The sequence below is a fragment of the Cellvibrio sp. KY-GH-1 genome (assembly GCF_008806975.1).
GTDB lineage: Bacteria > Pseudomonadota > Gammaproteobacteria > Pseudomonadales > Cellvibrionaceae > Cellvibrio.
This window is the reverse complement of sequence record NZ_CP031728.1, coordinates 4,243,953-4,301,623: the sequence shown is the minus strand read 5'-3', so window position 1 is coordinate 4,301,623 and position 57,671 is coordinate 4,243,953. Positions and strand designations below refer to the sequence as shown.

Annotated in this window: 37 protein-coding genes (2 of these 37 cut by a window edge); 25 read left to right on the top strand and 12 right to left on the bottom strand. The window is 49.7% G+C overall.

The window, feature by feature from the left end; genetic code table 11:
- From D0C16_RS18135 to D0C16_RS18105, 7 genes are all read left to right on the top strand, one after another.
- Nucleotides 1–326, top strand: the end of a protein-coding gene (locus D0C16_RS18135; RefSeq protein ID WP_151033664.1) for a bifunctional diguanylate cyclase/phosphodiesterase. It extends 1,492 nt beyond the left edge of the window; only the last 326 of its 1,818 coding nucleotides appear in the window; its start codon lies beyond the left edge, outside the window; the stop codon is at nt 324–326.
- Between the two features lie 13 nt (nt 327–339).
- On the top strand, nt 340–3,078 hold the full coding sequence (locus D0C16_RS18130) for an ATP-binding protein (protein ID WP_151033663.1): 2,739 nt from the start codon (nt 340–342) through the stop codon (nt 3,076–3,078).
- 131 nt (nt 3,079–3,209) lie between these two features.
- Nucleotides 3,210–4,256, top strand: a complete 1,047-nt coding sequence (locus D0C16_RS18125; RefSeq protein WP_151033662.1) for a UDP-glucose--hexose-1-phosphate uridylyltransferase — start codon at nt 3,210–3,212, stop codon at nt 4,254–4,256.
- Nucleotides 4,257–4,300: 44 nt separating this feature from the next.
- Entirely contained in the window at nt 4,301–5,455 is a 1,155-nt protein-coding gene (gene galK / locus D0C16_RS18120) for a galactokinase (protein WP_151033661.1), read from the top strand.
- Between the two features lie 130 nt (nt 5,456–5,585).
- Nucleotides 5,586–8,297 carry a TonB-dependent receptor gene (locus tag D0C16_RS18115; RefSeq protein ID WP_151033660.1) on the top strand — a complete coding sequence of 904 codons (2,712 nt, stop codon included), beginning with the start codon at nt 5,586–5,588 and terminating at the stop codon, nt 8,295–8,297.
- A 156-nt stretch (nt 8,298–8,453) separates the two neighbouring features.
- The gene (locus D0C16_RS18110; RefSeq protein ID WP_151033659.1) at nt 8,454–9,584 is read left to right on the top strand and encodes an arabinogalactan endo-1,4-beta-galactosidase; all 1,131 of its coding nucleotides are present in this window, start codon (nt 8,454–8,456) and stop codon (nt 9,582–9,584) included.
- 27 nt (nt 9,585–9,611) lie between these two features.
- On the top strand, nt 9,612–11,969 hold the full coding sequence (locus tag D0C16_RS18105; protein ID WP_151033658.1) for a glycoside hydrolase family 2 TIM barrel-domain containing protein: 2,358 nt from the start codon (nt 9,612–9,614) through the stop codon (nt 11,967–11,969).
- 14 nt (nt 11,970–11,983) lie between these two features.
- On the opposite strand, the gene D0C16_RS18100 is transcribed toward D0C16_RS18105, so the two are convergent.
- Entirely contained in the window at nt 11,984–13,828 is a 1,845-nt protein-coding gene (locus tag D0C16_RS18100; protein ID WP_151033657.1) for a winged helix-turn-helix domain-containing protein, read from the bottom strand.
- Nucleotides 13,829–14,084: 256 nt separating this feature from the next.
- Between D0C16_RS18100 and D0C16_RS18095 the strand changes: the two genes are divergently transcribed.
- The 3 genes from D0C16_RS18095 to D0C16_RS18085 all read left to right on the top strand — a co-directional run bounded on the left by D0C16_RS18095 (nt 14,085) and on the right by D0C16_RS18085 (nt 17,273).
- Entirely contained in the window at nt 14,085–15,176 is a 1,092-nt protein-coding gene (locus D0C16_RS18095; protein WP_151033656.1) for an SUMF1/EgtB/PvdO family nonheme iron enzyme, read from the top strand.
- 472 nt (nt 15,177–15,648) lie between these two features.
- Nucleotides 15,649–16,245 carry a DUF2214 family protein gene (locus D0C16_RS18090; RefSeq protein ID WP_151033655.1) on the top strand — a complete coding sequence of 199 codons (597 nt, stop codon included), beginning with the start codon at nt 15,649–15,651 and terminating at the stop codon, nt 16,243–16,245.
- Between the two features lie 221 nt (nt 16,246–16,466).
- Nucleotides 16,467–17,273 carry a hypothetical protein gene (locus D0C16_RS18085; RefSeq protein WP_151033654.1) on the top strand — a complete coding sequence of 269 codons (807 nt, stop codon included), beginning with the start codon at nt 16,467–16,469 and terminating at the stop codon, nt 17,271–17,273.
- Between the two features lie 155 nt (nt 17,274–17,428).
- Here the strand turns inward: D0C16_RS18085 and D0C16_RS18080 are convergent, their stop codons facing one another.
- From D0C16_RS18080 to D0C16_RS18055, 6 genes are all read right to left on the bottom strand, one after another.
- Nucleotides 17,429–18,223, bottom strand: coding sequence for a gluconate 5-dehydrogenase (locus D0C16_RS18080; RefSeq protein WP_151033653.1), 795 nt, complete (start codon nt 18,221–18,223; stop codon nt 17,429–17,431).
- Nucleotides 18,224–18,331: 108 nt separating this feature from the next.
- Nucleotides 18,332–19,171: a 5-dehydro-4-deoxy-D-glucuronate isomerase gene (gene kduI / locus D0C16_RS18075; protein WP_151033652.1), complete on the bottom strand. Its 840-nt coding sequence runs from the start codon at nt 19,169–19,171 to the stop codon at nt 18,332–18,334.
- 131 nt (nt 19,172–19,302) lie between these two features.
- Nucleotides 19,303–21,822 carry a glycoside hydrolase family 88 protein gene (locus D0C16_RS18070; protein WP_225318746.1) on the bottom strand — a complete coding sequence of 840 codons (2,520 nt, stop codon included), beginning with the start codon at nt 21,820–21,822 and terminating at the stop codon, nt 19,303–19,305.
- A 139-nt stretch (nt 21,823–21,961) separates the two neighbouring features.
- Nucleotides 21,962–24,703, bottom strand: coding sequence for a TonB-dependent receptor (locus tag D0C16_RS18065; protein WP_151033650.1), 2,742 nt, complete (start codon nt 24,701–24,703; stop codon nt 21,962–21,964).
- Nucleotides 24,704–24,793: 90 nt separating this feature from the next.
- On the bottom strand, nt 24,794–27,607 hold the full coding sequence (locus D0C16_RS18060; protein WP_151033649.1) for a TonB-dependent receptor: 2,814 nt from the start codon (nt 27,605–27,607) through the stop codon (nt 24,794–24,796).
- Between the two features lie 288 nt (nt 27,608–27,895).
- On the bottom strand, nt 27,896–29,293 hold the full coding sequence (locus D0C16_RS18055) for a glycoside hydrolase family 28 protein (protein WP_151034995.1): 1,398 nt from the start codon (nt 29,291–29,293) through the stop codon (nt 27,896–27,898).
- A gap of 871 nt (nt 29,294–30,164) precedes the next feature.
- Between D0C16_RS18055 and D0C16_RS18050 the strand changes: the two genes are divergently transcribed.
- From D0C16_RS18050 to D0C16_RS18030, 5 genes are all read left to right on the top strand, one after another.
- Nucleotides 30,165–31,688 (top strand): UxaA family hydrolase, encoded by a 1,524-nt coding sequence (locus D0C16_RS18050; RefSeq protein ID WP_151033648.1) that lies wholly within the window; start codon nt 30,165–30,167, stop codon nt 31,686–31,688.
- A 271-nt stretch (nt 31,689–31,959) separates the two neighbouring features.
- Entirely contained in the window at nt 31,960–33,117 is a 1,158-nt protein-coding gene (locus D0C16_RS18045) for a Re/Si-specific NAD(P)(+) transhydrogenase subunit alpha (protein WP_151033647.1), read from the top strand.
- 12 nt (nt 33,118–33,129) lie between these two features.
- Nucleotides 33,130–33,429 (top strand): proton-translocating transhydrogenase family protein, encoded by a 300-nt coding sequence (locus D0C16_RS18040; RefSeq protein WP_151033646.1) that lies wholly within the window; start codon nt 33,130–33,132, stop codon nt 33,427–33,429.
- A gap of 2 nt (nt 33,430–33,431) precedes the next feature.
- Nucleotides 33,432–34,835 carry an NAD(P)(+) transhydrogenase (Re/Si-specific) subunit beta gene (locus tag D0C16_RS18035; RefSeq protein WP_151033645.1) on the top strand — a complete coding sequence of 468 codons (1,404 nt, stop codon included), beginning with the start codon at nt 33,432–33,434 and terminating at the stop codon, nt 34,833–34,835.
- 160 nt (nt 34,836–34,995) lie between these two features.
- Entirely contained in the window at nt 34,996–35,391 is a 396-nt protein-coding gene (locus tag D0C16_RS18030; protein ID WP_151033644.1) for a VOC family protein, read from the top strand.
- Between the two features lie 188 nt (nt 35,392–35,579).
- On the opposite strand, the gene D0C16_RS18025 is transcribed toward D0C16_RS18030, so the two are convergent.
- A complete protein-coding gene (locus D0C16_RS18025; protein WP_151033643.1) occupies nt 35,580–36,521 on the bottom strand; it encodes a sugar kinase in 942 nt (313 codons plus the stop codon).
- 248 nt (nt 36,522–36,769) lie between these two features.
- Between D0C16_RS18025 and D0C16_RS18020 the strand changes: the two genes are divergently transcribed.
- The gene (locus D0C16_RS18020) at nt 36,770–38,245 is read left to right on the top strand and encodes a mannitol dehydrogenase family protein (RefSeq protein ID WP_151033642.1); all 1,476 of its coding nucleotides are present in this window, start codon (nt 36,770–36,772) and stop codon (nt 38,243–38,245) included.
- A gap of 135 nt (nt 38,246–38,380) precedes the next feature.
- Nucleotides 38,381–39,502 carry a pectinesterase family protein gene (locus D0C16_RS18015; RefSeq protein WP_151033641.1) on the top strand — a complete coding sequence of 374 codons (1,122 nt, stop codon included), beginning with the start codon at nt 38,381–38,383 and terminating at the stop codon, nt 39,500–39,502.
- A gap of 98 nt (nt 39,503–39,600) precedes the next feature.
- Here the strand turns inward: D0C16_RS18015 and D0C16_RS18010 are convergent, their stop codons facing one another.
- The 4 genes from D0C16_RS18010 to D0C16_RS17995 all read right to left on the bottom strand — a co-directional run bounded on the left by D0C16_RS18010 (nt 39,601) and on the right by D0C16_RS17995 (nt 46,645).
- A complete protein-coding gene (locus tag D0C16_RS18010) occupies nt 39,601–42,099 on the bottom strand; it encodes an ABC transporter permease (protein ID WP_151033640.1) in 2,499 nt (832 codons plus the stop codon).
- 15 nt (nt 42,100–42,114) lie between these two features.
- On the bottom strand, nt 42,115–44,604 hold the full coding sequence (locus D0C16_RS18005; RefSeq protein WP_151033639.1) for an ABC transporter permease: 2,490 nt from the start codon (nt 44,602–44,604) through the stop codon (nt 42,115–42,117).
- A gap of 20 nt (nt 44,605–44,624) precedes the next feature.
- Entirely contained in the window at nt 44,625–45,308 is a 684-nt protein-coding gene (locus D0C16_RS18000; RefSeq protein WP_151033638.1) for an ABC transporter ATP-binding protein, read from the bottom strand.
- Between the two features lie 62 nt (nt 45,309–45,370).
- On the bottom strand, nt 45,371–46,645 hold the full coding sequence (locus tag D0C16_RS17995) for an efflux RND transporter periplasmic adaptor subunit (protein WP_191968539.1): 1,275 nt from the start codon (nt 46,643–46,645) through the stop codon (nt 45,371–45,373).
- A 228-nt stretch (nt 46,646–46,873) separates the two neighbouring features.
- On the opposite strand from D0C16_RS17995, the gene D0C16_RS17990 reads away from it, so the two are divergent.
- The 8 genes from D0C16_RS17990 to D0C16_RS17955 all read left to right on the top strand — a co-directional run.
- Nucleotides 46,874–48,286: a sigma-54 dependent transcriptional regulator gene (locus D0C16_RS17990; RefSeq protein WP_151033637.1), complete on the top strand. Its 1,413-nt coding sequence runs from the start codon at nt 46,874–46,876 to the stop codon at nt 48,284–48,286.
- Nucleotides 48,276–49,646 (top strand): PAS domain-containing sensor histidine kinase, encoded by a 1,371-nt coding sequence (locus D0C16_RS17985; protein ID WP_151033636.1) that lies wholly within the window; start codon nt 48,276–48,278, stop codon nt 49,644–49,646. The genes D0C16_RS17990 and D0C16_RS17985 overlap by 11 nt, the downstream gene beginning before the upstream one ends.
- Nucleotides 49,647–49,796: 150 nt before the next feature.
- Nucleotides 49,797–50,702, top strand: a complete 906-nt coding sequence (locus D0C16_RS17980; protein ID WP_191968538.1) for an ABC transporter substrate-binding protein — start codon at nt 49,797–49,799, stop codon at nt 50,700–50,702.
- A 167-nt stretch (nt 50,703–50,869) separates the two neighbouring features.
- Nucleotides 50,870–52,270, top strand: coding sequence for an MBOAT family protein (locus D0C16_RS17975; RefSeq protein ID WP_151033634.1), 1,401 nt, complete (start codon nt 50,870–50,872; stop codon nt 52,268–52,270).
- 60 nt (nt 52,271–52,330) lie between these two features.
- Nucleotides 52,331–53,776, top strand: coding sequence for a DUF459 domain-containing protein (locus D0C16_RS17970; RefSeq protein WP_151033633.1), 1,446 nt, complete (start codon nt 52,331–52,333; stop codon nt 53,774–53,776).
- On the top strand, nt 53,773–55,011 hold the full coding sequence (locus D0C16_RS17965) for an SGNH/GDSL hydrolase family protein (protein WP_151033632.1): 1,239 nt from the start codon (nt 53,773–53,775) through the stop codon (nt 55,009–55,011). The genes D0C16_RS17970 and D0C16_RS17965 overlap by 4 nt, the downstream gene beginning before the upstream one ends.
- Nucleotides 55,008–55,754, top strand: a complete 747-nt coding sequence (locus D0C16_RS17960; RefSeq protein ID WP_151033631.1) for an SDR family oxidoreductase — start codon at nt 55,008–55,010, stop codon at nt 55,752–55,754. The genes D0C16_RS17965 and D0C16_RS17960 overlap by 4 nt, the downstream gene beginning before the upstream one ends.
- A gap of 266 nt (nt 55,755–56,020) precedes the next feature.
- Nucleotides 56,021–57,671, top strand: the 5' portion of a protein-coding gene (locus D0C16_RS17955) for an exo 1,3/1,4-beta-D-glucan glucohydrolase (RefSeq protein WP_151033630.1). It continues 944 nt past the right edge of the window; 1,651 of the gene's 2,595 nt are visible here — the first part of the coding sequence; the start codon lies at nt 56,021–56,023; its stop codon lies beyond the right edge, outside the window.

Genomic DNA, 57,671 nt, shown 5'->3' with positions numbered 1-57,671 from the left:
TGCGCGATTTTGGCTGTCACTTTGCGCTGGATGATTTCGGCAGCGGTTTTGCGTCCTATGCTTACTTGCATCAACTGGCATTCGATAAAATTAAAATCGATGGTATTTTTGTGCGCGATATGGATGTAGACCCTTCACACTACGCCATGGTGAAGTCCATTATCGAAATGGCTGTCTCGCTCGATAAAGAAGTCATCGCTGAATTTGTGGAAACGGCCGAAGTTGCCAAACAGTTATATACGCTTGGCGTTCACTGGGGGCAAGGCTACCACCACCACAAACCCGAAGAGTTGAGTTCCCAGGCATTGGAACGTTACCTCGCCTGATGGAGTTTTTTTCGTGGTGAATCTCGCGCGCAACAAGCTCTATTTTTTTGCCAAACTGCCGCTGTTAAACCTCGCCTTTGCGCTGGGCTATTTTTACCTCGCCCAGTTCGGCATGATGTACAGCTCACTCACCTCTAATGTCACCTTAGTTTGGCCCGCGGCTGGCTTGGCCCTGTTTGGATTTTTATTATTTGGTTTGCGCGTGGCGCCGGGTGTGTTTATCGGCTCTTGCAGCGCGAGCTTATTGATGAATATGGGGCCCAATGTTGGCTTTACGTTTAGCAGCGTGAGTTTGGCGCTGCTCATGAGCAGTGCCGATGTGCTGCAAAGCGGATTAATCGCGCGCATTAATCGCGGATTATTTAGTCGCAATCAGTTAATTAACCTGCGACGCGCACTCTATTTTATTGGCAGTGTTTTTCTCTGCTGCGGCATTTCCTCCAGCACAGGCACCAACGCATTACATTATCTGGGCATAGTACCGGACAGCGAACTCTTTAAAAGTTGGACCTTTTGGTGGGTTGGCGACAGCATCGGCATGTTGGTAGTTACGTCAGTACTTGCCTGGTTGCTAATTCCGCGCATTCGCCACAACAACACTCATGCACAGGCATTTTTATTGTTGTGTGCCGGCGTGGGGCTGGTGTTGTTTTTAGTTTCTGCTATTGGCTACCTGGAACGCAGCGAATCCTATCATTTACTCGCGCAAGCAAATCTGGCCAGACCCTGGTATTTACCCAGCTGGTTACAATTATCGGCATTGGGAATCGGCTTAACCCTGATTGGTTTACTCACTGCCTATTTACGCGCACGCCAAAAAAATGATGATTTATTTCATCAGATCCAGCAAAAACTCGAACAGGAAGTCGCATCCCACACAGAAGCACTGCGCGCCGCTAACGATTGGCTGCTGAACGAAATTGTGCAGCGTCAGCAAACCCAGGAGCAATTGCAGGCATCGCAGGCGGCGTTGAAGGAGCGCGAACAACACCTGCGCAGCCTGTTGGATAACATTCCCGATCCCATTTGGTTTAAAAATCTCGAAGGCGTTTACATCAGCTGCAACAAAGCGTTTGCACGCATGCTCGGCAAAGATGAACATCAAGTAGTGGGCAATACCGAGGAACAATTAGTACAGCGCGAACTCTCAGAGGCATTCCGCTTTAACGATCAACTCGCGTTAAAAAATTCACAATTACATAGATACGAACAACATATTCACATTGACGGCCAAACCGACTATCTACTCGATATATCCAAAGTTGCCGTACGCGATGAACTGGGTAATCCGATTGGTATTTTGGGAATCGGGCGCGATATAGCTGCACAAAAAGAAGCGGAACAACAATTATCTATTGCTAAAGAAACGGCGGAGGAAGCAACGCGCGCAAAAAGCCGTTTTCTCGCCAATATGAGTCACGAAATCCGCACACCACTGAACGCCGTGCTCGGCTACACCCAATTGCTGATGCGCGATGAAAAATTTACTGGCAACCAGCGCGAGCGGCTCGCATTAATTCTGACGTCCAGCCAACGCTTGCTCGGCCTGATTAACGATATTCTCGATCTCTCCAAAATAGAATCCGGCGTGTTGAATTTGCGCCGCGATTATTTTGATTTGTATCAGGAGGTGGTGGACATACAAACCATCATGCACGAGCGCGCCACTACCAAGGGCTTGCAACTGATCACCCAGATTGATTTGCCCGCGCCTTATATCGTGCAGGGCGATCGCCAAAAAATTGGCCAGATTTTATTAAACCTGCTTGGCAACGCGATTAAATTTACCCCACAAGGCAGCGTCAGCCTGCAAGTCATGCCGCTTGCCGAAAACAAAATTGAATTTGTCATTGGCGATACCGGCCCCGGCATCGCCGAAAAAGAAATGGCCGATTTGTTTGCTGCCTTTAAACAAGGGCAGGCCGGGGAAGATGCGGGCGGCACCGGCCTGGGCCTGGCGCTATCGCGCCATTTAGCGGAGGGCATGGGTGGCAGCCTGCAATTATCCAGCGTATTGGGGCAGGGCACCCTGGCTTATTTGATATTGCCACTAGCCAGCCAAAATATTGTGCTTGAGCAACAGCCACAGAAGGCAATGCATCATTTGGAACCGGGCAGCCATTGCCGGACACTGGTAGTCGAAGACGACCCGGCAAGCGGTGAGATACTGGTCGATTTGTTGCGGCAGATCGGCTGTGAAACCCTGTTTGCGCGCGATGGACACGAAGGCCTATTGCAGTGTGCCAGCCATAGCTTCGATATTATTTTTACCGACATTCGCATGCCCGGTATTAATGGCCTGGAGATGCTCCGCCGGCTGCGCGCCCAACCCGGTTATCAAACCACCCCAATTGTGGCCGTCTCTGCCTCCAGCCTGGAACATGAACGCGCGTTTTATTTGGCCGAGGGTTTCCAGGACTTTATCGGTAAGCCCTATGTTTTTGAGGACATCTTCAACGCCCTGCGCCGTTTTACCGGGGTTCGGTTTGTGGGTGAGACGGAAACGCCAACGCCACCGGAGATACATCACGATGAAATCCAGGCGAATATCGCCGATATCAAACCAGAACTGGAAGCACTGGCGCGCCATGCGGCCAGCGGCGATATGAGCAGTAGCAAGAAAATCATCCTCGCCCTTACCTCTGCCCAACTGGGGCATCAGCGCCAGCAACAGTTGCTAAATGCGCTGCGCCAATATGATCTGGAGCGGATTGAGAAATTGGTGCATATCTGGCTCGGCGAAAGCGCTTAAGCTGTGCGCTAACCAGCCCTTCGACAAGAAACGTAAAATCCCCTCCCGAATCGCCAAGCCAATTGCTTTTTTAGTAATGATACGTTAAATTATCCATAAATATTAATTATCATATTTATTGCGAGTCAACCGTGTCAGATTCCAGCTTTTCGGTCAACGACCACCCCCATCGCCGCTTTAACCCCTTAACTGGGGAGTGGTTGCTGGTTTCACCCCATAGAACCAAGCGCCCCTGGCAGGGCCAGCAGGAGCTGAACCAATGGCCAGATAGCCCAACTCACGACCCCAAGTGTTATTTGTGCGCGGGCAATGAGCGTATTGGCGGCGAGCGCAACCCCGACTATAAAACGACCTTTGTCTTTACCAACGACTTTGCCGCGCTCATGCCGGAAGTGCCCGCAGCACCGGCCATTAGCGACCCACTATTTCAAATCCAGTCCGAGCAGGGCACCAGCCGCGTCATCTGCTTTTCACCCGATCACAGCAAAACCTTGCCGCTGTTATCCGATGAAGAGATGCAAGCGGTAATCGCTACCTGGATGCGTGAAGCAGCCGATTTAGGCCAACGATATGCGAGCGTGCAAATCTTTGAAAACAAGGGAGCGGTGATGGGTTGCTCCAATCCACACCCGCACGGGCAAGTCTGGGCGCAAGACCATGTTCCTACACTGGTTGCCAAAGAAGATGAGCAACAACGTGTATTCCTGGCCAAACACGGCCAGTCATTACTGCTGGATTACGCCCATAAAGAGTCCGCCAATGGCGAGCGTGTCGTTGTGGAGAATGAAGACTGGCTGGTCGTTGTCCCCTTCTGGGCCGCTTGGCCATTCGAAACCCTGCTGCTGCCCAAGCACAAACTGGCGCGCATCACCGAGTTGAGCGAGTCGCAACAACTCAGCCTCGGCCAGATCCTGCGCGACCTGACGGCGCGCTACGACAATCTGTTCGAGTGCTCCTTTCCTTATTCCATGGGCTGGCACGGCGCGCCCTATAAGCAGGATGAGCGTGAGCACTGGCAGTTGCATGCGCATTTTTATCCACCGCTATTGCGCTCAGCCAGCGTGCGCAAATTCATGGTGGGTTACGAAATGTTGGGTGAACCCCAGCGCGATATTTCCCCCGAACAGGCCGCCGCGCGTTTACGTGAGCAGAGCCCGGTTCACTTTAAAAACAAATAGTCACAACAACGAAAACAAAAAATAAGGCGATAGGTAACAAAGCCATGAACACCCTTTCTGCAGCACGTGTGAGCGAACTTTTTGGCGAGTTTTTCGGCAGCCAGCCCCAGACATTGGTAAAGGCGCCCGGTCGCGTCAACCTGATAGGTGAGCACACCGATTACAACGGCGGTTTTGTGCTGCCCGCCGCGATCAACTATCACACCTATATTGCCCTGCGCCCTCGTACAGACCGAGTCTTACGTGTTATCGCCTGGAACTTTGGCAATGCGGAGGTAGAGATTCCACTCACCGAAGCCCAACAGGAAGACGGGCAACACAGCTGGTCCAACTATATTCGCGGCGTGGTGCAACAACTCTGCCGCGCCGGCTTCACGCTCGCCGGTGGCGATTTGTATGTTGCCGGTGACTTGCCCGCAGGCGCTGGCCTGAGCAGCTCGGCCTCGCTGGAAATGGCCGTAATTCGCGCCCTGTTAAGTTTGAGCGGTGAGACTATCGACCCAACCCAGGCTGCACTGCTTGGCCAAGCGGCAGAAAACCAGTTTGTCGGCTGCAACTGCGGGATTATGGATCAGCTGATTTCAGCGCGTGGCGCGACCAACAGCGCCCTGTTGATTGACTGTCAGGATCTCTCCACGCGCGCCGTAACTATGCCTTCCGACTGGGAAATACTGATCGTCCACAGCGGCGTCAAACGCGGCTTGGTCGACAGCGAATACAACCAGCGTCGCCAGCAATGCGAACAGGCGGCCAGCTACTTTGACCAAGGCTCCCTGCGCGCCGTTAACCTGAGTGAATTACTGGCTGCTGAAGGCCAGCTCGACGACCTCAGCTTCCGCCGCGCGCGCCATGTACTCACCGAAAATGCTCGCACCCTGATTGCCGCCGAAGCGCTCGCCCGTGGAGACTTGCAAACCCTGGTACGCGTGATGGGTGAATCACACAACTCCATGCGCGACGACTTCAATATCACCACCCCCGCCATAGACCGACTGGTGGAGATAATTGGCGACGCCGGTGCCGGTCAGGCCGGCGTGCGCATGACTGGCGGCGGCTTCGGCGGCTGCGTAGTAGCAGTCGCACCCGCTGGTGTTATCCCCCAGCTGATGGATGCCGTGAATCAACGCTACCAACAGGAAACCGGGTGCACACCGACGCTTATTCCCGCAAAAGCGAGTGCCGGCGCATTTAGCGGCTAGTCTGTTAAGAATCTTTTCACGCGATTTTTTTACCTGAACAAGGGTTAAGCCATTGACACTTGGCGCCGATTTAATAATCATATAAATGATATTTTATTATCAATAACTATAACAGTACGAGGAAGAGAGAATGAAACACTCAAGCATCAACCTGCGTCATACCCCCCTGTTTCTGGCGTTAAGCCTGATCAGCGGTATGGCCATAGCCCAGACACAACAAAGTGAAGACGGCCTGGTGGAAGAGGTGGTTGTCACCGGCAAGTTCGCCAAGAGTTTGCAATCGGCGATGGATATCAAGCGCAACTCCGCCACCGTTGTTGAAGCCATTTCTGCGGAAGACATTGGCCAATTGCCCGATGTTTCCATCAGCGATTCATTAAAGCGCCTGCCCGGCCTCGCGCAAGATCGCGATCGCGGGAACGGCAGCCAGATCTCAATCCGCGGCATGGGCGGAATGCTCGGCTTTACCACCCTGAATGGCCGCGAAGTGGCGATTCTGGAAGAGACCCGTAATATCCGTTACGACCAGTTCCCCTCTGAACTGATCAATGCCGCGCAAGTCTACAAAACCCCGCAAGCGTCTATCGCTGAAGGCGGCGTATCCGGCAGCGTTAACCTGAACACCATCAAGCCGTTGGATTACAACGAAACCAAGGTTGTGGTGGACGTGCGCGCCAGCTCTTTCGATTTGGGCAAAGACATTGATGACGCGGCGAGCGACGGTATCGGCAAGCGTTTCAGCATTTCCTACATCGACCAATTCCTCGATGACACCCTGGGCGTAGCCATTGGCTACTCAGGCCGTTCCGAGCCTATCGCCACCCAGCGCGCGGAGCTGTGGAATTACGGCGATACCTGGCACAACACCCAGTGGAACGACAAACTCGGCGCCAATGTTATTGCCCCCTGGGGTGGTTCAGCCCTGGTACGCGGCGGTGAAGACGAGCGTAAAGGTGTGATGGGTGCCATCCAGTGGAAGCCTACCGAAAACCTGGAAATTGCCTATGACGGTTTCTGGTCTGCGTTTGATATTGCCGAACAACAGCGTGGCTTTGACTTCCAAATCAGCAACGCCTACGCCAACCAATGGGATCTGCTCGAAACCACGCCCACGGCTTACACCAACACTGACTTGGGCGCTAACGCGGTTGATCTGCTCGCCGGTACCGTAGGCCTGAGCAGCCTGCGCAACCTGAACGAAGAATATGTACAAGACGATGAGCTCACCAGCCACGGCCTGAATGTAAAGTGGACGCAAGACCTCTGGACCGTCGCCGCTGACGTGGGCGTGTCTGAAACCAGTCGCGACAAGCGCTGGGCGTCGATTCGCAGCACCATCAACAACCCCGGTCGCGCTAGCTTCGGAGCAAACGACGATGGCCGCATGACCTTCAAACTGCTGGATGCCGACCTGACCGATTTGGCCAGCAACAGTATTGGCGACATCCAGGTGCAACCAGAAGCGGAAGGCGGCGATAAGCTGACCTCGTTCAAACTGGATGTACAGCGCGATCTCGAAGTGGGCATTCTGCAGGCGGTAAAAGTCGGTCTGGCCAGCTCCAGCCGCGATAAGTTTGAGCACAGTCAAATCTGGACCCAAAGCGTTACCCAGAATGCAGGCAGCACTATTCCGGGCAATGCCGTTATCAACGCCAAGAGCTCAAGCTACTGGAGCGACTTGCCTGACTACCTGAGCCTGGATCGCAGCGCGCTCATCAGCCACTACTTCGGCAGCCTGAAAAACCCAAGCCCGGGCGATGCCGACGACCTGATCGCCAGTTGGGACGTAAGTGAAGACATCTTCGCCCAGTACATCCAAGTGGACATGGCGACTGAAATCGCCGGTATGTCACTGACCGGTAATATCGGCATGCGCAACGTAGATACCGAGACTACCTCCAGCGGCTATCAGCAAGGTGAGGATGTTTGGGTAGAAGTCACGCCCGGCAACTGGCAGCCACAGCAAGTCGTGGAGGCTATTTCTGTCGATCACGATTACAACGATGTATTGCCAAGCACCAACTGGACCCTGGGGATTACCGACGAACATTTGCTTCGCTTCGCCGCCGGCAAAACCATGGCGCGCGCGCCGGTCAACATGATGAGCCCTAGTCTCAACCTGAACCAGGATCTGTGGGGCTCCAACCCGGGCGAATCCACCTCTGGCAACCCAACTCTGGACCCATTCCGCGCCGATCAAGCTGACCTGGCCTACGAGTGGTACTACGCGGAGGGTTCACAGGTAGCCGTCAACCTGTTCTACAAAGACCTGGAAAGCTTTATCGCCCGCGCGGCCGATGCCGACACGGTGGTGAGCAATGGCAAAGAATACAAAGTATCGCGCCCCATCAACGGCAGCGGCGGTTATATCCGCGGTTACGAATTGCTGTGGCAACAATCGTTTGATTTCTTGCCCGCGCCGTTTAACGGTTTGGGTGTTTACACCAACTACTCGCACAACGAATCCAACGTTGAACAATTTGTACCCCTGTACAGCGACTACAAAGCCCAGCTGACCGGGTTGTCGGAAGATGTTGCCAACTTCACCCTCTGGTATTACCTGAACGGGTTTGAAGCGCGCACCTCGTACAGCTACCGCAGCGCATTCCAGCGCGACATCAACCTGGTAATGGGCGAAGAGGGTATGAACGATGCCGAAGGTTATTGGGATTTGAGTTTGTCCTATGAATTCAACGACCACTACAAGGTGTCATTCCAGGTGCAAAACCTGACCAACGAGCCTTACAAAACCTACGGCCTGGAATCCAACAACCCGGCGCATATCAACAAGTACGAAGAGTTTGGTACGCGTTACTCAATTGGTTTGAACTGGAAGCTGTAATCGCATCCAGCACGTTTTTACTTTTTTATTGTGGACTATCTCTCCTTATTTGCGGCTGCTTCGGCAGCCGCTTTTTTTCCGCGCCTGCGCAAACTACGCGAGAGCCAACCATAATTAGGCACCCTGAGTAACAACAACAATGATTGAGGCAATGGCATGAAGTACCTGGTGTACAAAAAAATCTGGCTCGCTGCCGCCGTGATTTTTTTGTTCGGTCAATCAGTAATCGCCGAACAACGCTTTTATACCGGCGCCGATTTATCCTACGTCAATGAAATGGAAGCCTGCGGTGCAACTTACCGCGAGCAAGGTAAGAAGGTCGATCCCTTTGCGCTTTTCGCCCAAAAAGGCGCGCAACTGGTGCGCGTGCGATTGTGGCACAACGCTGACTGGACTAACTATTCCGATCTGGACGATGTGAGCAAAACCCTGCAACGCGCCAAAGACAACCAGATGAAAACCCTGCTGGATTTTCATTATTCCGATAGCTGGACTGATCCGGAAAAACAATTTATTCCCAAGGCCTGGGCGCAGATCACCGACGCCAATGAATTAGCCAAAACGCTCTACGATTACACCACCGAAACACTCGCCGCCCTGGATAAAAAAGGTCTGCTACCGGACATGGTGCAAGTCGGCAATGAAACCAATATTGAAATTTTGCAGCCGGAAAAAACACTGGTGCACGGCATTCCCAATTGGCAGCGCAATGCGCTGCTATTTAATAGCGGCATCCAAGCCGTGCGCGACTACAGCGCCGCTGCGGTGAAAAAAGGCGGCAAGAAAATTGAAATCGTTTTACATATCGCCCAGCCGGAAAACGCGCTCTGGTGGTTTAAACAAGCCAAAGAAAATGGTGTTACCGACTTCGATATTATTGGCTTGTCCTATTACCCACAATGGTCGGAATACAAATTGCCGCAATTGCCCGACGCCATTCGGGAATTAAAATCCACCTATCAAAAAGACGTCATGATTGTAGAAACGGCCTACCCTTGGACGCTGAAAAATTTTGACAGGGCTGGCAACGTGCTCAATAAAAAAGCGCTGCAGCCCAATTTCCCGGCCACAGCCAAAGGCCAGTTGATGTATCTGCTTACGCTCACACAATTAGTTAAAAAAGCGGGTGGCCTGGGCGTTATCTATTGGGAGCCGGCCTGGGTAAGCACTCGTTGCAAAACCCTTTGGGCCAGAGGCTCGCATTGGGAAAATGCCAGTTTCTTTGACGCCACGCGCCATAACAATGCATTGCCTGCATTTTTATTTTTCAATGCCGACTACAAATAAAATCAACCTGACCGACGAGTGAGAGATATGAAACTACAACAACTAGCCGCGCTCAGCCTGTGTGGATTTATTGCTGCCTGCAGCCAGAATCCACAGCCGCCCACTCAAGTCGTGGCGGATAGCAATTACGATGCAAATTGGGAATTTTTCCGCAGCGATAAAATACTGGATCTCGCCAGTGCCCAACAGCAAACGCAGTGGGAAAAAATTCAGCTACCACACACCCCCAAGCTAGAACCGCTGATTGTGAATGATCAGTTCCAGGGCGATACCTGGTATAAAAAAACCATCGCCATTGATCCCGAATACAAAGGAAAACACATTTCACTGAAATTTGAATCGGCGATGAATGTGGCCGAGGTTTGGTTAAACGGTGAAAAATTAACAACCCACGTGGGCGGATATTTGCCGTTTAGCGTCAAGCTTACCGAAAAATTAAAATGGGATGCACCGAACGAATTAGTCGTGCGTTTGGATAACCGCGACAATTCTGTCACCGGCCCCAAGCCGCTGAAAGATCTGGATTTTAATACCTATGGCGGAATCTATCGCCATGTGATTCTGCAAATCGACAACGACCTGCATATTAGCGATGCCGTTGCCGTCGGCAAAACTGCGAGCGGCGGAATTTTTGTTCGCTACCCCAAAGTAACCAATGAACAAGCGAGCATCAGCGTGCAAACCCATTTGGTGAATTCCCACATCGACCCCAAACAATTTCGCGTAGTGCAGCGGTTAATGGATGGCGACAAGGTGGTGGTTGATCAAACCAGTCCATTGCAAACTATTCAAGGTAATAGCGACAGCGAAAACACCATCGAGCTGGCGTTGAACAATCCCAAACTCTGGTCACCTAAAACGCCAAATCTGTATCAACTGGTGACGCGGGTTTATGACGGTGATTCATTAGTGGATGAACAGAGTACACGCATAGGGATTCGCGAATTTAAATGGGTCGACAATCAATTATTTATCAATGGCGAAAAAACGTTTTTGCGCGGCGTAAATCGCCATCAGGAATATCCTTACGTGGGCTACGCCACTTCCGATGCAGCGGATTATCGCGATGCCGTAAAAATTAAATCCGCCGGGTTTGATTACGTGCGCCTATCGCACTACCCGCACTCGCCCGCCTTTATGGCAGCGGCCGATGAATTGGGTTTGGTATTGCTCGATTCAATTTTGGGTTGGCAATATTTCTCGGAAGATCCTGCATTTCAAGCGCAGATCCAACAGACCTGCCGCGATTTAATTCGCCGCGATCGCAACCACGCGTCAGTAATGGCCTGGGAGTGTTCGCTGAATGAATCCTGGATGAGCGAACCTTTTATTGATTCGCTCACCAAGATTATTCACGAGGAATATCCCGGCGCCATGTCAGCCGGCTGGCAGGAATATGGTTACGATATTTATTTGCAAGCACGCCAACATAGGTTGGAACATTACACAACGCCAACCAAACCTTACATAGTGAGCGAATACGGCGACTGGGAATACTACGCGATGAACGCCGGTTTAAACCAAACTGCCTGGGCGAATCTATTGCAAGCCGACCGCAGCAGCCGCCAGTTGTTGAGCGACGGCGAAGCCCGTTTACTGCAACAAGCCGCTAATATTCAGGAAGCGCACAACGACAATCACAACACCCCGGCCTTTGCCGATGGCTACTGGGTAATGTTTGATTACAATCGAGGCTATGCACCGGATTTGGAAAGCTCGGGCATTATGAGTATCGATCGCCTGCCGAAATATAGCTACTACTTCTACCAAAGCCAGCGCGACGCGAGTGAAGTTTCCGATAAATTTTCTTCCGGCCCTATGGTCTATATCGCCAACGAATGGACTGAAAAATCCACCACCGATGTACGCATTTTCAGTAACGCAGAAGCAGTTGAATTATTTTTAAACGGCAAATTAATTGGCAAGCAATTAGCGGCGGACAATAAAAACACCGAGATCACCAAAAATCTGAAACATCCGCCATTTACTTTCGCGCTGGAAAAATTTGAAGCCGGTGAATTAAAAGCGCTGGCTTACATTGGCGATAAAGTTGTTGCAGAGCACAAGGTGTTTACACCCGGAACACCAGCGAAACTTAAACTGACCCTGGACACCAGCGGCAAGGCACCGCAGAAAGGGGCGAAGGATGTTGTGTTTGTACACGCGCAATTGCTAGACGCCAATAACAACCCGACCACTACCAATAATATTGCTGTGAATTTTTCGCTCAAGGGCGACGGCAAATTGTTGAGTCCATCTAGTGTGAACACCAGCGGCGGCTACGCGGTTGCATTGATTGAAGTGGGGAGCGAATTGACTGGCCTCAGCATTAGCGCCAGTTCTGACGCCATCACGACAGCAGAGCTGCCATTGAGCGCTCACTAATCAATAACAACCCCTTACAACACCGCCAATCCCAATGCGGTAAGCGGTTTTAATTTGGATTGGCGCCAGGCACGCGAGGCGTTTTTCTGGATAAAGTCCCGGTACTGCTGCTGCAATTCGGGCTGCATCTGCGCTTCATGCAATTGCAATAATAAAAGCGCCGCATCCAATGAAGCGACATATTCGCCCGATAAACTGGCCTGCTTAAAACCCGCTTCTGCCTGGGTTTGTGCATCCGTCAATTTTTGTTGCGCCCAATAGACCCGGGCCTGCATTACCCGCTCTGCACCCGATAAAATTTGCTCTTGCGCAAACACGTTCAACGCATCATCCCAGCGCTGCTGACTCAGGAACAAGTTCACCAAATGTTCCTGTGCGCGCTCTTTAATCCAGGCGTCCTGTTCGGGCTTAAAACGTTCAAGCGCGGCGCGATAAAATAATTCTTGCTGCGCCGGGTCTTGCGCAAACATGCCGTCGATATCATCCAGTAACGCCTGACTTTCTGCAGGAAATTCATACTGATTAAACATGGCTCTGGCTTGCGCCAGATACTGATCGCGTTTGGTAGTTTGTTTAAATTTATGGCTAAAGACCGCCAAAGAACGCAACACCTGCGCTTGTTGTTCGGGCGCATTGGCGAGCTGCGCTTGCTCCAGTGCACGCAATAATTTTTGCTCCAGCACTGAAAAATTATTTTGTTGATAATGAATGCCGGCGTAGCACTGCAGCACTTCGCTTTGCAAAAAGGGCGCGACTGCAGCGTCTACCAATGCCAGCGCCCGATCCATTAATTGCACATTTTGATCCAGCACCGGGTTATCCCAACTGGCACTTGCCTGGATTAACAACGCGCGCGTTTGGTAGATAGCCGAGTTAGCCGTCCTCGCATTTTGCTCCAGTTCCTTGGCTTGCAGGAGCGCCGCCTGATTATCGCCCTGCTGCAAAAGGTTATCGATGAGCTGATGGTGAATTGCTAAATCCTGCGGGTATTGGTTATGCAGTAATTGCAATTGCGCATCGAGCAATCGGCGGTCTTTACTCGTCCACAACAGTTTTACCGGTACCAGTTTTTCTAACAATTGCTGCAATTGGCGCGCTGCATCCCCGGCCGAATTAGCGGCGATATAACCCGGCCATTTATAGCCATTGCCCTGTAAGTAATAAGCGAGATGAACTTGCGAGCCATGTAACCAGAGACGACCGACAACCAACAAATCTGCTTCCCCGGATTGCTGATAGCGACTAAAAAAATGCTCAGGGGATGCCAGTAATTGTTCCGGACTGCCCAGTGAAGATGCCAAGCGAATATTAATGTCCGCGTCAGAGCGCGTGAGCATTTGCTGCAAGCCTTGAGCAGCTTGAGCACTAGCGGGACTCGAATCCATCGCAAAGGGTGCGAGAATAACGGTCGGATGCCTGGTGCCAAATCCCGTCGGATCAATTAAGCCGCTCAAGAACGCGCCGGTGAACCCCAGTACGATTGCCGCCAGCGACCAGCGCCAAACGAAATGCCGTGCTAGCGTTGTTTGTCGCGGCGCCGCCTCCGGTTCCGTGTGCGCCACCGGGTTGGCGCCAAGCGAGATTTGCCATTGGTAGCCTTTCTTGGGAAAAGTCTTTATCGCCCCCTCGCCAAAAAGCGCGCGCAAATTACTGATCGCCTGGAACACAGCTTGATCCGATACCACCTTGCCAACCCAGACGTGCTCCAGGATGACGTCTTTGCTTAACACCTGCTCGGGTACCGAGAGGAAAAATGCCAGCAGCCGCGCCTCATTGTTGCGAATGGGAACATCATCACCGGCACGGGTCAGAATCAGGGTTTGACTATTGAATTGAAAATCGAGGAAGTAGTAGTCCATCTAACAGGCATCTTGTTATTAGCAGGGAATAGTTCGTCCGAAGACTGCTATAGCAGTCTACCCGTTTCAGACCCTTTACTTGGCCAAATTGCAGCAACCTCGTCCCCTCAAAAATCTATAAATTTTCTATAAACGCCAAAAATTAACTATTTCATAAGATTTCAGCCGTTGGACTGGTGCTTTATTGCTCCACTGGTCGCCCCCTCACGCCCAGCAAAACGCTTTCATTCGCCTGTTGCCCCAATAAGGATCTTTTATGATTTACAGATTTACGCAATCCCGCTGGTCGGGCCTGACCCTCGCACTGCTGCTCAGTGCGCCGGCCTTCGCGGCAAAACACTATATTGAACCGGTGATGGTAAATATTCCCGGCGGCACGCTCACTCTGCAAAGCCCGATTCTACCGCTGCCGCAAGCGAATTCCTCCAGCGCCACGAGCAACAGCGCTGCTGTCAGCTCTGCCGCGCCAGAAATGACGCCGCCGCAACCGGTCATTATCAAACCCTTTCGTATGGGCAAATACGAAGTAACAGTGAAGGAATTTGCCAGGTTCATTGCGGCAACCAATTATCCGGCGCCCGACCAGTGTCGGCAGATGCTGAGTAAAAAGTGGTTTGAACTGGCCCCCGGCAGTTGGAATCAGCATACACACTCCCCCGGGGAGTATGGACCTGTGACCTGTATCGGCTGGCCTGCGGCCGAGGCCTATGCCCAATGGCTCAGCAAAGAAACCGGCAAGCATTACCGATTACCCAGCGAAGCGGAATGGGAGTTTGCCGCTCGTGCCGGAGCTACGTCTACTTACCCTTGGGGCGATGACCCCGAGCAAGCATGTCAGTACGCCAACATTGCCGATCACTCTGCCAACGAGGCCGTCAAACGCGATTATGACGGACTGGAATACACCGGCCGTTGGAGACGTCAGACCTGTGACGACGGTGCGGGTTACGCAAGTATCGTCGGCAGCCACAAAGCCAATGCCCTTGGCCTGCACGACATGCTCGGCAACCTCAACGAGTTTACTGCTGATTGCTTTAACCCAAGCTTCTCCGAGAAAAATGCCGATGGCAGCGCGCGTACTGATGGCGAATGCAACCAGCGTGTGTGGCGCGGCGGTTCCTGGCATTGGGCGCCCTTTGCAATTAATAAACGCGGTCGCCTCGCAGCCGATTTCATCGGTGCCCTCGAGGGCTTCCGTTTGGTGGAAGAACTGGGTAGCAACCACCCCTGCCTGAAGGCCAATTCATCAGCGTGTAAAAAATTGACCAACAAAAATCCGTTCGAGCGCGAGTTGGCAAAAGCTCGCCAAAAACAACATAAAACTGCAACAACCAAACCGCAGACTTAAGCATTCGGCGGCCGCCATAAGCCCGGTTGATGCATCAGGCATCAACCGGGCTTATGCAAAGATTGGCTATTCACTCCGGGTTATCGCGAAACCTCTTTTTTAGAACCATAAAGTCTCAAGCCGGTATGTTTATCCATAAAAAATGAGAACCAAAAAACAGAATTTGCACGACAGGCCCGGTAGATTGGCAAGACATCAACAGAGTTCGGCGTCGACTTAAAAATACAAAATCGCCGGACAAAATTGCATAAAAACGCATTTTTAGTAGAACAAAATTACAAACTGAAGCTGTCGTATTTAACGCTCCTCTCCCGCGCCAAACCGACAACACAAATTCAGTGGACAACACCCAACCCAGTTTCGGCAACTAACTTTCCACACCCTGTGCTTTATGCACCGGACTGGTGTTGCTCTATAGCTTTGCGTTTAACCCGTTGATTTCAGGCTCACTACAACAAAAAATGGAACCAAAATGAAAACCTTACTTGTCTATGCACACTTGCTGGCTGCCTGTGTCTCTGTAGGAATCCTGTTACTGCAGGATCTCGCCCTCGCCAAAACCCGTGGTAATCCGCTGCCGGAAAAAATGGTACATGACCTACGCACCGCTGCCGACATTATGTTTGCTGCGCTGGTAGTACTTTGGGTTACCGGTTTGGCATTAGTGATTGTTGGTTATCTAGACAACCCGCAACAGTATTTAATGAATCCCAAACTCTGGGCCAAATTCACGGTGGTCTCGATACTGACCTTAAACGGATTATTACTGCATTATTTCAGTTTTCCGCGCGTGGTTTCCCACACAGGCTTGCTGGGTCGCTCGCCGCTAGAGCAGTCACTCATCGCCACGACTGGCGCCATCTCATCGACATCCTGGTTGTTCGCATGTTTCCTTGGAATTGCGCGCCCCTGGAATTACACCGCGCAATATGAATTTGTAATGCTCGTATATGCAGCGCTGGTGATAGGGGCGGTAATTGTTGCCTGCAAAATAATGCACAGCTTGCGCGTACAAGAACCGCCCTTACTCACAGAGAGAGTGTCACTCAGCTCGCCTCACTCCAAATAATTTGTATCCCGCCCTACGAGAGGAAATGTAATTAAATTAATTACATTTCCTGTTGCTCTCCATCGCCCACAAATGCCGTTGATCAATTCAGGTTTTGTTTAACAACAATTGCCGCTAAGATTATTTTGCCCTTAACACGGCAAAACTCTTTGCCGCACAACTATTCATGAGTTACTGGTTTAATTGTGTGTGCCGCATTTATAAATCAATAGGATATAAATATGACATTTAAAAAGGTTTTTATGGTTGCCAGTGCGATAATCGGCATGGGAATGAGTTTGCAATCGGCTGCACAAGAAGTACCGCCACTTCCAATTTATCCTCAAAGCGGTGAATATCTGGATGTACAAGAATTTGATATTACCCTTGGCTTGCCGCAGGAATTGCCACCGCAAGTATTTGTTGCCAACAGCCCCTACCAAATAGTAGCAAGCATCAACGGTATTGATATGACCAACTGGTTACGTCAGTGTACTGATCAATATCGCACTACGGTAACCGGCACCAACTATCTGCTCTGCAAAAAACAAAATAGTACGGCTTTCACCAAAGAAATAAACGAATTAAGCATCGCCATTTTGAAAGATTCTACGGTGATATACAAAGGCAATGCGTTTTATCGCGTTCAGAAAAGTCAACGCATTTATCAAAGCCTGCCTCATAGCCTGACTCTACCGGGTAATAGTGTTCACCGAGAGGCCAGTATTCGTTTAATGGCAGGTCAACGCGTACTAATCACCGCAACTGGGCAAGTAAGTACCTGGCCAGCAAATGCGAGTTTTCCAATTTCAACACCCAAAGGTAATGGTACAACGTGTAATGTAGGTCACTGCACATTTCCCGGTGGGCCGCAGGGTGCACTACTGGTGAAAATTGGCGTTGATGGTAATTGGGTATTGATTGGCGATAATAAAATATTTACCGCTTATCGCACTGGTGATTTAATTTTTGGAATTAATGACAAACAAACACCCGCCGAGCTTAACGACAATATCGGCAGCTACGACATAACGGTAAAGCCTTATTAGTCACTAAAAAAATCGCCTCTGAATGAGGCGATTTTTTTTATTTTACAAGTAAAGTTATCCATTTAAAAAATTGTTAAAATCGTATTGCGAATAAAAAAGCCGCCCTTGTGAGGCGGCTTTTTGCAACGCAAAAGTGGATAGATCTTTAGTCGCGTCTAAACTTCATTCGAAGGTTTGCCAATCGTGGCAAGAATACCACCATCAACGTAAACAATTTGCCCGGTAACAAAATCACTTGCCTTGGATGCAAGGAAAATCGTTGCGCCTTGCAGGTCATCCGGGTCGCCCCATTTGGCGGCGGGAGTGCGGTTGATGATGAAGTCGTTGAACGGGTGACCATCGACACGAATGGGTTCGGTTTGGCTGGTAGCGAAATAACCGGGGCCAATGCCATTTACTTGCACATTGTATTTGGCCCATTCAGTGGCCATATTTTTAGTGAGCATTTTCAAACCGCCTTTGGCAGCAGCGTAGGCGCCCACCGAATTGCGGCCCAACTCGCTCATCATGGAGCAGATATTAATAATCTTGCCTTGACGACGCTCTACCATTTTGCGCGCAACCGGGCGCGTCATAGTAAATACACCAGTTAAATCGATTTTGATTACTTCTTCAAAATCCGCCAGCGACATTTCCAGCAAGGGTGTGCGTTTAATAATGCCGGCGTTGTTAATCAGAATATCAATGGGGCCGTGGTCTTGTTCAATTTGTTCAACGGCGGCGGTTACCTGGTCTTCGTCGGTTACGTTAAATTTGTAACCAAAGGCTTGAAAACCTTTTGCGCGATATTCATTAACCGCGTTGTCGATTTTTTCTTGCGAAGAATTGCCATTGATAATTAATTTTGCGCCGGCACTGGCAAGGCCTGCGGCCATCGCCATACCCAAACCGTGGGTTGCGCCAGTCACTAGGGCAACTTTTCCGGTTAAATCAAAAAGGGGATGAGTCATAGAGTGATCTCGGTCGGAGTTTTTTTAAAATTCTTCGTTCGGATAAACAACTACATCAAAAACCCGTATTTCGTTAAGCTCCATACGGGCTACGAATCATCATCCAAATTACTTGAGTTCGCTGGGTTTGTGGTGATCCATATCGGTGTAGTCATGGTTCTCACCGGCCATTCCCCAAATGAATGTATAGTTAGCTGTGCCGACACCGGAATGCATGGACCAGGGCGGTGACACTACCGCTTGCTCATTGCCAATCCACAAGTGACGAGTTTCTTCTGCTGGCCCCATGAAATGACAGACAGCGTGATCTTGCGGAATATTGAAATAGAAATAGGCTTCCATACGGCGGCTGTGGGTATGCATCGGCATGGTGTTCCAAATGCTGCCGGGTTTTAATTCGGTCATCCCCATTTGCAGTTGGCAGGTGTCCAACACAGTGCTGATCATCAATTGATAAATATCGCGCTCGTTACAGGTATCTCCTGCGCCCATGTGCAGCACTTTGCTGTTTTCTTTGTTCAGTTTTTTGGTGGGATAAGTGCAATGCGCCGGCGTAGAGTTCAAATAGAATTTTGCCGGATTGCTCGCATCCACACTGGAGAAAATGACTTCTTTGGCCCCGCGACCAATGTAGAGCGCTTCTTTGGTATTGATCTCGTAGATTTCACCATCTACCGATACCTTGCCCACACCACCAATATTGATTGCACCCAGCTCGCGGCGCTGCAAAAAGAATTCTGATTTCAGCTGATCATAGGTTTCCAATGTCACTGGCTTGCTTGCCGGAAATGCACCGCCCACCATTAACCGCTCATAGTGGGTATAGGTAAATAAAATATCGTCGGCGGCAAAAATATTTTCTACCAGAAAATGCTTGCGCAATTTTTCGGTATCGTAATTTTTGTAGTCATCAACGTGGACGGCAAAACGCTCTTCTAGAACTTTCATAATAAAACCTTTTGATAATCAGCCAGCTTATAACTGGCAGCAGTTTTCTAACACGGATTTTTAAAGCGATAGCCTTAGCGTATCGCAAGGCATAGTCAGGCGAAAATTAAACCTGACTATGCAGGGAATTGTTATTGTTTGAGTAACTTATACATTTCCAGGCTGGCGCCAATAAACGGCGTATTACCTTTCGGGTCGTTGGAAAAAATACGTTCAGTCATGTAGTAGTCGTAACTACCGTCGCGACCAAAGCCCAGGCCCGCTACCAAGCATTGGTCATTCATACTGACCTTGCCGTCCTTATGGACGGTCATAAATTCATTGATAATGCCCTGATAACTTTTTATTGCCGCTGCGCGGTAAGAATCTGGCAAATAACCTTTGTTAATGGACTTCGCCAAAAAGTAGGTAAACATAGCGCTGGCGGAGGATTCGCGATAATTGCCCAGCTCACCCGGCTTATCAGTAATTTGCCACCAGGTCCCGGTAGTTTCATCCTGATAGCGCAAAATATCGGGCGCGAGTTCAGCAACAATATCGGTTAACTCTTTGCGCAATTCGGTTTCAGATTCAGGAATAAAATCCAGCACATCGACCAACGCCATGGCATACCATCCCATACCGCGCGACCAAAATTGCGATGCTCGGCCAGTTTCTTTATCGGCCCAATCCGCTTTTTTGGATTCATCCCACGCATGGTAGTACAAACCGGTTTTTGCATCGCGCAGGTGTTCGCGTGCGATGGTAAATTCGTGCACCGCTTCTTTAAAACTTTTGTGCTGCTGCTCGCCCGATTCATAAGCGGCGGCGTAGCGCGCTAAAAATGGCATGCCCATGTACACACCATCCAACCACAATTGATTGGGGTAGGTGGCTCTGTGCCAGAACGCGCCCTGACTGGTACGCGGGTGACGCTTCAAATTTTCGCGCAAAAAATCCGCTGCTTTGCGATATTTTTCCTGCTTGGTGCGTTGCTCCAGCAGAATCACCATTTCGCCCGGCTTGGTTAAATCGATACTGAATAAATCCGGCTCAAAAGTTTCAATATGGCCGTCATCGCGAATGTAACTGCCCGTCACCGTTTCCAATGCTTTGCGGTACACGGGGTTAGGGCTGATTGCATCTATGTCCTGCAGCGCAGCGATTTGCATGCCCACCACATCGTATTCAAATTTGCCGGGACGTTTGCGATATTCATCCCAACCCTGGTAATGATAATTCAGGGTTTTGCGTTCCAATTCTGAATCAGCCAATTGCTTGGCCCAATTCAATGCAGCATTTGCGTCAATTGGATTTTTTTTCGCATCGGCACTAATCGCCGATTCAAAACGTACGCGCGGCGTTTTGGTTAAGCGTTGAATTTCCTGATCCAGATACGCTTTAAAATCCGCTTCAGTTTTAATGCCATCCAGCTCATGTTCCCAGGCCGCGAGGAAGTAATATTCCAATTCGCCGCCCTTGTCTTTCATCACTGACACATAAGACGTTTCATCGGTTGTTTGTTGTGAGCGATCATCGCGGCGGAAAATAACCGCCATTCCCAAATGATCATTCTCGCCACTCAGACTCTGCTTGCCCCAACTGGCTACATAGGTCCAGGCATAACCGCTAATATCTTGCGGACCTTCAATAAAAGTAGTGTTCGGGTGTTTTACCAAACCAATTGCCAAATTGGGCAATTGCTGGCTGGCTTGCAATTTTACATTCACCAACCGGCCGCCAGCATTCATGGTGAGATGCGCGGACATATCCAGTTTTTGATTGTTAATTTGCCAGCCGTTGTAATTAATTTTGAATCCGGAATACAAATCGCCGTTGTTGGTAATGATGGCATCGCGAGTATCTACCAGGGACACCAGATCCACACTCTTGCCATTCCAAAAGCCGTAACCACCCATGCCGAGTGATTTACCCACTTTTAAAACATCCACCCCCCAATCGGAATTCAGGTGATAAGAGTCATAACCGTCTTGCCCGACATTTTGTAACACCACATCGTGAGTTTTCTTGCCAAAAATATCGAAGCCGTTGCGCCAATCGAGATAAACACGATAGGCGACCTTGTCGGATTCAATTCCCGGGCCTTCATAGCGAATCCAGAATGAGTGATCGGTGTATTGCGCGGGTGGCGTTACCTTGTCTACATTTTTGAAAGTACCGCCGACATATTCCTTACCTTTCCATTCGCCACCTTCTTTAATGGAGATTTCCGCCTGGGTTTGTTTTTTTAACGCTGGCTTTTGAATAGCGGGGTCACTGGAGACCACAAATGATTTTATTTCCGCCGCGGCAAAGTCGCTGACCAGTAATAAACTGTCGAGTGTGCCATCGCCATCGGTATCTACTGTTTGGCTAGGTTGCACACTGCCGTTCGCAGAAACGCTTAAATGTTTTACCGCGTCATCGGTCGGACTCACGCCCAAATCGTAAAACGGAAAATAAATGGGTTCTTGTTGGATCGCGAAATTATTCGCATTGGTAATTTCTGCGGTGGCAATTTGATAATTGACCGGTGCAGGTTGCGCAACAGGTGTTGTAGCTGTGGTTTGTTGTTCACTGGTTTTTTCCGGTGAGCAACCTGTAATCGCTGCCAGAAAAATACCGCCATAAATAGCCTTGATGGGCGTTTTGCTTTTCAACAATAAACTCACGCGCTTCACCTTCTCTCAGTTACTGTTACCTAATAATTAGCTGTGTGTAAAAACCAGCAAAATCGCTTTCTAATATAATCAAACAGGGATGCCAGCAAACTGGCATCCCTGGGTCTTGCTTAAAATGTACCAATCATCATTAGAATGAGTATTGTGCACCTACGTAATACTGACGACCCGATTTAAGTGTAGTATCTACTAAACCGTAATCACTAATCAGCAGAGTCTCTGGCTCATCAGTCAAGTTCAATGCATCAAATGTCAATTTCAGATTATCGTTAAGTTGATAGCTGAACGACGCATCAACCACTCCAGCATCATCACTATTATCACTACCTACCGGCAACGCGCTATTCAACACCGGATTTGCATCCTTCAGCACGGTAGTTGCGTTGGTTTGATAATCACTTCTAAACGTATATGAAATACGTCCAGAGAAGCCGGATTCATTTTCATACCAAAGCGTCCCGTTATAGCTGTCATCAGATTGGCCATCGAGACGACGCCACACAGGCGCTTCAGCCGTTCCGCGATTAACCTTAGATTCAATAACTGTCACGTTAGCTTTGATACCAAAGTTTTGTAACCATGCAGGACCAAAAGTGAAAGGCTGCTGATATTGCAACTCCCAGCCATCAAGCTTTCCACCTTCTCCATTACCTGTTGACTTGAAGTTAAATATGTCAGACGAGGTTGCAGGCCCACCACTCAAAAGGCTGTCTGGCAAGCCGAGCGATGTCCAAGGCACATTGACTGAAATATTCGCAGGGAATGATTCGATATCTTTCTCAAACCAGGCCAACGATACTAGCGACTCATCGGCGAAGTACCATTCCACAGAAACATCCAAGGCGTCAGCGCGGAAAGGATCCAGGTTTGGATTGCCCGCCGTGTAGGCACGGTTAAATCTATCTACACTACCGCCCGGGGTTAAACTTCCTAACCCTGGTCTAGTCATCACCTTAGCCCAGGATGCCCTTAACATAACGTCATCGACTGGTTGAAGCGCTAAGTTCAAAGCGGGGAGTGAGTCGGTGTATTCGCGCGAGACAATCACGTCTGCCCCACTGACCAATCCTCTTGCATCCTGCTCTGTCTTCACATAGCGCACACCAAGATCGCCGGTAAACTCCATATTGAAAACTTCAGTTTTAAAATCGAGCTGTACATATTGGCCAGAGTCCAGCTCGTCCACGGCGCGGTCTTCACCTGCAGTTGCAGTGAGAGGGAAACAAGTTGTGTTACTAAAAAAGCCAACCTTATCGGCAACTTTTTTCATATCAGGGAGGAAGAACGTATTGGCACCATTACTCGGTGTATACAAGGAGCCGAGGCTGCTATCCACAGACAAGTTCGCCAGCGTTAATCCGCAACCCGAAGGTACACTCACCGAGTTACCCTGAGGAATTGCAGTTTGGTTAATAATCGCCTTGTCACGTGCAGATTTATTGTTTTCAAATTCAAATTTTTTCACCGACGCACCAATTTTAGCGGTGAAAACATCATTCAAGTCCCAAGCAAGATCAAGTTGCCCAACATGGTAAATATTTGTGGTATCTCCCGGACGATCTCGCAACTCAGAAATTTTCCAACTTGCAGGATCTTTTAGGTCAAAGTTATATGTAAGTGACGGATTCCAAGCTTTCCCACGATAGTCATAGGCGAAGTCAGCGTTGAATTTTTCAAGAATTGCAGTCGATTCTTCCTTCAACTCCGTTTTGGATTCGGACGAGCCTACTAACGCTTTTAATCTAACGCTGTCTGAAAATGAATGTTCGCCAGATAGTGAGAATTGATCAAACGACGTATCGGCATCAACAAACGCATTTTCCGAACGTACATCAACTCCACTCAAAGTTGCATATTGCATTGAATTGGTGGCTGCATCGATATAGTAGTCAGTCACAGTCGTTTCACGGCGACCTGTTGTGCCAGTACGAGCTAAAGAAATTGGGGTCAGGGTAAGATCAGTTTGCTGATAACCAAGATCCGCATGCATTGCATCAAACGTAAATAAAGTTTCGTCAGCCGGGCGCCACTGAAAAGTACCTGTTACCCCCAAACGATCCAGATCAATACTACGATCAAGCTGGCGAGGGAACCGAGGAATATTCGCATAATTAACTGCAGCAGGTAATGATGCTGCATTTTTCCAGCGATTGTTGCCAGTTGCAGGGTCTCCTAAACGTTCCCAGCGACCTGAATTGTGACCTTCTTGAATCAAACTTCTTTGTGAATAGGCCACAGAAAATGCGGCACCCAAGGTTCCGTCATCATTCACAATACTTGCTAAACCACTAATTCGCGGATCACTATTTTCAGAGCGATCATTAAATCCTTGCGAGTAATTTACTGCATAGGTGCTCTCACTAGAATCCAACGGGCGCGCAGTGAAAAGATCAACTGTTGCTCCCAAAGAACCTTCTTCAATTTCAGCGGTTTGTGTTTTTCTTACGTCGATACGACTAAATAGTTCTGATGCAAAAATATTGAAATCAAACGCGCGACCTTTGTTGTTGTAGCCGGCAGCAATTGTTTCCATTCCATTAACACGAACGCGGCTAAAATCAGCAGACAAACCGCGAACGTTAATTTGCGCTCCCTCACCGCCAACACGGGTGATGTTTACACCAGGAACTCTCGCCATTGCATCGGCAAGGTTATTGTCCGGAAAATCGCCAATATCTTCCGCAACAATACTATCGATAGAGGCGGAACTATTGCGCTTCAAATTCAGCGCGTTTTTAAGGCTGTCACGAAAGCTACCAGTAACAACCACTTCTTCAACAGTGTTGTCACCGCTTTGGTTGTCTTGTGCATAAACCGGCATTGCAGCAATCGCAATGGCCAGTGCCAGGGGGTGGAATTTATAGTTATTCATTTCTGTCCTCGAGCTGAGCTGTGTTGTTTATTTTTATTTAGGTGAAAAAAAAGGATGCCTGATATTCAGGCATCCCCGGGCTTACGTGGATTAATATTTGTATTGCACACCGAGGTTATATTGAATACCGGTGTTGTGGTAATAGGACAAACGTTGATTGTCTTCTGAACCAACCCATTGGTCATCCACTTCATCAGTTAAATTCAATGCTTCCAAGGTAATTTTGATGTTGTCATTGATGTTGTAACCGAATGACGCATCAACGTTTACGGTTCCATTAGTGCCATTTTCCGGGCTGCCTTCTGTGCCTACGGCTGAGGTGATATACCCACTGCGCTCAACTACAGAAACACGACCGCTAAAGGTGTCGTTCTCATAGTACAAAGTTGCTGCAGACGTTTCGTCAGAAAGCCCCGTCAGAGGTCTGGTTTTTATGTAGTTACCATTCACGTCTAAATAATCGATATCCGATTCAACGCTGGTGTAAGAAAGGATTGTACCGAAGTTACTAAATACACCCGGCAAGAAAGTAAACGGTTGTTGATAGCTAATTTCATAACCTTCCAAATCACCACCAGGAGTATTGGTTGGTACAGTAACGGCCCAATCAACATTTTCGTTACACGTTGTAGTAGGTTGCCCTGCCGCAGCACAAGCATTGATTGCTGCCTGAACAGGCAGGCCAGTATCGGTATAGATCACACTGCTTCTTGCGCTAGTAACAAAACTGGCGATCTCTTTCTTGAACAAAGTAATAGACAGCAAACCTTCTTCAGAGAAATACCATTCCGCACCCAGGTCGTAACTTTTAGCTTTAGTTGGCTCAAGCTCAGGGTTACCCGTGGTAATGGTGCGAGTGGTACCGGTAGCAGCAATAGTGGTAGTTGGTACGATTGAGCCTGGCGCTGCTCTTGAAATGCCTTCTGAGTAAGCTGCTTTGATGAAGAAATCACTTAGCGGCTCTACTGTCAGATTGAACGACGGCAAAGTGTCTGAATAAGTGTGCTCGTAGGTGAGGTATTCACGACTTGCCAGGTTGCCATTAATCCATCCACTTGAAGTTTGATCTGTTTCAAAATCACGAACACCAATATTTCCGCGAACTGGAACTGAACCTACTTCGAAGTTGTAATCTAACTGGACGTAGGCACCCAGAGTTTCTTCGCCAACTTCATAAGTGCTGCCATAGTTAGGCACCATCGCAGCCTCAAACAGATTGTAACTGTCCATAATTAAACTACGATTCGGAATTAACCATGCGCGACCATCACCAAGACCTGAATCATATTCCTGAATAAAATCAGGATTGGACGCTAACACAACGCCATTTGCGCCTTCACCAGCACCCAAGACAAATTGGTTGGTTGAAAAATCAAAATCTTTATTGTCTGCGCCAAATTTCAACTTGAGGTTATCATTAACGTCGTATTCAAACGCAACAGACAGTGCCTCACTTTCGTTGACGGTTGACTGTGGACGCTGACGTACAGCACCGGCCTTCCAGGAAGCCGCATCATATGCACCAGCACCAAAGGTTAACACTGGCGAGCTGTAGTTACGATAATCGTAAGTGAACGCTTGATTCTCAGCCTGCATCATCAGCGTATTTTGAATTGGGTTAGCAAAATCTGATTTGGTTTGACCGTACATTGCATCCATACGGAATGAATCAGTAAACTCTTGCTTTAACTTTAACGTGTTTTGCGAGAAGTCTGTGCTCATTTCATCGAAACGATTTTCAGAAATCAAACGTACACCCGTCAAACTTGCGTATTTCATGGTGTTATCTTCAATCGCATAATCCAACACACTACCAGTTGTCAGGTTGGTGCCAGGGTTGAGCGAACCCTGCATGAAAACTTCCTGACGAGTTGCGTCGAATTTTGCGAACAAATTGTCAAAACTGATTTCCGTTGAATCGGTTGGACGGAACTGGAATGACAAACTAGCACCCGTGCGTTCCATTTCATGCGTGTATGAATCATATCGAGGAATACGCGGAGCAAATGGACGGTTAGCGTCCTGCAGAACGCACGCGGTAGACGGTTTATTGTCTACGTCCTTACACCAGCCGTTAACAATGTCAAAGTCATTGGGATTAGCAGGTGCTTCGGTATATCCCGCTGTGCCCCCTGAACCAACAGTTTGACCTTTCACAGTTTTAAAACGGTTGGTTACTTGATTGCTCCAGCGAACAGTACTGTAACCCTCGTCTTTTACACTGCGTTCAGAAACAGCGACAGACAAGAGCGCACCGAATTTTCCGTCAGCAAATGTGTTGCTAATTAAGAACGCAGCGCCCGGATCAGTTTCTTCAGAAAGATCGTTGTAGCCCAATTGGCCGGACGCGGTAAATACGAAGCCATCATAATCGAATGGCTGCGCAGCTTTCAGATCAACAGTTGCGCCTAAAGAACCTTCTTGAATTTCAGCAGAGTTAGTTTTGTGTACGGTCAACGAGCTGAACAAATCTGAAGAGAAGGTATTGAAGTCAAACCCGCGGCCACGGTTGTTACCAACGCCTGAGTCAGTACCACCAGTAGTAGACATGGTTTCCATACCGTTCAACCGCACGGTAGTAAATGCCGGGCCAAGACCGCGAACCGTAATACCGCGACCTTCACCACCAGAGCGTTGAATCGCCACACCTGAAATACGCTGCAATGATTCAGCGAGGTTGTTATCTGGAAATTCCGCGATATCAGACGCAACAATTGCATCCACAAAACCGTTTTGGTTTTTCTTGATATTCATTGCATTCGCCAAACTGTCGCGGAAGCTACCGGTTACCAGTACTTCCTCGACAGTGTTGTCGCCGCTTTGGTTGTCTTGCGCGTAAACGCTCATTGGCAATGCCGCTGCAGCCATCGCGAGTACGAGCGGGTTAAAGGCAAACTTTCTCATAGCTATTCCCCATCTTTATTGTGATTAAATCATTGAGCTAAAGAGCTGCACTCTGTGTTGCCGGGTGGATGACAGCACGCAGTACAGTTTCACAAACGAGCAAACTCTGGTGGCACAAAGCTCGCGGTTATTTGTAATCAGTTTGTTGCAAATGCATTGAGCCTAGACGAATTTTGTGTGCATTTCCTTTTTATACAGGGATTAGCACTAATCAAAAATTTTTATATTTCAATTTGCTGTATTAAAAACAAATAACAAAACGATTTGATGCAGTTGGCACAACACGCATCAAACTTTAAATTCAACGCCCTGGATTTTTACGTTTTTGGCGACAAATTTATCCAGTTCTTCCAACACACCAATATTTTTTACGGTTTTAAAATCGCAGTTGGCAAGTTGGAGGCTTTGAATAGGCGAACGCTTGTATCCGCGCACCTGGAATACCTGTTGTGCGCTGCCGCACTTGAGTTCGCTTATCGAAATATTGCGCACTGTCGGGGTAAATTTTCCGGCATCGCCTTCTTCATAATGGAAATCAATCACGATCGCCGTCTGCACTTCACCGATGGTGATATCGCGAATATAAAAATTTTCGATCACACCACCGCGCACGGAATTGGTTTTAATGCGAATGCCGCGTTCCAGCTCCGGGCTGCTCATGGTGCAATGTTCGACAAATACATTGCGCACACCGCCGGAAATTTCGCTGCCAATCACTACACCACCGTGGCCGTTACGCATTTCACAATGGCTGATCACAATATTTTCAGACGGGATATTAATGCGACGGCCATCCGCATTGCGGCCGGATTTAATGGCGATGCAATCATCACCAGTGTCAAATAAACAATTTTTGATAATGACGTTTTTGCAGGATTCGGGATCGCAGCCATCCGAGTTGGGCCCCAGGCTCACCAACTTAACGCCATCAATCGTCACGTTTTCACACAACACCGGATTCAATAACCAGAAGGGCGCATTGGTGATGGTGACACCTTCAATCAATACATTTTTGCAGGAATAGGGTTGCACAAAGGGTGGGCGCAAGTACGCGCCATCGGCGTAAATACGTTCTGCTACAGGCACATTGTTTTCCATGTCCTGCATAAGTTTGTTGCGCGCTGCTTCCTGTGTGGGTACTCCGGGAATACTCCAGTTAACGCTGCTGAAGTTGCCGCCTTTCCAGGGCCACCAGGTAGTGCGATTGCCTTGGCCATCCAGCGTACCCTTGCCGGTTACCGCGATATTGGATTGCTGATAGGCGTAAATAAGGGGCGAATAGCCCATGATCTCCATTCCCTCCCAACGGGTGAATACCGCCGGCAGGTAGGCTTTGGGATCAGTAATGAAGGCGATAGTCGCACCTTCATCAACATGTAAATTTACGTTGGAGCGCAGATGAATGGGGCCGCTCAGGTATCTACCGCCCGTCACCAGCACTTTACCGCCGCCGGCGTTATGGCAGGCGAGAATTGCTGTAGCGATTGCGCTGCTATTATCAAAACCCGCTTGGGCTTTCGCCCCGTAATCGCGAATATCAAAGGTGCGTGCCGGGAAGACCGGAGGTTGGACCAGCTGGCGAATCTGCTCTGCTTGAGCCCAAACATCAGCACCCGCACCAGACAGCTTGGGACTGTGCGCGCAACCACCCAAAACACCGAGTGCTGTACAACCAACAGCCGCCATCGCACCTTGTTGGATAAAGGCACGACGATGAATAAAGGCACGATGGCCCGCGTGTTCCAGGTACATCTTAGTCACTGCGTGTTCTCTCGTGTGTCGCTCTGGTCGGCTGATTGCTTTTGTCGTTATTGCCCGGGGTGATCAGGCGTTACGCCCGTTTTTGCAACGCCATCTACATAAACACTAAAAAATAGCAGATACGTTTCGCTGACTGGCAAGCGGCTCAACCCGGTTTTCATCAAAGAAGATGTTTATCCTCCTATCGAACGAAAATCATTCTGTATGTCATGTTTGATATTTGCAAGCTGATAGCACAAAAAATTTCCCTTTCCAGTGCCAATTTAGTGATTTTTGCGCCATATTTGTCATGTAACCGTTTTCTTTTATTTAATAATTAAAATGTAAACGTATACACAACTTATGAGATAGAAAAAATTTAAAAAATATTTAACTTTTCTTAAAATTAAAACATCCCAAAATATTCACTTTATTAGGATGATCATAATGTTTGATTGAACCCCTTTTTGTGTAACAGGCTCAAGTTTGGTTTCACTGCCAATGAAATCGGTTACATTGCTATTTTTTGGCCATTTGGGGCGGTTGCGAGACGTAAATTTCGAGCGTAGATTTGATCCCGGTATTGACCGAATACCATTGCCGATTTTGAGGCGCCGCAAGGCGCCTTTTTTTTAGGGTCGATTTATAAAGGTGGATAAACACGCCAATCTCGGGCGGGCCAACGTGGAATGGCAGTAGCGGTTCGATAAGCCAGCTACACTTGAAAAGATCACCAAGGCATCAATCCTGTTCGGTTCTATTACCTCGATCCAGCACTTCGATTCATTACTTCGACAGCATCGAAAGAGAGAGACGCGTGAGCAGCAGTATTATTGTTTTGCATGACAGAGATAACGTGGGTATTTGTAAAGTGGCCCTGCCAGCCGGGGTTCTGTATGCAGAAAAAGATGTCACCCTCCAACGCGACATTCCCGCCTTGCACAAGTTTGCGATCCGCCCCATTGCCCAGGGTGAAGCGATTTTAAAATACGGCCAGACCATTGGTTTTGCCAGCCAGGACATTCCCGCCGGTGAGCATGTGCATGTGCACAATTGCATCATGGGTCAACTCGAGAAAGATTACGGCTTTTGCGAAGAAACCAAACCCACTGCCTTTCTCCCCGCTGAAAAACGCGCAACATTCCAAGGCTACAAACGCCTGAATGGCAAAGTGGGCACGCGCAACTATGTGGGCATTATCACCACGGTTAATTGCTCCGCGACCGTGGCCAAAGCCATCGCCCAACACTTCACCTTTTCCGGCGAGCTGGAAAAATATCCGCACATTGATGGCGTAGTGGCCATGACTCACGATTCCGGTTGCGGCATGCGTTCCGACGGTGAGGGCTACGAGACCCTGCGTCGCACTTTTAACGGCTACGCGCGCCACCCCAATTTCGGCGGCGTAATGATGGTGGGCCTGGGCTGTGAAACCATGCAGATCCAACGCGTGATGCAAGAGTGCGGCCTCGCCGATTCCAAAACATTTACGGCCTACACCATTCAGGATGTGGGCGGCACTCGCCTCGCGATTGAAAAAGGCATTGAAACCCTGCGCGCGATGTTACCGCTGGTGAATGAATGCCAACGCGAAACAGTACCCGCGAGTGAATTGATTATTGGTTTGCAGTGTGGCGGTTCTGATGCACTCTCCGGTGTCACGGCCAACCCGGCACTCGGAATTGCGGGCGATATTCTGGTTCGCCATGGCGGCACGGTGATTTTATCCGAGACGCCGGAAATTTTTGGTGCGGAACATTTGCTGACACGTCGCGCAGAAAGCCCTGCCATTGCACAAAAATTATTGGATCGCATCAGTTGGTGGGAAGACTACACCGCACGCAATGATTTTGAATTGAATAACAATCCTTCACCGGGCAATAAAGCGGGCGGGTTAACTACCATTATTGAAAAGTCGCTCGGTGCGCAAGCCAAGAGCGGCTCCACCAATTTGACCGATGTATTTCTTTACGGCGAAGACATCACCACCAAAGGTTTTGTGTTTATGGATAGCCCAGGTTATGACCCGGTATCCGCCACCGGGCAAGTTGCGTCGGGCGCACAAATTTTATGTTTCACCACTGGCCGCGGCTCTGCCTTTGGTTGCAAGCCAGCACCGAGTATCAAACTTGCTACCAACAGTAAAATCTTTGCCCATATGAATGAGGACATGGATTTGAATTGCGGCAAGGTGCTGGACGGCGAAGTAACACTGGAACAAAACGGCCAGGAAATATTTGAAGAAATTCTGGCGGTGGCCTCCGGCAAAAAAACCAAAAGCGAATTGCTCGGCTATGGGGATAATGAATTTATTCCCTGGAAAATCGGGGCGGTTGTTTAACTCTCCAATTCCCCCCTTTGAAAAAGGGGGGTTAGGGGGGATTGGATTGTAGGGCTTTAATCCCCCCAGCCCCCTTTTTCAAAGGGGGAGCGAGGCCGTGCAAAGAATACATTTTTTCCTTTACTCGCAATTTATAAAAATTTTTACACAACAATAACCAGCAATAGCTGGATCAACTAGAAAGCAAATTACGGCAGTTCCATCGGTCACATTAATACAACTATTGATGTGATCCCCTATTGCCCAAATTTGCCGCAGAGAGAACGACATAATGAAAATAGCCATCACCAAAGAGAGACGGGCACACGAACGCCGTGTTGCCGCCACACCCGATACCGTAAAAAAACTTATCGCGCTGGGCTTTAGCGTCGCCATCGAACAGGGGGCAGGTGAAGCCAGTCGCATTCCCGATAGCGACTACCAAGCAGCCGGCGCCAGTATCGAAAGTGATACGGCAAATTTATTACGCGATGCAGACATTGTATTAAAAGTGCAGCGCCCACTCTTAGCCGGTGAAGGCGATATTAATGAACTCGCATTGATCAAACGCGGCGCCTTGTTAATTGCCATGCTCTCGCCCTACGCTGATCCCGCTGCGATTATCCAATACGCGCAGGCGGGTGTTACCGCCATGACACTGGAATTTGTACCGCGTATTACGCGCGCGCAATCCATGGATGTATTGAGCTCGCAATCCAACCTTGCGGGTTATCGCGCCGTATTAGAAGCGATTAATGTTTACGATCGCGCTATGCCGATGATGATGACGGCCGCTGGCACCATTGCGCCCGCGCGGGTGATGATACTCGGTGCGGGTGTCGCCGGTTTGCAAGCCATTGCTACCGCACGCCGCTTGGGAGCAATTGTTTCTGCCACCGATGTGCGCGCGGCTTCCAAAGAGCAAGTGGAAAGCCTCGGCGGAAAATTTGTGATGGTGGACAGTGAAGAAGTTAAAAATGCCGAAACCGCTGGCGGCTACGCCAAAGAAATGAGCGATGACTACAAACGTCGCCAGGCAGAATTAGTTGCCGAAACATTGAAGAAACAAGACATTGCAATTTGCACCGCGTTAATTCCCGGCCGCAAAGCGCCAACATTGATCAACGATGAAATGGTGCATTCCATGCGCCCAGGCTCGGTGATTGTGGATCTCGCCGCAGAGCAAGGCGGCAACTGCACACTCACCAAACCCGGTGAAATTGTGGAAGTGAACGGCGTAAGTATTATTGGCCTGTTAAATATTCCCAGCCGTTTATCTGCTGATGCCAGTGCACTCTACGCAAAAAACTGTTTGAATTTTATTACTCCCATGGTGAATGCCGATAAACAGCTGGCGGTGAATTGGCACGATGAAATTATTGCTGCAACTGTGCTCACGCGCGATGGTGATATTGTTCATCCCAACTTTAAACCTGCAACGGCGGCTTAAGGGGCATTCATTATGGAAACCAGTTTCGTATCGCAATTATCCATTTTTGTGCTCGCCATTTTTGTGGGCTATTACGTGGTCTGGAGTGTAACGCCAGCACTACACACGCCGCTCATGGCGGTAACCAATGCCATCTCCAGCGTAATTATTGTGGGCGCATTAATAGCCGTTGGCCCGGAAGAAATGAGTTTATCCAAGATATTGGGCTTCGTTGCAATGGTGCTAGCGGCGATTAATATTTTTGGTGGTTTTACCGTGACCCAACGCATGCTCGCCATGTACAAAAAGAAAGATAAAGCGGGAGGCAAATAATTATGACCAGCTTCCACGTCAATTTAACCGCGTTCGCTTATCTGGTTGCCGCAGTACTATTTATTCTGGCGCTGCGCGGCCTCTCATCCCCCGAGTCTTCACGCCGCGGCAATATGCTCGGTATGATCGGCATGGCCATCGCGATTATCACCACCATCCTCAGTCCTGAAATCACTTCCTACGGTTGGATTCTCACTGCACTGGCGATAGGCGCGGTGATTGGAATTTTTATCGCGCGCAAGATTGCCATGACCGCCATGCCACAATTAGTCGCGGCTTTTCACAGTCTGGTGGGTATGGCGGCAGTATTAGTAGCCGGTGCCGCATTTAGTAATCCACTGGCATTTGGTATCGCCAATGCCGCCGGTGAAATATTTATCGCCAGCCGCATTGAAATGGGTTTGGGCGTAGTGATTGGCGCAATTACTTTTTCCGGTTCAGTGATTGCATTTACCAAATTGCAGGGCCTGGTTTCTGGCAGGCCCATTGTGTTTGCTGGCCAGCATTTTTTAAATGCGTTAATTGGTTTATTGATTATCGGTTTGATCGTGTATTTCTGCATCGATCAATCGCCCTGGATTTTCTGGATCATGACCGCACTGGCATTTGTGATTGGTGTGCTGCTGATTATTCCCATCGGCGGCGCCGATATGCCAGTGGTGGTTTCCATGCTCAATTCCTACTCAGGTTGGGCCGCCGCCGGTATAGGTTTTACACTTCATAACAACGCGTTAATAGTCACTGGTGCACTAGTCGGCTCGTCCGGCGCCATTCTTTCCTATATCATGTGCAAAGGCATGAATCGTTCATTTTTTAATGTGATTCTCGGTGGCTTTGGTGCCGATGCGACTGCAGCCACGGCGAGCGGTGGCGAAGACAAACCGGTAAAACAAGGCAGCGCGGAAGATGCCGCCTTTATTATGAAAAATGCCGGTTCGGTGATTATTGTTCCCGGTTACGGTATGGCAGTGGCACAAGCGCAACACGCCTTGCGTGAAATGGCCGATGAATTAAAACACGCGGGTGTAAAAGTGAGCTACGCCATTCACCCGGTGGCGGGCCGTATGCCCGGCCATATGAACGTTCTACTCGCTGAAGCCAATGTACCCTACGACGAAGTGTTTGAATTGGAAGACATTAACAATGAATTCCAAACTGCTGATGTAGCCTTTGTGATTGGCGCTAACGATGTCACCAATCCAGCGGCAAAAACCAATCCGCAAAGCCCCATTTTCGGCATGCCGATTCTGGAAGTGGAAAAAGCGCGCACGGTATTGTTTGTTAAGCGCTCCATGGCCTCAGGCTATTCAGGTGTGGAAAACGAATTATTCCATCGCGATAACACTATGATGTTATTTGGCGATGCGAAAAAAATGGTGGAATCCATCGTTAAGAATATCGCGTAGCAACACCGGTTGTTGCCTGCTCACTATTGTTTTGCAAGAAACGTTGATGAAGTTGTTTTTATGGAGCTGCTTTTTTAAAAAGCATTTAGCGAGTGCCGCTCAGTGAGGGCACTCCTTTTTTTAGCTCCAACGAATTAACCCGGTAATCAGAATTACTTTTATGAAAATAGAGCATTTTGCAGTAAACGTTGCCGACCCCATTGCCATGGCTGCCTGGTACGTTACCAACATGGGGCTGCGTGTAGTGCGCAAACAAGAGGGTGGGGCGAATACCCATTTTCTGGCAGATGATTCCGGCGATGTGATGATTGAAATTTATAACAATCCACCGGACGAGGTTCCCGATTACAAGAATATGAATCCGCTGATGTTGCATTTGGCGTTTGTGTGCGAGAACCCGGAACAAAAACGCGCCGAACTGGAAGCGGCGGGCGCAAGCTTTGCGGAAGAAGTACACATTAAAGATGGTTCACATTTGGTGATGATGCGCGACCCCTGGGGGCTGGCAATCCAATTGTGTAAACGCGGCAATAAAATGCTGAAGTTTCAGCAGTGAGTTTCTAACTAAAAACAAGTACCAAGAATACGTTTGTGATCGGAAGAGTCTATTTCAAAACCGCATAAATACATCCATGTAGCTTCATTTCGCCATCCATGGCTCGATGATTTTGAAATAGACTCTTCCGACCCCAAACTCACAATGTGCCAAATGATCTTTTTGAGTTTGAAATTATATTGAGTGGCCTATGCGCCCAGTTCTTTATCAAAAACAGCTTTATCAATAATCGCACCACGGTGGCGAATGATAATACCGGCGCAGCGAATGCCCTGCTTGGCGGAATCCTCAATGGATTTTTTCATCAGGCGGCCCGCGAGATATCCTGCATTAAAGGTATCGCCCGCACCGGTAGTATCAATTACACCTTGCACCGGTGGCACAGGCACGCGAATTTCGGCATCCGGGGTAATAATCACAGCATCATCGGCGCCGCGCTTTAACACCAGCTCACTCAGGCTGTAGGCCGAGTAGCGCTTTTTGCAGCCCTCGATAGTGTCGTCACCCCAGAGCAGTTGCTCGTCGTCGAGTGTAAGTAACGCAATATCGGTGTATTCCATGATCGCGAGCATAGCCTGTTGTGCTTCGCTTTTGTCGCGCCACAAGCGCGGGCGATAGTTGCTGTCGAAGGCGACTATCACGTCCTGCTGACGCAACTTGTGCAGGGCGTTGTACAAAAACTCACGCGATTTTTCACCGATAATTGCCAGGGTAATACCGCTTAGGTAAACGCAATTGCAGTGAACCAGTTTTTGGCAGAGTTGATCGGCCGCTTCCTGGGTTTGAAATAATTCGCGCGCCGGGGCTTCTTTACGCCAGTAAAAAAATTCGCGCTCACCGTCCGGGCGGTTGCGAATAATGTACAGCCCGGGCGAGCGGCCGGGAATTTGTTTAATCATGCCAGTGCCAATACTTTCATCGGCGATACGCTGCATAATTTGCGCACTGTAAGGGTCATCACCCAGCTGGGTAACATAATCGGTTTTTAAACCCAGGCGCGCCATATAAACGGAAGTGTTGTAGGTATCGCCAGCGAATGAGAGGGCCATAGTTTCGCGGCCATTACTGTCGGCGGTTGGAAAAGGGGAAAGCTCCACCATGACTTCGCCAATTGCTGCTATGTGTGCCATGTTATGTATCCACAGAAATGCTGGTTAAAAATATTGTTATGGGTTGTGCTAAAAAATAGCAATTGTTAACCCGTTAACTATAACACTTGTTAAATGGCAACCCTAGAATTTTGTGCGATTTAAATTGAGTTGCTGTAGGTTTTTACAAATTAATTTTTTAATTCCTGATAATGAAATCGGGAAATTTATTTATGGATTTATTTTTTCATTCTTTCGACATTAGCTATTAACTTTGCTGGATTTCTATAATGAACCGTTTAAACAAAAACTTGTTGTCACAATTACCTAAAGATGTAGCGCTCCCGACATATGAACGCGAGAAATTGGTCGCTGGCATTGTGCACTTGGGCATAGGCGCGTTTCATCGCGCGCATCAAGCGTTTTACACCGAGGCGGTGCTCAATCAGTTTGGCGGCGACTGGGGAATTATTGGCAGCAGCCTGCGCTCCGCCAGCGTGCGCGATCAACTGGTACCGCAAGATTGTTTGTATACCTTGGTAGAGCGCTCCGGTGAAGGCGAAAAACTGCAAATTATTGGCGCCGTTACCGATACACTGGTTGGACCGGAAAATCCCGCTGCACTGGTAGCCACCATCGCGCAACCAACGATTAAAATTGTTTCATTAACCGTTACCGAAAAAGGTTATTGCCACGACCCAGCCACTGGCAACCTCAACGAAGCTCATCCAGATATTATTCACGATTTACAACATTTAGAAGCGCCAGTTTCCGCTATTGGTTTTATTGTTGCCGCCTTAAAACAACGCTTTGATAAAAATCAAAAGGCCTTCACCGCGCTCAGCTGTGACAATTTACCGAACAACGGCGAAGTACTGGAAAAAGTGGTGCTGCAATTCGCGCAAAAAATTTCACCAGCCTTGGCTGACTGGATTAAAGCCAACGCTACTTTCCCCAGCACCATGATCGACCGTATTGTGCCCGCCACTACCGATGATGACCGTCGCGATATTGAAAACCGTCTCGGCGCACGCGATGAAGGCATGGTGGTGTGCGAACCATTCAGCCAATGGGTGGTGGAAGATAAGTTTGCCGATGGTCGCCCCGAGTGGGAAAAAGTCGGTGTGCTGTTAGTGAAAGATGTACGTGTGTTTGAAAAAATCAAATTGCGCTTATTAAATGGTGCCCACTCCACCATGGCCTATACCGGTTATCTCTCCGGCTTCCAATATATCAGCGAAGTTATGGAGCAGCCCGCGTTCGTTAAGCTGGTAACAACCTATATGGCGCGTGAAGCCGGTGAAACTGTAGCAGCGCCCGCCGGTTTCGACATTGAAGCCTACAAACAACAACTGCGCGATAGATTTTCCAACAAAGCACTCAAACATCGCACCTGGCAAATCGCCATGGATGGTTCGCAAAAGTTACCACAACGATTATTGGAAACGTTGCGCGAACAATTAAAGGGCAATGGCAACATTGATATTTTGTGCCTGGGTGTTGCTGCCTGGATTCGCTACGTCTCCGGTGTTGACGAACAAGGTCAAGCGATTGAAGTCTCTGACCCGCTCGCAAAAGAACTGCGCGCCGCTTGCGATGCCAACCAAGGCAACCCTGCCGGCATGGTAAAAGCGGTAGCGAGCATCCAAAAAGTATTCGGTACTGATTTAATCGATGAGCCGCGCTTTATTCAAACTACGACGCAATGGCTGGAGCGTTTTTATAGCAAGGGTGTGTTGGCTTCTATACAAGAATCTTTCCAATAATCCGTAGGGGCGCAATTTATTGCGCCCTTTTTGATAAAGCATCAATTCCTGCTGAAAAAAATCAACCCGAAATAAATCAAAACACAATAAATCAGGGCGCAATTTATTGCGCCCCTACATTGGAGAGATGACTGCATGATTGTTCGTCATATAGTTTCTATTATTGCGATTTTTTCTTCACTGATACTTATGTCTGGCTGCGCCACTCAACCGAATGCACACTACGATGCAATAGTTAATGCATCCGAAAAACCCTCTACAAAAACCTTCATCAGCATTCAAGCCGCCTTGGATGCTGCCCCAACAATTAATAATAATAAACCTCATCGAATTTTTATCGTTGCAGGCAACTACTACGAAAAGCTGGTAATCGCCAAACCCAACATTCAGTTGATAGGCGCCGATAAAAATACCACGCGCATTTATTACGACGCCTATGCCGGGCAACAATCTACCGATGCTGGTGCGACCAAAGGCCAAATCTGGGGAACACCTGGCTCTGCCACACTGATTATTCGCGCGGCCAATATTCAGTTACGGCATCTCACCGTTGAAAATACGTTTAATTTTCTCGCCAATGATGCACTGGCCCATGATGACCCGAAACTCATCCCCAATAGCCAAGCCGTTGCGCTGCATCTGGATTATGGCAGCGACCGTTTTCTTGCGCGGGATATTCGCTTGCTGGGCTATCAAGACACGCTTTATGTAAACTCCGGTCGCAGCTGGTTTGATAAAAGCTTTATCGCCGGCAATGTGGATTTTATTTTTGGTAAGGGCAACGCGCTTTTTACGAATTCAGAGATTAAAACTCTGGGACGCGGCAAGCCCAGTTCACCCCACGCCTATTTGGTAGCCCCCTCCACCAATATCAATAACGAATACGGTTTAACCTTTATCGATTGTATTTTAACGCGTGATCAATCAGTGCCGGACAACTCCACCGCGCTTGGCCGACCCTGGCACCCCTCCACCCAATTTGCCGATGGCCGCTACGCCGACCCCAATGCCATCGGCAAAGCAATATTTATAAATTCCTGGATGGACGCGCACATCACTCAAGACGGTTGGCACTCCATGGCCGGCACCGCCAAAGACGGCAACAAAATTCAATTTCAACCGCAAGACGCCCGTTTTTTTGAATTCAACAGCAAGGGGCCGGGCGCGACGATTAATAGCAACCGCCGCCAACTGCATAAATCTGAAGTGGACAATTACACGCGCGAGAAAATTTTTGGCGATTGGCGGATCGATTAATTCACTTGCCAATTAAAAGGCCCCTGTCACCAGGGGCAAGCCTATTGCATTGGCCAGGCAGATGAGTGAATGCCTGGGGGTTGGCCAATTGATAGGAATTAGTGTTGCGTCAGCGAGCTCGCCGGGCGCTTGCGCGCCACCCACATAGATTGCAGTGTGACTGTAGACTGGGTTAATAACAGCGATAGCCCAATCGATATTGCAAGTGCTACGGGCATCCACCACAAAAGTTCGATCGGTTGGTAAAAATTTTCCAGCCATTGATTGGCAAAATAGAAACCAACAGGCAAGGCAAGCAAATTAGCGACTAGTACCAGAATGGCAATTTCTTTATTTAACATACCCAAAATTTGACGAACCGAAGCGCCATGCAATTTACGCAAGGCGATTTCCAGCTGGCGCTTTTGCAAGGTGAGCTGTATTAAACCGAATACCCCCAGTAGCGAAATCACCAAAGCGATGCCGGCAATCACTTGAAGAAAATAGCGTAAAATTTTTTCACGCCCGACACTGGCTTCAACCATACCGCTCAGCGGTATCACATAAGGTGTTCCGCCCATCACCTCTTTCCAAACTTGCTTCAAGTAGGCATCTACCTCGGTGAACTCGCCGTTTTTATACTGGATTCCCCAGCTCATGGCATTGCCGAACGTTACCTGCCAAAACGCACAGGGTTGCGGAGCAGAATAAAATTCACCGAAATGAAAATTCCCGGTTACCGCAATAATTTTGGTCGGTATTCCGAAATCGCCCATATAAAATTTTATCGTCTGGTTTATCGCAGATTGTGCATTGGGAAAACCGAGTAGAGGCAATAAATTTTCACAGATTACCAATTCTTTAAATTCCGGCGCACCCGGCGACATTGCTGGTTGTGTCGTGGGATTACTTTGCAAAAATTTGTCGCCTGTCAGTGGCAACTCACCGGCAACAATGGGAACATCGAACACTCGCAAGCCATTAAAATCCGGCACATGCTGAAATGCTATAGCTACCCCATGGGCGCGATCCTGCTCCAGGGTTGATACCCAACCTGGCTCGGCATTGGCCCCCAATAATCCAATTCCCATGCGCGCCATAGACTCAATTGCAGGGTTCTGCTCCAGCCTCGCCTTGAGTTGCAAAAATTGGCCTTTGTTGGCAGTGAGAAATTCCTGTCCATGGAAAAAATAAATGGATTTGGTGGTATAGCCGGGATCAAACCGGCTAAATTTTTCCAATTGAGCATTTACCACCACCACACTAATTAATAACAAACTTGATGCGATTAATTGCACCAGATAGAACATTTTGCGCACGCGCGTATCGATCAGATTTTCACGGGCACGATTTGCACGCAAAGAAAAGGCGAGCGACAAACCGGCGACGCGCCACACCGGATAAATAGCTACCAGTACACTGGCACAGAGGAAGAGGCCGGCAATAATCAGCATCAGCGATGGTTCCAGCAGCAAATTGTTGCCCAAACGAATACTCAAGCTGCTGGCAATAATTGGCAAGAGCGGCTCTAGCACCATAAACGCGAACAAGCCGGCCAATACCAAATACAGAATGGACTCTAACCATATCTGCACAAAGAGCTGCCCAATGCTTGCACCGACCAGCCGCCGCAAGCCAACTTCTTTGCTGCGCTGCAAGTAGCCTGAAATACTGAGATTAATGTGGTTTACCAGCGTAATGACCAACACCAGGAAACCCAACACATACAAGAGTAAAAGTTGCTGCGCTCCACCGCTAACTTCAGCACCCTGGGTATGAACGTTACGAATGGGCATCGCTTTAAAGCTGGGCTCGGCATTGCTTGAGAGCTTTAAGGCTTCGAGCTGCTTTTTCACATAATTATTCAAGCGCTGCTCAATATTCGCTAAGGAGTTACTCGTGTTCAATTTGATATAGGTGCTTACCGAGCGCGACAGCCAATTCCTGTCGCTCTCAGTGACCGCCTCCAACGCAGGAACCATCACCTGGAAAACTTCATTGCTGCGCCGGTTTACATCGGCAATCACCGCCACTACGGTATACAAGCGCTGCTCTTCCCGCGCTTCCAACGCGTCGGGCGCTGGCCCTTCCAATTGGCTGCGCCCTATCGCAAAGGTTTTCCCAAGCGCGCTTTGCGTTCCAAAATATTTTTTCGCCGCAGTTTCACTGAGTATCGCGGCGGTTGGATTGTTACGAAAGCCAGTTATTGTTCCCTCAAGCGGTGTAAACGTGAAGATATCTAGAATACCGTCGTCAATACGCGTTACCGATTGAGAAAAGGTTTTTAAGCTTTTGGATTGTTGATCAGGAAATTGGACCAATATTATGGAGCGTTCCAAGTTGCCTACGGCTGCCAACTCCGGCGCTTGTTCGCGCAGCGCACCGGCGAGAATTTTGGGCGTGAAGCCGGACGCTGCCTTGCCGTTGTCATAAAACTCAAATTTATAAATTGTGTCCGCCTCATCCCAAAAGTTATCCCAGGTAGATTCGCTGTAGTTCACCACAACTACCAGCAGCGCTCCGGCAAGGCCGAGTGTTAAACCCAGAATTTTTACCAGGCTTTGAATTTTGTGTTTCCACAATTGACGTAACGCCAACACTGCATAGTGATAGAACATAGTTATTCCCTGTAATTAATTGGCATCGCGCAATACGTCTGCCGGACGAATGCGTCCCTGCGCAACGCTATGGAGGCTGGCGGTAAACCAAACGCTAAATAAACCCAATGCCAGCGCCAAGGCGCAGAACTGCGGCAACCAGATAGCGAGAGAAAAATGCTGATAGAAGTTTTCCAGCCAGCGATTGACCAAATAGCCGGCAACAGGCCAGGCAATAAGATTGGCGACCAACACTATGCGGGTCATATCGCGATTAATGTGGCCAAGAATTTGCCAGGCACTCGCGCCGTGCAATTTGCGCAATGCGATTTCACGCGCGCGCTTTTGGGTACTCAGTGCGGTCATGCCGTAGACACCGAGTATGCCGATGACTAAAGCTACTAACGCAAATAACATGAGAAACCATTCAATATTTCGTTCATGCCGATACTGATCAGCCAAGGAACCCGCAAGCAACCAGTGATGAGGTTTCGCGCCAGTTATCTCTTGCCAGATTGCTTTTATATGCGCGATCTCTGCTTCGGTTGCGGGGTGATCCAAATTAACGGCGTGAATTAAATTACCACCAACACCACTCAAGCTCAGAAACATACATGGTTTAGGCGCAAGTTTATGACTCCCCAAATGTACATCATCCACCACTGCTCTCACGCGGGAATCCATATCATTCGCACCGATCCATTTAAAAATTTGAACCCTTTGTCCCAATGCGTCCTCCGGCGATTTAAAACCCAATTGTTGCGCAGTTGTGCGGCACAGCACCACTTGTGTAGCCGGACGCGCACCTTCGGCAGTTAACTCAAACCCTGCTGCCAGAGTCTCACGGTTACCCGCAAGAATCGGTATGCCCATAGCGGCGAAGTAATCCGGTGAAGCGAACCACTCTGCATTGGTATTCACTGTTATCTGTTGATCATCGATCTGCGACGTCACCTCCTCCGGCCGTTCATTTTGTCCAGGAAGTGGGGTGACTGAGCTGCTGGCAGCTATATAACCCGGTAATTGTTTGAGCCGGTCTCCAAGCACATCCAATTGTCCCGGAGTTATCTGAGATCCACTCTGATCCACCAGCATTACAATATCTTTGGTTTTGTAGCCAGGTTTGTAGTTATCAATAAATTTAAGTTGCAAATAAATACTCGCCAAACCAATGATCAGGCCGCTCGCTGCTACAAACTGAATATTCAGCAGAGTCTTACGTACAAAAATTGAAATATGATTCTCGGTAGAGCGATTCGCACGCAATATTGTTGCGGCATTTTGTTTGGAAAAGTAAATCGCCGGATAGAGCGCAACAACGCAAGATGCCAGCAACATCAATATAACTACAGCACCCGCTAATTGAGGATCAACTAAAACACCGTCAACCAAGGGTAGTTGCAAGTCAGCGGATAATTTTGGCAGCAGTGATTCACACATCATGAGCGCCAACAAGCACGCAATGCTCACGTAAATTAGCGAATCCACCCAATATTGCCAAAGAAGCTGCGTTTTGGCCGCACCGTGAACACGACGCAAAGCCACTTCCTTTTGCCGCGCAACGTGTCCCGCTAACCCCAAATTGATAAAGTTACTTAGCGCAACCACTAGAATCAGCAACCCCAGCACACCCAAAATTAATATCCGCTGCTGATTACCTGCGCTACCGCCATCGTGCAAATGTCGTTCGGTGATAGGCATTAATTGATACACGGTCTCCCGCAATCGGCGAGCCTCAGGCACTTCAGGTAAATTGCTGGCTACCACTTGATTTAATAGTGCAGCAATCGATTCTCTATCTAATTCTTCTTTAGGTTTTGCGTAGACCTCCCACGACTCAAAGTATTCATTCTGACTCAGCAGGGGATATTCCAACTTTGGATAATAAATACCTCCAGGTATTTGGCTACGGGGATTGTCCATGTCTACTACCGCGATGATTCGCGCCTGAACGGGACTCGTGGGCACATTGTCGTGCTGGGGCGAAAAAGTTGGTCGCTGTGGAATAGTCACCAGCATCCCGACTGGATTTGTCTTGCCGAATAGTTTTTCGGCTGCCTTTTTCGTAATAAATGCCGTGTTAGGGTCGCTTACAAAAGCACCCAAATCACCCGCTATTATTTTTGGTTGGAATATTTCTATAAAATCCGCAGCAACCTGTAGAGTAAGCAACTGCTGACTCTGAGTTTGCTCCACCGCCCCGTCAGTCCAACTCACGGCGGCCGAGAACGGACGTATTTCGCTAAACCAAAGCTTTCCCGCAAGCGCCGTGCGAAAATTGTAGCAATCCACTTCACTCACACTGTCCTGGAACCCTTTTAAATTACTGGCTTCCGTTTTGCCACGCACCAAATAGATCTGCTCCGCCTCCGGCCAAAACGAATCCCAGGTGAGCTCGCTGTAATTGACAATCATCACCAGCAGGGCACCGGCCAACCCCAGGGCCAGCCCCAGAATTTTGATCACGCTATTAAGCGGATGCTTTAGCAAATGGCGCACAGCCACCTGCAGATAGTGAACAAACATAATAATTTCCTTATGAACTACTAGGCTGCGGCCAACTGGGTCTGGGCGATAATTTTTCCGTCGAATAAATTAATGCGGCGCTGGGCGTAGCTGGCATGTTCCTGCGAGTGAGTCACCATGACGACGGTAGAACCTTCCTGGTTTAATTTTTTAAGCAGATTCATCACCTCCTGACCGTGGGTGGAATCCAGGTTACCGGTTGGCTCATCGGCGAGAATTAATTTTGGGTTGGCAACCAAGGCGCGCGCCACTGCGACTCGCTGTTGTTGGCCGCCGGATAATTGGCTCGGCATGTGTTTGGCGCGATGCGCAATTTCCATTTTTTCGATGACCGCTTGCACCCGGGCACGGCGTTCTTTAACCGGAATTTTTTGATAGAGCAGCGCCAACTCAATGTTCTCAAATACGCTTAGCTCATCAATCAAATTAAAACTTTGAAAAATAAAACCGACTTGATGTTTACGCAATTGACTCAGTTTGCTTTCACTGTAACCCGCTATATCTTCACCGTTAAAGTAATAGCTGCCTGCATCCGGGCTATCAAGCATTCCCAAAATATTTAACAGCGTAGATTTGCCGCAGCCGGACGGCCCCATAATGGCAACAAATTCACCCGCATTAATTTCCAAGGCTACTTTGCTCAGCGCGCGCGTTTCCAGTGTGTCAGTGCGAAATATTTTGTCGATACCGTTCAAGCGAATCATAGTGTTCTCCTTGGTGTTTTTTATGAGTAAGTAGTTTTTGTTTAAATAGTTGAGGTCACAGGTTAACGAATAATTAGCCGGTCTATTTCTTTGTAATTGGTATAGGGGCTCACTATGACCGATTCCCCTTCCACGAGACCATTCAAGACTTCAATAGACTGGGCATTGCGCCGCCCCAATGTTATGTCGCGCTTGCGCGCAAATTGCTGCGAGCCATCCATCACATAAATCCAATGCCCGCCCGTATCCTGATAAAACGAATTGTTGGGTATTAACAAAGCCGGTTCATTTGCCCCAATTTGCAACCGCATCTGCAGCGTTTGACCCCGGCTAACATTAGGGGGTTGGGCATTGTTAAATACCAAATCCACCCGAAATTGCCCATCAATCACTTGCGGATAGATTTTTTTTACGCGCAGATCATATTTTTCACTGCCTTGCTGGTAAAAAGCCGTTTGACCAAGCTGTAAGCGATTTTTATAGAACTCATCAACCAACGCCATGACTTTAAAATTATCCGGATCGTCGATTTGGCCAAAGCGTTCCCCCGGCATTAACGATTGACCAGGCTGCAAATCGAAGGCAGTGAGCAACCCATCCACCGGGGCCTTTACTTTCAATGATTCCAGATTATCGCGCGCGAAAGCGAGATTTTTATTGAGCGATGCGACCGAACCGCGCAGTTGCTGCAATTGGGATTCCTGTAGCGCTTTATCGGCCGCTTGCGATTCTTTGGTGAGCGCAAGACTGTTCTGCAAGTATTGGTATTGATTGCCCAGCTCATCCAATTTGTCCTGTGCAATATAGTTTTGCGCGGCCAATTTTTTGGCGCGCGCCAATTGTTGTGCGGTGTCTTTTAAGCGCAATTCCAATTCATTCAGTTGACGTTTGTGATCCAGCGCATTGCGTGCAAGATTTAATTCCTGCGACTGCAACAAATTGATCTGCTCGCTAACCTGCGCTTCCCGAGTGATGGACTCCAACTGCAAACGCGCGTTGGAAAATTCCACTATCGCTTGTCCCGCTTGCAGCTCTACGCCTTCTTCCACCAGAATTTTTTCCACTCGCCCACCTTCCATCGCATCCAGATAAATGGTGTACAACGGGGTAATTTGCCCGCGCAACGGAATTACATCCTCAAAGATTCCCTGGCTCACTTGCGCAACACTTAATTCACTTTTCAGCACGCGCAAGCGCCGCTCACCACTGGGCGCGGCCCAGGCCCAAAGCGCGCACACCAAGCTGAAGCCGAGCACTGAAAAAAAATATTTGCGCTGGCGGCGCCAGGCATTGGCAGGTATTGGTGTATCCATAAAACTCATTTTTTTATCAATCACTTAACACCACACTTACTCCAGCGGGAGGAAGCGGTATAAGCGATAAATTGCAGCTGCCGTGCCAACACAAAAAAGCAATTAATATCAACGAGTTAGCCAACCCACCTGAGTAGTTGAGCAAAGACTACCGTCCGAAAACGTACACTTGCTGTGCGATTTCGGGCGAAATAGACTGTGCGCACTTTACCGACTCCACCCACTCCACGGACAAAACAGCACAGGATTTTTATGGCAGCGCTTGCACAACCCTTATTGGCAGGGCATTTGTTGGTTGTTGACGATGACGAGGATGTCATCGCGGCCGCGCGTTTATTGTTGAAACGCAAGGTTGCGCGCTTTAGCAGCCTAAATGACCCCCAGCAGTTGCCCGATTTCTTACAGCAACATTCATCACTTCACACCGTTGACGTCGTTTTGCTGGATATGAATTTTGTACTGGGTGAAAACAGCGGTAATGCGGGTTTGGAGTGGCTAACATTTATTAAAAAACACTACCCTGACACAGTGGTTATTTTAATGACCGCCTTTGCCGGGGTTGAATTAGCGGTTAATGCGATGAAAGCGGGCGCTACCGATTTTGTGATAAAGCCCTGGAGCAATGAAAAATTGCTCGGCACTTTGCATGCAGCCTTTAGCCTCGCGCACTCGCGCAAGGACAATCGACAATTGAACCAGCACAACAGCGCCTTGCGCCAATCCATTGCCGCCAGCTTACCGGCATTTATTGGTGAAACACCCGCAATGCAGGAATTGTTGCGCAAAATTAATCGCTGCGCGCCCACTGAAGCCAACGTATTAATTCTGGGGGAAAATGGTTCTGGTAAAGAATTGGTTGCGCGTGAAATTCACCGTCGCTCAGCGCGCGCCGAGCAGGTTTTTATGGCGCTTGATATGGGGGCCATTCCGGACAATTTATTTGAAGCAGAATTATTTGGTTATCGCAAAGGGGCATTTACCGGCGCACAGGAAAATCGCGCAGGGCGTTTATTAGCAGCAAATGGCGGAACTTTATTTCTGGATGAAATCGCCAACCTCCCCATGCATCTGCAAGTAAAATTATTGCGCGTATTGGAACAGCGCCAGGTGACGGCATTGGGCGATGACAAGCCCCAAGCGTTAAATGTACGCGTTATTGCAGCGACTAACGCCAGCACCGAACAATTACACGATGAACTCCAGTTTCGTCAGGATTTGTTGTACCGACTCAACACCGTTGAATTGCAGTTGCCGCCACTGCGCGAGCGCAAAGAAGACATTCCCTTACTGGCAGATTATTTTCTCGGGCTCTATGCGCAAAAATATCAGCGTAAGAAGCCGCTACTCACGCGCGAAGCCCAACGCGCGCTGGCAAATTATTCCTGGCCTGGCAATGTGCGCTCCCTCAGCCACGCCGTAGAGCGCGCGCTGGTTTTAAGTGACCAGGATTTATTGGACAGCGCCGATTTTGCGCTGGGCGAATCGCCGCTAAAAACCGGCGCTGCACGCCAGCTGCACCCGGAAACACTGAATCTCGAAATACTGGAACGCAATGCCGTTGAGACCGCGTTGAAAAAGCATGGCGGCAACATCTCACAAGCGGCAACGGAATTGGGTTTAACCCGCACTGCGCTTTATCGCCGGATGGAAAAATATGATCTCTAAGTGGCGTACTGATTTTCGCATAGCCGTTAGCCTGCGTTTGCTGCTCATTTTTTTGACCATGGCTGCTATTGTCTGGCTATTGCAGCGCGAGACGCCGCTAGTGTTTAGTCTTGTTGGATGTAGCCTGCTATTGTTACTTCAAATTCTTTTGCTGTTGCAGTCGCTCCAAAAAATTTATTTGCAGTTGGAGGATTTTTTTACCAGCCTGCACTTCCAGGATACAACGCGTCAGATTGTACCGGTGTTTTACCAAGGCAAAAAGCTCGCTCAACTCTGGCAGGAAATTCAAAGCGACATGCAGCAGCTACGCGCGCGCAACGAGTCACTGTTGCACTACTACTCCATGCTGCTGGAAAAAGTCCCTGTGCCGCTGGTGCGCTTGCACGCAGAAAAAATCGAGTTGCTCAACAGCGCCGCGCGGCAATTATTTCAGCATAATCAATTAACGCGCGTGAGCGAGCTGAATCATTTCGGCCAAGGCTTTGCGCGGGCGCTAACCGGTCTGCAACCGGGTGATCAGCAATTGCTTAGCTTGCAACTGCCGCAGCAAACCTTATCGCTCGCCGCTTCCGCCACCAGCATTCAAACACCCGAAGGCACGAATAAAATTATCAGTTTGCAAGTGATCCAGCGCGAATTGGATCGCCAGCAAATCGACGCCTGGCAAAAACTGGTGCAAGTACTCAGCCATGAAATCATGAATTCAATGACGCCAATTCATTCCCTAAGCAACACAGCGCAGGATTTACTGGCGAGCTACCAACAACAACTCGCAACGGCACCACAAGATCTCGCAACCGACTTATTAACCGACGCCAATGAAGCATTAGTAACCGTGAGCCGTCGCAGCGAACACTTGATGGATTTTGTACGCGCCTATCGCACAGTCGCGCAGCCGCTGCACCTCGAGCTACGACCCCATGCGCTGCGCCACTTATTACAGTCGGTCGTAACTTTATTTACTCAGGAATTGGAACGAGACACGATTTCCCTTGCGCTTGACATTACACCCGAACACCTGGAATTTAATACCGACGCGGCGCAGATTGAACAGGCACTGATTAACTTGATTAAAAATGCCATTGAAGCTCTGCGCGAACACCAGGCGCCTGCAGCCGGCAAACATATTTTTCTGCGCGCCTATATTCACCCCCAAGGCAAGCTTGTCATTGACGTAGAGGATAACGGGCCGGGCATTGCTGAGGATAAACGAGCGCAAATCTTTGTTCCTTTCTATACATCCAAGCGCACGGGAACGGGAATCGGCCTGTTTGTGGTTCAACAAATCATGCAGGCTCATGGAGGTTCGGTAAATTATCTCGCTCTGCCGCACGGCAGCTGTTTTCGCATGATGTTTTAATCGCTTTCTATCAGGCTTGGCTATGCATCAGCATTGGCTTAGAGCAGGCTATAATTACCGCCATTCGGCGATGGGTCACAAGCGTGGTTAACATCCACAATGAATGTAAATGTGCGACCAGGGATCGCGCTTGGCGAAAGGACAACAATAATGGTTACAGGTAACACCTTAAAACTGCGCAGGCGTTGGCGATGGATAATTGGCCTCTTGTTCAGCCTCCAGACAACACTAGCCAGCGCCGATTTTATTGTGTCGCACCGCGAGCCATCCGGTGACACAGATACGCGAGACCAATACACCATTGCCTTGATTCGACTAGCGCTGGAAAAAACCAAAGCCGCTTACGGCGCTTATGAAATGCGCCCCATTCCTGCCAGCTACTACAAGCTTCGCGCACGCCTTGCCACTAGCAGCAATCAGTATCCCAACATTCTGCTCGAAGAAAGTTACGACGATGAGCTTGTCACTAAAAGCAAACTGGACTTTATTCCCTTTCCCATCGACCTGGGAATTCTGGGTTATCGGGTCTGCTTCGTAAGCCCGCAGCGCAAAGCGGACGTTGCGCGAATCACATCGATTGAGGAACTAAAAAAGTTTCGGCTCGGCCAGGGCATAGGCTGGCAGGATGCCAAAATACTGAAGCACAACGGCTTCAACGTGATTGAGGTGGAGGCCTATGAGAGCTTGTTTAAGATGGTCGCCGCCGGGCGAATTGATTTATTTTGTACCGGCGCCAATCAGGCCAGCGCTGAATTGCAGGCACACCAGACGCTAACACAGCTCAGTATCGATAACGCATTTACACTGGTGTACAAACTGCCGCGCTTTTTCTTTTTGCATCCGGATAATCAATTGTTGAAACGGCGCATCACCACCGGGTTAACACTCGCCTATAACGACGGCAGCATGCAGCAACTGTGGCAAGAAAATTTTGGTCCCGGCCTGCGCCAGATCCATTTACCAGAGCGCACTGTCTTTTACCTCGCCAACCCGTTTATTGCCCATCTGGACCGGGGTTATGAGCAATATCTTTTTTCCCCGCTCAATCCTCCATAACGGCAATAGCCTGACCCAATACCCCGGACACCGATGCTCACCGTTCACGCAGAGTGCTAACACAGGTTGTCGGTGCGCTGCGGGATTTTGTCGCGCCGCAAAGATTTGGCGCCCGGGTTCGAGTATCATGGCCGCTCGCGCTTATGGACTGAAATGGAACTTGCCTGATGCATTACCTCTCGCCCGAATTCGGGATTTTATTTGTTGTTTTTTTGTGGCTCTACTGGTGGATTGGCTCTGCCCGTGGCGTAAAGGCGCAGAACTATTTGTTGCTGATCGCCAGCTATCTTTTTTACTGCTCCTTTGATTGGCGTTTTGCGCTTTTGTTGGCGAATTTCTCGCTGGTAATCCTGTTGCTGGCGCAGGCAATACAAACACCGAATGGCACCCGGCGGCGCTGGCCCATGCTGTTGGGTGTGGCCATCGCGCTTCTGAACCTGGGAATATTCAAGTACTACAATTTTTTCCGCGAAGAGGCCATGGCCTTGCTTACACCGGTTTTTACCGACGCCAGCTTGCCGGTGTTGGAATTGGTGCTGCCCGTGGGGATTTCGTTTTACACCTTCCAGGGGATTGCTTATCTGGTGAGCGTAGGGCGAGGCGAATACAAAGCCGCAACACTCGCCGATGGTTTATTGCATCTCTCCTTTTTCCCGACACTACTCGCCGGGCCAATTTGTCGCCCCGGTGAATTGCTCGCACAAATTGAAGCTCCTGCACGCCGCGCGTTGGTTGCGCCCGAGTGGGCTATTTTATTGATCATCTCGGCGTTGATTAAAAAAATCTGGCTGGCTGCCTGGCTCGCCGAGGAGTGGGCCAACCCGGTTTTCGCCAGCCCCGAGAGTTATCACGCGGTGGAGTTGGCCGGCGGGCTGATGGCCTATGCCTGGCAATTATTTTTTGATTTTTCCGGCTACACCGATGTGGTTACCGCGCTGGCATTGCTACTGGGTTTTAAATTGCCGGTGAATTTCCGCCAGCCTTATCTCGCCACCAATTTGAGTGATTTTTGGAAACGCTGGCATATCACCCTATCGCGCTGGATTCGCGATTTTGTGTACATACCACTCGGCGGTAATCGCGGCAATTTCGGCCGCACCCAAATTAATTTGGTGGTCGCCATGACGCTCTCGGGATTTTGGCACGGCGCAAGCATTACTTTTGTGGTCTGGGGACTCTGGCACGGTATCGGGCTGGTGTGCCAAAACATCTGGCATAAAGTCTCTGACTGGCGGTTGCCGGCGGTGATCGGGCAAATTATTACCTTTATTTTTGTTTGTCTGGGCTGGCTGTTATTCCGCGCCGAAGATTGGGACTCCGCCAAAACTTTCCTGTTAGGGTTTGGCGAATGGGAGTTAGTGCCCAGCTTGAACTGGCTGGGGTTACTCCTCGCCATAGGAATATTTTTTGTACTGGCCAGACAGGCGGAAAATATCATGCAAAAATCAGCAATCCTGTTGCGCCAGTTGCCCTGGTGGGCGCAGAGCCTGTGCCTGTTTTTAAGCGCACTGGTAATTATGGGGTTGGCGCCGGCGGGTATGCCGGGCTTCATTTACTTTGGTTTTTAATATGCGCGGTTTTTAATTTACGCAGTTTTTTAAAACGGATTTTAACGGACACAACAACCTATGCAGTCACAGCCATTTTTTGCAATAGAGCAGGAATCCCATCACCGCAGTGCCCTGGCGGCGATTAGTCTCGCCTGCCTGCTATTGGTGATCGTCAAAGGCAGCTCCCTGCTCCAGTACTGGCAACAGACGCACCATATTCTGATGGAGGTTAACAGCCCACCCAAGGTCGGCCAGTTGATCCCCGGCAACCAACAATTTTCGCGCTGGCTGGCGAACACCAATCGCTGGTTGGATCAGCGCAGTGAACGTATGTTGCTGGCTGGGCAGTTACTGTTGGCGGGTGATAAGGCCCTGCCGGAACCGGTATTGCCAGTAGTTACAGTGCCTGAATGCCCAACACCGGTTGCAGCACAAGCACCCGCTTGCCCGGCTCCGGCACCTGTCGCTGAGCCAGTCAGCAAACCCGCTATTGAGCCGACAACGCCCGCAGCGCAACCCACCGCACCGGTGGTGGCAAATATCAGCCTGGCACCAACCAAAACAGTAACCAGCGCTGCCAGCACCTCCTCAATGGCTAACACCGGTGAACCGGCCGGACGGGAAGCTAACCAAGCACCGGTATTGGATCTCGCCAACTTGCCTACGCCCACCGAGGAAGAATTGGCGGCGGCGAGCGGTCCCATCGGACTTTCAGCGGGCGATCGTATCCTGCTGGTAGGCGACTCATTGATGCAGGGTGTCGCGCCCCATTTGATTACCGCCCTCAAACGCAATTACAAGGTCGAATCCATGGATTTGAGCCGCCACAGTACCGGCCTGACCTATCCGGCTTTCTTTGACTGGCCAGCAACGGTAAAAGCCGCGTTTGAACTGGAGCAGTATCAAGTGGTGATAGTTTTCCTGGGTGCCAACGACCCTTGGGACATGAACCTGCAGGGCAAGTACGTGCGTTTCGGCTCCGAACGCTGGAAAGAAGTGTACAGCGCGCGCGTTCAGCAAATCGTCCACACAGCGGCGGAACACCATGCGCGCTTGCTCTGGTTGGGCGCGCCACCCATGGGGCGCGAGGATCTGGCCGGCAAAGAGCCAAAACTCAATGAAATCTACGCCCATGAGGCCGCTAAATACCCGCTCTTCGCCCGTTTTATCGCCACTGCGCCCAGCCTGAGCGAGGACGGCAGCAGCTTTACCAAATTTATGGAGTTACCCGAGCGCGGCAGCGTGATGGTACGTACCGATGATGGCGTACACTTCACCACCCAAGGCCAAAAAATTCTGGCCAAATTGGCGTTGGCGCAGTTCACTAAAGCCGCCGCACGCCCCCCGGTAGAATCCTCCACTCAGGAAACATCGCCCGCCGCTCAGCCGGCCAACAATCAACCTCTCGCCAACCCAGTACCGGCAGAGCGTCAACCCACCGCATCTCCCGCCCCAATGGGGGAGCCGCAAGTACAGCCACCGCAACCCACACCAAAGCCTGATCCGGCCCTTAGTCAACGATGAGATATTTTTGCTTTTGCCTGTTGTTCCTGCTCGCGAGCTACTCGCGCGCCAATCAATTCACCCCGATCCAGGATTACGGCGACCGTCAGGCGCCAGCGCTGTGGGAAAAGCTCCAGCAACTTGAAAAAGCCGGTGGCAACCAAACGATCCGCATCATTCAACTGGGCGACTCCCATACGGCGGGCGATTACTTCACTGGCCAACTGCGCCAGCGTTTGCAGCGCCAGTTTGGCAACGCGGGCATTGGCTGGTTGACGCCCGGCTATGTCACCAACCAGCGGTCGCATCAAGTGCTGTTGCGTAGCTTGGGTAAATGGACACTCAGCGACAGTAAAATCGCCAAACACAACGGCATTTTCCCTCTTGGCGGGTTGATCAACACCTCTACCGGCAACTCGATTCTGGAGCTGAAAATCAAAGATCCGGTTGCCGCTGGCCAATGGCAACTGAGTATTTGGCAACAGTCCAAACAAACGCCCTGGAGCTTGGCGCTGGTGGGCGGCAAGGTCACCAAACTGCCAGGGCAGGGCGATTCCAAGGGACAAAACAAAGGTGCCGTCTGGCAACTCAGTAGCCAGACGATCGATGCCAGTAAACTGGATAAGCTGCGCTTACTCGCACCGGGCGGCGGCAAACTGGGTGGAGTAGTGCTGGATCGCCAGACCCCGGGGATTACTCTGGATGCGCTGGGCATTAACGGCGCGGTTGCCAATGTAATCAATCGCTGGGACGGCGCCAGCCTGAACCAACAACTGCAATGGCGCGACCCGCACCTGATCATCCTCGCCTATGGCACCAACGAGGCCTTCGGCAAGGATCTGGTGCCCCAGACTTATGAAGAGGAGATGCGCCAGGTAATTCGCAAACTGCGCGCCGCCGCACCCAAAGCTGCCATTTTGCTGATCGGCGCCCCCAGTTCAGCCAAAACCAAAGCGCCCAACATCAACGGTGGTTGCCGCCTCCCATTGCCGCCATCGCTGATCAAAGTCCAAAACAGCCAGCGCCGCATCGCCCACCGGGAAAAAACCCTCTACTGGGATTGGAGTGCGATGATGGGCGGCAACTGTGGCGCGCAAGTCTGGCTTAAACAAAAAGTACCCTTCATGCGACCGGATCTCGTGCACATGAGCCCCGAAGGCTACGCCGCCAGCGCCGATGCGCTCTACATGGCACTGCTGCGCGAAATGGATGCCGGATTAAAACGCGAGCAATTTCGCAAGGAGAAGTCACAATGAGCAATCCTGTTGCGTTGATTACCGGAGGTAGCGCCGGCATAGGCGCAGTCACAGCGCTACTTGCCGCCGAGCGCGGCTATGACGTCGCCATCACCTACCTCAGCCAGCAAGCGGAAGCGGAGCTCATCGCCGCAAAAATTTCCGCACTTGGCCGCAAGGTTTTGTGCACACGCGTCGATCTCAGCCGCGAGACCGATATAGTCGATTGGTTTACGCAAGTCGATAACACATTTGGCCGCGTGGATTTGTTGGTCAACAACGCGGCGATTCTGCGCCAGAAATTATTTCGCGATACCAATGCAACCGAGTTACAACATACCTTTGCCGTGAATGTGGTGGGCAGTTTTTTGTGCGCACGCGAAGCGGTCAAACGCATGAGCACCGCTAATGGCGGCAGTGGTGGTTCGATAATCAACGTTTCTTCGGTTGCCGCGCGCGTGGGTTCCCCGTTTGAATATATCGACTACGCCGCGAGCAAAGGGGCAATCGATACGTTCACCATGGGGCTCGCCAAAGAAGTCGTGGGTGAAGGTATTCGTGTAAACGCCGTGCGCCCGGGCATTATCAATACCGAGCTGCATGCCAAAGGTGGTGAGCCGACACGAATCCAACGTATTGCACCTATGATCCCGATGCAGCGGGCAGGCGAACCGGATGAAATTGCCAAATCGATTTTATGGCTCGCGTCCACTGAGGCCTCCTACATTACCGGTACTCTGTTGGATGTGAGTGGTGGGCGATAGTTTTATATATAAATTTAGAATTTAAATACGATATTTTTTGGCGCATAAGACGATATAAAAAGTAAATTTTGTACGCAGCCAGTGTCGCACCTGCTACCTTTTATAAACGCATTTACGGGTTGTTCGTTCACTCCTCATTTACAGCAACCCGCAAGGGCCAATTTATATAACTATTTTTAATTATCCTTGCCTGCTTTTTGCGCAAAGCCTGAAGACTTTAAATTAAGAATTGCGCGTATTTTCGCTTTACAAAAAGGTCACTCACTATGAACACAAAAACACTACTTGGTAGTCTGGTTTCGGTCACCGTACTTGCCACACTGCTTAGCAGTTGCGACTCCAAAAAAGCGGAGGCACCGGCGCCCACTGCCGCGCCCACACCCGCCGCCACTGCCGAACCAACCAAGGTCGAATGGCCTGCGATTAAAAGCGCCGTTGCCAAAGATCCCGCTGTTGAAACGCGCATCGATGAGCTTCTGGCAAAAATGACCCTGGAAGAAAAGGTCGGCCAGTTGATCCAACCGGAAATTCGCTACCTGACACCCGAAGACGTCACCAAATATCATGTGGGTTCAGTACTGAATGGCGGCGGCAGCACGCCGGGCGCTAACAAATATGCGAGCCTGCAAGACTGGGTAAAACTTGCCGACAGTTTCTACAACGCCTCTATCGATAAATCCAATGGTCGTATAGGAATTCCCATCATGTGGGGTACCGATGCAGTGCACGGCCTCGGTAACGTAGTGGGTGCAACCCTGTTCCCACACAACATCGGCCTGGGTGCCACCAATAACCCGGAATTGCTGAAACAAATTGGTTGGGCCACCGCGCGCGAAATCGCTGCCACCGGCCTCGACTGGGACTTCTCCCCCACCGTAGCCGTTGCGCGCGACGATCACTGGGGTCGCACCTATGAATCCTGGTCGGAAGACCCGCGTATCGTTGGCTCCTTCGCTGGCAAAATGGTGGAAGGCCTGCAGGGCACAGGCGGCTCCGATAAATTCCTCACTAACGAACATGTTATCGCCACCTCCAAACATTTTATTGGCGATGGCGGCACCCTGAACGGTGTGGATCGCGGCGAGACACAAGGCGATGAAAAATTTGTGCGCGACACGCACGGCGCCGGTTATTTCAGCGCGATTGAATCCGGCGTACAGGTGGTGATGGCTTCCTTCACCAGTTACGGCGGCACGCGCATGCATGGCCACAAATATTTGCTCACCGATGTATTAAAAAATCGCATGGGTTTTGACGGCCTGGTCGTCGGCGATTGGAGCGGTCACAGTTTTATTCCCGGCTGTACCGCACTAGACTGCCCTGAATCCTTAATGGCCGGTCTGGATATTTACATGGTGCCGGAGCCGGATTGGAAAGAGCTGTACAACAATTTAGTCGCGCAAGCGAAATCTGGCGAAGTGACTGCTGAACGTTTGGACGATGCAGTGCGCAGAATTTTGCGCGTAAAAATCCGCGCGGGTTTATTTGAAAAAGGCGCACCGTCTACGCGCCCTCTCGCAGGCAAAAAAGAAGTGCTCGGCGCGCCTGAGCATCGCGCTATCGCACGTCAAGCGGTGCGTGAATCTCTGGTGATGCTGAAAAACAAAAACAATTTGTTGCCGCTCGCACGCAAACAAAAAGTGTTGGTCGCTGGCGATGGTGCCGACAATATCGGTAAACAATCCGGTGGCTGGTCTGTTTCCTGGCAGGGCACTGGCAACACCAACTCAGACTTCCCTGGCGGTACATCGATTTATGCCGGCATTAAAGAAGTTGTCGATGCAGCCGGTGGTAAAACCACGCTCAGCGTCGATGGTTCCTTCAGTGAAAAACCCGATGTTGCAATCGTTGTATTCGGTGAAGAGCCTTACGCTGAAATGCAAGGCGATGCAGGTTCACTCGCGTACAAAGTGCGCG

Bases quoted from the DNA above. Each gene is read 5' to 3' on its own strand.
- galK (WP_151033661.1), top strand. From the start codon at position 4,301: ATGAACACCCTTTCTGCAGCACGTGTGAGCGAACTTTTTGGCGAGTTT.
- D0C16_RS18115 (WP_151033660.1), top strand. From the start codon at position 5,586: ATGAAACACTCAAGCATCAACCTGCGTCATACCCCCCTGTTTCTGGCG.
- D0C16_RS18110 (WP_151033659.1), top strand. From the start codon at position 8,454: ATGAAGTACCTGGTGTACAAAAAAATCTGGCTCGCTGCCGCCGTGATT.
- D0C16_RS18105 (WP_151033658.1), top strand. From the start codon at position 9,612: ATGAAACTACAACAACTAGCCGCGCTCAGCCTGTGTGGATTTATTGCT.
- D0C16_RS18100 (WP_151033657.1), bottom strand. From the start codon at position 13,828: ATGGACTACTACTTCCTCGATTTTCAATTCAATAGTCAAACCCTGATT.
- D0C16_RS18095 (WP_151033656.1), top strand. From the start codon at position 14,085: ATGATTTACAGATTTACGCAATCCCGCTGGTCGGGCCTGACCCTCGCA.
- D0C16_RS18090 (WP_151033655.1), top strand. From the start codon at position 15,649: ATGAAAACCTTACTTGTCTATGCACACTTGCTGGCTGCCTGTGTCTCT.
- D0C16_RS18085 (WP_151033654.1), top strand. From the start codon at position 16,467: ATGACATTTAAAAAGGTTTTTATGGTTGCCAGTGCGATAATCGGCATG.
- D0C16_RS18080 (WP_151033653.1), bottom strand. From the start codon at position 18,223: ATGACTCATCCCCTTTTTGATTTAACCGGAAAAGTTGCCCTAGTGACT.
- kduI (WP_151033652.1), bottom strand. From the start codon at position 19,171: ATGAAAGTTCTAGAAGAGCGTTTTGCCGTCCACGTTGATGACTACAAA.
- D0C16_RS18065 (WP_151033650.1), bottom strand. From the start codon at position 24,703: ATGAATAACTATAAATTCCACCCCCTGGCACTGGCCATTGCGATTGCT.
- D0C16_RS18060 (WP_151033649.1), bottom strand. From the start codon at position 27,607: ATGAGAAAGTTTGCCTTTAACCCGCTCGTACTCGCGATGGCTGCAGCG.
- D0C16_RS18055 (WP_151034995.1), bottom strand. From the start codon at position 29,293: ATGGCGGCTGTTGGTTGTACAGCACTCGGTGTTTTGGGTGGTTGCGCG.
- D0C16_RS18045 (WP_151033647.1), top strand. From the start codon at position 31,960: ATGAAAATAGCCATCACCAAAGAGAGACGGGCACACGAACGCCGTGTT.
- D0C16_RS18040 (WP_151033646.1), top strand. From the start codon at position 33,130: ATGGAAACCAGTTTCGTATCGCAATTATCCATTTTTGTGCTCGCCATT.
- D0C16_RS18035 (WP_151033645.1), top strand. From the start codon at position 33,432: ATGACCAGCTTCCACGTCAATTTAACCGCGTTCGCTTATCTGGTTGCC.
- D0C16_RS18030 (WP_151033644.1), top strand. From the start codon at position 34,996: ATGAAAATAGAGCATTTTGCAGTAAACGTTGCCGACCCCATTGCCATG.
- D0C16_RS18025 (WP_151033643.1), bottom strand. From the start codon at position 36,521: ATGGCACACATAGCAGCAATTGGCGAAGTCATGGTGGAGCTTTCCCCT.
- D0C16_RS18020 (WP_151033642.1), top strand. From the start codon at position 36,770: ATGAACCGTTTAAACAAAAACTTGTTGTCACAATTACCTAAAGATGTA.
- D0C16_RS18015 (WP_151033641.1), top strand. From the start codon at position 38,381: ATGATTGTTCGTCATATAGTTTCTATTATTGCGATTTTTTCTTCACTG.
- D0C16_RS18010 (WP_151033640.1), bottom strand. From the start codon at position 42,099: ATGTTCTATCACTATGCAGTGTTGGCGTTACGTCAATTGTGGAAACAC.
- D0C16_RS18005 (WP_151033639.1), bottom strand. From the start codon at position 44,604: ATGTTTGTTCACTATCTGCAGGTGGCTGTGCGCCATTTGCTAAAGCAT.
- D0C16_RS18000 (WP_151033638.1), bottom strand. From the start codon at position 45,308: ATGATTCGCTTGAACGGTATCGACAAAATATTTCGCACTGACACACTG.
- D0C16_RS17990 (WP_151033637.1), top strand. From the start codon at position 46,874: ATGGCAGCGCTTGCACAACCCTTATTGGCAGGGCATTTGTTGGTTGTT.
- D0C16_RS17985 (WP_151033636.1), top strand. From the start codon at position 48,276: ATGATCTCTAAGTGGCGTACTGATTTTCGCATAGCCGTTAGCCTGCGT.
- D0C16_RS17980 (WP_191968538.1), top strand. From the start codon at position 49,797: ATGGTTACAGGTAACACCTTAAAACTGCGCAGGCGTTGGCGATGGATA.
- D0C16_RS17975 (WP_151033634.1), top strand. From the start codon at position 50,870: ATGCATTACCTCTCGCCCGAATTCGGGATTTTATTTGTTGTTTTTTTG.
- D0C16_RS17970 (WP_151033633.1), top strand. From the start codon at position 52,331: ATGCAGTCACAGCCATTTTTTGCAATAGAGCAGGAATCCCATCACCGC.
- D0C16_RS17965 (WP_151033632.1), top strand. From the start codon at position 53,773: ATGAGATATTTTTGCTTTTGCCTGTTGTTCCTGCTCGCGAGCTACTCG.
- D0C16_RS17960 (WP_151033631.1), top strand. From the start codon at position 55,008: ATGAGCAATCCTGTTGCGTTGATTACCGGAGGTAGCGCCGGCATAGGC.